Source organism: Janibacter sp. Y6 (assembly GCF_040900765.1).
In the GTDB taxonomy this organism is placed as follows: domain Bacteria; phylum Actinomycetota; class Actinomycetes; order Actinomycetales; family Dermatophilaceae; genus Marihabitans; species Marihabitans melonis.
This window is the reverse complement of record NZ_JAKLYZ010000003.1, coordinates 1-57,084: the sequence shown is the minus strand read 5'-3', so window position 1 is coordinate 57,084 and position 57,084 is coordinate 1. Positions and strand designations below refer to the sequence as shown.

Here is a 57,084-nt window from a genome sequence, read left to right as displayed (position 1 = left end):
TCGCCCGCGCGCTGCGCCAGCACGGCGTCTCCGTCGGGCCGTCCGAGAGCGTCGACGCGGCCGCCGCGTGCGCCGCCCTCGGCGTCACCGACCGCGAGCGTCTGCGCGCCGGGGTGGCCGCCGCGATGATGCGGCGCGAGGGTGACCGGGCGGTCTTCGACCAGCTCTTCGACATCTACTTCCCGGCGGCCGTCGGCGACCGGACCGAGGTCGGCGAGGTCGAGGCGGCCCGCGACCCCGCGAGCGCGCGCGAGGCGGCCGCCCGCCTGCGCGACGAGCTCGCCGACGCGCTGGCTGCCGACGACACGGCCGCTCTCGACCGGCTCGCCGCCCGCGCGGTCGCCGAGCTCGGCGCCCTCGCCAACGAGGCGACGACCGGCAGCTACTCCGCGGCCCAGGCGCTCGAGCGGCTCGCCCCCCAGACCGCGATCGCGGCCGCCCTCCAGCGTGCCCGCGACGCCGGCCGGGTCGTCTCGGGCTCGGGCGAAGGGGGCGGTGGCGGCGGCTCCGGCAGCGGCGGCACGCAGGGCGGCGGGTCAGGTGGCGGGTCTGGCGCGGGCGAGCAGGTGGAGTCGCTGACCGACCGCTTCGACCGCGACGAGATCCGCGGGCGGGTCGCGGGCTTCCGCCGACGGGTGGAGCGCGAGGCGACCCGGCGCAACGCCGAGGTCCGCGGGGCGGAGCGGATCAGCCGCTACGGCGTGCGAGACCCCCTGGCGCGCAAGGACTTCCTGCTCACCGGGACGACCGAGGCGGGCGAGCTGCAGGCGGCGATCCGACCGCTCGCCCGCAAGATCGCGGCGCGGCTCGCGGCCCGGCAGCGCCGCGCGTCGCGGGGGTCGGTCGACATCCGGCGCACCCTGCGGCGGGCGATGTCGACCGGAGGGGTGCCGGTGCGCCCGGCCTACAAGCACCGCCACCGTTCGCGCGCGGACGTCGTGCTCGTGTGCGACATGTCCGGCTCGGTGTCGGGCTTCTCGCGCTTCACGATGCTGCTGCTGCAGGCGCTGTCGACGCAGTTCCGGCGCGTGCGCTTCTTCGGCTTCGTCAACATCTGCGACGACATCACCGAGATCGTCACGAGCGCGCGGGTCGGCGAGGACATCCGCACCGAGGTCGCGCAGCGCGCGAGCATGTCGCGCTGGCACGGCAGCAGCGACTACGGCAGCGCGCTCACGGACTTCGTCGACCGCTGGCTCGACGCCGTCGGCCCCCGCAGCACGGTGCTCGTCCTCGGCGACGCCCGGACCAACGGCACCGAGCCGCACGTCGAGGCGCTGCGCACCATCGCCGCGCAGGCCCGCCACGTCGTGTGGCTCAACCCCGAGCCGCGGGCCCAGTGGGACAGCGGGGACTCCGTCGCCGGCCGCTACGGGCAGGTCGTCGACATGCACGAGGTCCGCAACCTCGACCAGCTGCGCCAGTTCGTCGCCCGCGCCCTCCCGGTCTGACCCACCCCTCCCCCGTCGCCGACCCCCTTCGCCCGGCCTCCCCCGTCGCCCGCCTCCTCGCCCGGCCTCCGACAAAACCCTGCCAGCAGCCTTTCGACGTGGCGGGACCCCGTCGAAGGGGTCCTGGCACGTCAAGACCCAGCCAGCAGGGTCTTGTCGGAGGGGGGACAGGATCTCCACGAGATCTCCAGATCGACCTCCGAAGGCCTGCAGGTGGGGCTCCCTAGCCTGGGCTCATGCCGCTCGATCCCGTCCCCGCGCCGCGTCGCGTCCTCGTCGTCGAGGACGACCCGACGATCAACCAGGCCCTGTGCGACCGCTTCGCCGCGGAGGGCTTCGCCGTCGAGCGGGCGGTCGACGGACCGGGCGCGGTCGACACCTTCGAGCGCACCGCGCCCGACGTCGTCGTCCTCGACCTCATGCTCCCCGGCTTCGACGGCCTCGAGGTGATGCGCCGGATCCAGCCGCTGCGCCCCGTGCCGGTGCTCGTGCTCACCGCCCGCGACGAGGAGGCCGACGTCGTCCTCGGTCTCGGGCTCGGTGCGGACGACTACCTCACCAAGCCCTTCCGGATGCGCGAGGTGCTCGCCCGCGTGCACGCCCTGCTGCGCCGGGTCGACCGCGCCCGCGAGCTCGCCGACCCGGGTACGCCGGTGCTGCGGCACGACGGCCTCGAGCTCGACCCGCGGACCCGGCGCTGCACCGTCGAGGGCACGGAGGTGCACCTCACGCCCACGGAGTTCGACCTGCTCGCGCTGCTCTGCGCCGACCCCGGCACCGTCGTGCGGCGCGAGCGCATCGTCGCCGAGCTGTGGGGCTGGGACGAGAGCCTGGCCAGTCGCACCCTCGACAGCCACGTCAAGGCGGTCCGGGCGAAGGTGGGCGCTCACCGTCTGCGCACCGTCCACGGCGTCGGGTACGCCCTGGCCGACGAGGCGCCGTGATGGACCGTCGCGAGCCCCTCGCCGGCGTCACCTCGATCCGCACCCGGCTCGCCGTGCTCGTCGGCGCGAGCGTCGTCGTCGCCGCGCTCGTCGGTGCGCTGGGCACCGACGTCGGTGTGCCGCTGTGGATCTCGCTCCCGGTCACGATCGCCCTCGCGCTCGTCGTGACGCGCTGGCTCGCCACGGGGATGACGACGCCGCTGCGCGAGATGACGGCGGCGGCGAGCCGTGTCGCGGCCGGTGACTACGACGTGCGGGTCACCGACTCGGGGACCGCCGAGATCGGTGCCCTGTCGCGCGCGCTGTCGTCGATGGCCCACGACCTCGGCGCCGCGGACGAGCACCGGCGTCGTCTCGTCGCGACCGTCGCCCACGAGCTGCGGACCCCCCTCGCGGCGCAGCAGGCCCTCCTGGAGAACCTCGTCGACGGCGTCACGGCACCCGACGACGCCGCGCTGCAGCAGGCGCTGCACCAGTCCGAGCGGCTCGGGGCGCTCGTCGCCGACCTGCTCGACCTCTCCCGCGACGACGGGCGCGGCGCGCCGATGACCCCGCAGCGCCTCCCCGTGCGCGAGCTCCTCGACCGCGCCGTCGGCGAGGCCGCGCTCCAGAGCCGCTCGGTCGAGCTCGTCGCGCGCGTCGACCCCGAGGACCTCGTCGTCACCGCCGACCGCGGTCGCCTGCAGCAGGTGCTCGCCAACCTCGTCGACAACGCCCTGCGCCACTCCCCCGAGGCGGGCACGGTCACCCTTCGTGCGGCGCTGGCCGGACCCGACCACTGGTCGCTCGTCGTGGAGGACGAGGGGCCCGGCCTCGCGCCCGACCGCGCGGAGCGGCTCTTCGACCGCTTCGGCAGCGGCGGCGACGCGGCCGGCGGCACCGGGCTCGGCCTGGCCATCGTCGGCTGGGTCGCGGCGATGCACGGCGGCCGGGTCGAGGCCCTCCCGCCGCGAGAGGGCTCCTCCCCTGGCGCCCGGTTGCGCATGACCCTGCCCCTCGACCCCTCCGCCCGACTCCAGGAGCCCGTGATGAGCACACCCGACCCCGCCCTGCCCGCACCGACGGTGCCGGCCGTCGCACCGCTGCCCGATGTGCTCGACCAGCCCCGCGGCTGGGTCCGCCGGTGGTGGCCGGAGCGCGACGAGCGCCCGCAGACGCGGGCCGTCGGGGTGGCGCTGGCCGTCGGCGCGCTCGCCGCCGTCGTGCTCCCCGGGCACGACCCCGGCCTCGGGCTGCTCCTCGTCCTCGTGGCGGGCGGGGTGAGCCTGTGGGTCGCCTCGCCGCGCCGGTCGCGCCCGCTCTCCTTCGTCGTCGCCGCGCTCGCGGTGCCGCTCGCCCTGACGACGGTGCTGCGGGCCGACTTCGGGCTCGTGGTGCTCGCCCTGCTCACCGGCGCGGTGCTCGCGATGCTCGCGTGCACCGGTGCCCGCTCCCTGCCGGGTGTCGCCGCGGGTGTCCTCGCCTGGCCGGCCGCCGCGATGCGCGGCCTGCCCCTGCTCGACCGGACCCTGCGGGCGAGCGCACGCCGAGGACAGGTGTGGTCGACGGTGCGGGTGGCCGCGATCTCGCTCGTGCTGCTCCTCGTCTTCGGCGGGCTGCTCGCCAGCTCCGACGCCGTGCTCGGCTCCTGGGTCGACGCCGCGCTGCCGGAGATCGGGGACGACGCCGTCTTCCGGGTCTTCACCTTCGTCTTCTTCGCCGGCGTCACGCTGTGCGGTCTCTACGTCGCGATCAACCCGCCGGCCGTCGACGAAGTCGAGCCCAGCGCGGCCGTCGGCTACCGGGTGCCACCGCGGGAGTGGCAGGTGCCGCTCGTCGTCGTCATCGCCGTCTTCGTCGCCTGGCTCGCGGCCCAGGCCGCCTCGCTCGTCGGCGGCCACGAGTACGTGCTGCGCACGACCGGAGTCACCTACGCCGAGTCCGCCCGCGAGGGGTTCGCCCAGCTCGCCCTCGTCACCGCGCTGACGATCGGGCTCGTCAGCCTCGTGCGCACGTGGGGTCGCGCGGAGCGCGCGGCCGACCGGCGCCTGCGCACCGGGCTCTGCACCGCCCTGTGCGTGCTCGCCCTGCTCGTCGTCGGCTCGGCCCTGCGCCGCATGGTGCTCTACCAGGAGGCCTACGGGTGGACCGTCACGCGGGTGGCCGCGGACCTGCTCGAGATCTGGTTCGGCGTCGTGCTCCTCGGCGTCCTCGTCTCGCTCTACGTGCCCTGGCGGCGGTGGTCGGGCCGCTTCGTCGTCCTCACCGGTGCGGCGACGATGCTCGTCCTCACGGTCGGCGACGTCTCCGCCTTCGTCGCCGGGCGCAACATCGCGCGCTACGAGGCGACGGGGCGGATCGACACCGAGTACCTCACGTCGATGAGCGCGGACGCCGCGCCGACGATCCACGCGAGCTCGCTGCCCCGAGACGTCAAGGCCTGCGCGCTGGCCCGGTGGTCCGACCCGGACGAGGGGGTGCCGGCGTGGAACCTCTCGCGGCACCGCGCCCAGGAGATCGCCCGCGTCTACGTCGACGACCCGGCCGCCGCGACCTGCCCGTCCGGACCCCGCTGGTCCTAGTCCCCCACGGCCGTCGCACGTCGGGCGTAGCCTGACGGCGATGCGTCCAGCGACCTCGTCACTGGCGACCCTGAGCCGCCTCGTGCGCCCCACGCACGCCTCAGCGTGCGTGGGGTGGTCCGCGCACGCGGAGGGGGTCGACCGTCTCCTCGCCTCCTTCGCAGCAGTCCCCTCCGAGCAGCAGGTCCGGCTGGCCAAGCGCACCTCGAACCTCTTCCGCGAGCGCTCGCGCGCACGCGGGCCCGGCCTGGACACGAGCGGTCTCACCGGGGTCGTCGAGATCGACCCGGCGACCCGCACCGCCGAGGTCCAGGGGATGTGCACCTACGAGACGCTCGTCGACGCGACCTTCGCGCACGGGCTCCTCCCGCTCGTCGTCCCGCAGCTGAAGACCATCACCCTCGGTGGTGCCGTCACCGGGCTCGGCATCGAGTCGACCTCCTTCCGCCACGGCCTGCCGCACGAGTCGGTGCGCTCGATGGACGTGCTCACCGGGACCGGCGAGGTCGTCACCGCCTCCCCCGACGGGACCGCCGACGAGCAGGCCCTGTGGCGCGGCTTCCCCAACTCCTACGGCAGCCTCGGCTACGCGGTGCGGCTGCGCATCGAGCTCGAGGAGGTGCCCCCCTTCGTCGTCCTGCGCTCGGTGCGCCTGGACGACCTCGACGCCGTGCAGGACACCCTCGCCCGGGTGGCCGAGACCGGCGCGCACGACGGCGAGCGGGTGGACGCGGTCGACGCCGTCGTCTTCGCCGCGGACGAGTGCTACGTCGTCCTCGCCCGGTGGAGCGACGAGCCCGGGCCGACGAGCGACTACACGGGCCAGCAGGTCTACTACCGTTCGCTCCAGCACCCGAGCGGCACGGCCCACGACCGCCTCACCATCCGCGACTACGTGTGGCGCTGGGACACCGACTGGTTCTGGTGCTCGCGCGCCTTCGGCGCCCAGGACCCGCGGGTGCGGCGGCTGTGGCCGAGGCGATGGCTGCGCAGCAGCGTCTACTGGCGTCTCGTGGCCCTCGACCGCCGGTTCGCGGTCGCCGACCGGCTCGAGCGCCGCGCCGGCCGCCCGCCCCGTGAGCGCGTGGTCCAGGACGTCGAGGTCGAGGTCGGGCGCACCGCCGACTTCCTGCGGTGGTTCCTCGCCGAGGTGCCGGTCGAGCCGGTGTGGCTGTGCCCGCTGCGGATGCGCGAGAGCTCCGAGGCCCCCGGTGCCGACCGCCCGTGGCCGCTCTACCCCCTTCGTCCCGGGCGCACCTACGTCAACATCGGCTTCTGGTCGACGGTGCCCGCCACCCCCGGCGACCCGAGCGCCTGCAACCGCGCCGTCGAGCAGGCCGTGGGGCGCATGGGCGGGCACAAGTCCCTCTACTCCGAGGCCTTCTACGACGAGGCGACCTTCGCCGCCCTCTACGGCGGTGATCACGCGCTCCGCCTCAAGACCCGCTTCGACCCCGGGTCCCGCTTCCCGACCCTCTACGACAAGGCGGTCCGACGACGATGACGACGACCCGCGACCGGATGAGCGTCGCCGAGATCCTCCAGGCCTTCCTGCCCGCCGACGCACCGCTGCGGGTGTGCGCCTACGACGGGTCGGTCTTCGGCTCCCCGGACGCCCGCCTCGAGATCGAGGTCCTCTCCCCGCGCGCGGTGCAGCACGTCGTCACCGCGCCGGGCGACCTCGGGCTGGCCCGGGCCTACCTCTCCGGCGAGCTGCGGCTCGGGGGCGTGCACCCCGGAGCCCCGCACGACCTCTTCGCCGTCCTCGAGCACCTGCGCGAGGAGGTCGCCCGCCGCCCCGACGCCCGCACCCTGGCCCGGGTGGCACGCTCGCTCGGGCCGTCGGCCGTGCGACGCCCACCGGTCCCGGACCTCGAGGCACCGCCCGGCTGGCAGCGGGCCCTGCACGGGCTGCGCCGGCACACCCGGGCCCGCGACCTCGAGGTCGTCTCCTCCCACTACGACGTGTCGAACCGCTTCTACGAGCTCGTCCTCGGGCCGTCGATGACGTACACGTGCGCCGTCTACCCCGACGAGGGGACCACCCTCGAGCAGGCGCAGGAGCACAAGTACCGCCTCGTGCACGACAAGCTCTCGCTCGCCCCGGGTGACCGGCTCCTCGACCTCGGCTGCGGGTGGGGCGGCATGGTGCGCCATGCCGCCCGTCGTGGGGTGCGCGCGCTCGGTGTCACCCTCAGCGCCGAGCAGGCCGCGTGGGCGCAGCGCGAGATCGAGCGCGAGGGTCTGGGCGATCTCGCCGAGGTGCGCCTGCAGGACTACCGCGACGTGCCCGAGCGGGACTTCGACGCCGTGAGCTCGATCGGGATGACCGAGCACATCGGGCGCGACCACTACGGCGAGTACTTCGGCGAGGTCCGCGAGCTGCTGCGCCCCGGCGGGCTCTTCCTCAACCACTGCATTACCCGGCCGGTCACCTCCGGGCCGGCCCGCGCCGGCCGCTTCATCGACCGCTACGTCTTCCCCGACGGCGAGCTGAGCGCCGGCGGCACGGTGCTCGCGGCGATCCAGGACGCCGGGCTCGAGGTGCACCACGCCGAGAACCTGCGCCAGCACTACGCACGCACCCTCGCGGGCTGGTGCGCGAACCTCGTCGAGCACTGGGACGAGTGCGTCGCCGAGGTCGGCGAGCCGAAGGCCCGGCTGTGGGGCCTGTACATGGGCGCCTGCCAGTACGGCTTCGAGACCGATGTCACCGAGCTCTTCCACGTCCTCGCCCAGCGGCCGCTGGCACCCCGCCGGCCGGCGCCGGTCCCCCTTCGCCCGTGGTGGGGCGGGTAGCCCGGCCTCGACGCGACGAAGGACCCGACCAGCCGGCCGGGTCCTTCGTCGTCGAGCCGTCGCTCAGGCGTCCTTGCCGAAGGTGGTGGGGTCCGGGCCAATCCGCCCGTCCGAGCGGTCGAGGCCCTCGATGGCCTTGAGGTCGTCGTCGTCGAGCGTCACCTCGGTCGCCGCGAAGTTCTCCGCGATGCGCGACGGGGTGACCGACTTGGGGATGACGACGTGGTCGAGGGCGAGGTGCCAGGCGATGACGACCTGCGCCGGGGTCGCGTCGTGCTTGCGGGCGAGGTCGAGGATCACCTCGTCCTGGAGCAGCTCGCCGCCCTGGCCCAGCGGGCTCCACGCCTGGGTGACGACGGCGTGCGAGCGGTGGAAGTCGCGCAGCTCGCGCTGCTGGAAGTACGGGTGCAGCTCGACCTGGTTGATCGCCGGCATGATGCCGGTGAGGTCGCTGACGCGCTGGAGGTGCTCGGGCTTGAAGTTGCACACGCCGACGGCCCGGGTGAGCCCCTCCTCGCGGACCGCGAGCAGCGAGCGCCACGCCTGCGCGTAGCGGTCGGCCGCCGGGACCGGCCAGTGCATGAGGTAGAGGTCGACCTGCGCGAGGCCGAGGCGCTCGAGCGAGCCGCGCAGCGCGGTCCGCACCGTGTCGACGTCGCCCTGGTCGTCGTTCCACAGCTTCGTCGTGACGAAGATGTCCTCGCGCGGGTACGGCGCGTGCTCGAGCGCGCGGCCCACGCCGGCCTCGTTGCCGTAGATCCGCGCTGTGTCGATGTGCCGGTAGCCGGCACCGAGCGCAGCCGCGACCGGCGCCTCGACCTGGTCGTCGTCGACCTGGAAGACGCCGAAGCCGAGCTGGGGGATGTCGACGCCGCCGGAGGAGGGGTCGAGGTGCACGTTCTTCACATCAGCCATGTCCTCGACCCTAGGCGCTGCAGCCCCGGCCCGGCCCCCTCGCGCGGGCCGTTGTCCAGGTCATAGTCACCTCACGACCGGCGCCCGCACGACCCCGCTACAGTCCCCCTCATGGCCATCAGCAAAGTCCTCATCGCCAACCGTGGCGAGATCGCAGTCCGTATCGCCCGCGCGTGCAAGGACCACGGCATCGGCTCGGTCGCCGTCTACGCAGACCCCGACCGCGAGTCGCTGCACGTCACGGTGGCCGACGAGGCCTACGCCCTCGGCGGCACGACGCCCGGCGACTCCTACCTGCTGCAGGACAAGCTCATCGAGGTCGCCCGGCAGGCCGGCGCGGACGCGGTCCACCCCGGCTACGGCTTCCTCGCCGAGAACGCCGAGTTCGCCCAGGCCGTCATCGACGCCGGGCTGACCTGGATCGGCCCCTCCCCCGAGGCCATCGACGCGCTCGGCGACAAGGCCAAGGCCAAGCACATCGCCGTCAGGGCGCAGGCCCCCCTCGCGCCCGGCACGAAGGACCCGGTCAAGGACGCCGACGAGGTCGTCGCCCTCGCCCAGGAGTTCGGGCTGCCGGTCGCCATCAAGGCGGTCTACGGCGGTGGCGGGCGCGGTCTCAAGGTCGCCCGCACCCTCGAGGAGATCCCCGAGCTCTACGAGTCGGCGGTGCGCGAGGCGGTCACCGCCTTCGGCCGCGGCGAGTGCCTCGTCGAGAAGTTCCTCGACCGCCCGCGCCACGTCGAGACCCAGTGCCTGGCCGATCAGCACGGCAACGTCGTCGTCGTCTCGACCCGCGACTGCTCGCTGCAGCGCCGCAACCAGAAGCTCGTCGAGGAGGCGCCCGCGCCCTTCCTCACCGACGAGCAGAACGCCGAGCTCGTCCGCGCCTCGAAGGCCATCCTGCGCGAGGCCGGCTACGTCGGCGCCGGGACCTGCGAGTACCTCGTCGCCCAGGACGGCACGATCAGCTTCCTCGAGGTCAACACCCGCCTGCAGGTCGAGCACCCGGTGACCGAGGAGGTCACCGGCATCGACCTCGTGCGCGAGCAGTTCCGCATCGCCGACGGCGAGGAGCTCGGCTTCGACGACCCCGCGCCGCGCGCCCACTCCTTCGAGTTCCGGATCAACGGCGAGGACGCCGGCCGCGGCTTCATCCCCGCCCCGGGCACCGTCTCGGCGATGACGATCCCGCAGGGCCCGGGCGTGCGCTGGGACGCCGGCATCGTCGCCGGCGACACCGTCGCCGGCGCCTTCGACTCGATGATCGCCAAGCTCGTCGTCACCGGCAGCACCCGTGAGCAGGCCCTGGCGCGCTCCCGCCGTGCGCTCGACGAGCTGCAGGTCGAGGGCATGCCGACCGTCCTGCCCTTCCACCGCAAGGTCGTCTCCGACCCCGCCTTCGCCCCCGCGGACCCGCAGGAGGCCTTCTCCGTGCACACGCGCTGGATCGAGGAGGAGATGGTCAACGACATCGCCCCCTACGGCGGAGAGGTCGCCGAGGGCGAGGAGACCGGTGAGCGCCAGCGCGTCACCGTCGAGGTCGGCGGCAAGCGCCTCGAGGTCGTCCTGCCCGCCGGGCTCGCGCTCGGTGGCGGTGGCGGTGCCACCGCCAAGAAGAAGGCCCCCCGCCGCAGCGGCGGCAAGAGCGGCGGCGCCGCCGCCTCCGGCGACTCCCTCACCGCGCCGATGCAGGGCACGATCGTCAAGGTCGCCGTCGAGGAGGGGCAGAGCGTCGCCGAGGGCGAGCTCGTCCTCGTGCTCGAGGCGATGAAGATGGAGCAGCCGATCACCGCGCACAAGGCCGGCACCATCACCGGCCTCGCCGCCGAGGTCGGGGCCACCGTGAGCAACGGCGCCGTCCTCGCCGAGATCACGGATGCCGACGGCGCCTGACCCTCCGCGCGGACGACGAAGGGGGGCGGTCACCGGATTGGTGACCGCCCCCCTTCGTCGTGCGGTGGTGCGACGGGCGCTCGCGCGCCGCCCGCTCAGCCGCGCAGCTCCTCGCCACCGGGCGGGGTGCCGTCGGTCTGCGTCTGGGGGTCGAACTCAGGCTGGGTGCCCGGCAGCGGGTCGGGGTCGCTCTGCGGCGGCGGCCCTGGGGTCGGCGTGCCGCCCGGCTGGGGCTCGGGGGTGACGCCCGGCTGCGGGCTCGGCTCGCCGCCCGGGGTCTCGCCGGGCACCGCGGGGGCGTTCGGGTCGCCGGGCTGGGCATCGCCCTGCGCGGGCGGGACGGGGTTGGGTGCGGGGATCTGCTGGTCGCTCATCCGGGCCTCCTCATCGGTCCCGGCGGACGCTCCGCCGGGCCGCTCCCGACGCTACGCCGCGATCAGGCCTCGGTGGGGTGCAGGCGCCGGGCCGCCTCGGCGAGCGTGCCGCTCAGCGAGGGGTAGACGGTGAAGGTGGCGGCGACCTGGTCGACGCTCAGCCTGTTCTGGACCGCGAGGGAGAGCGGGAAGATCAGCTCCGAGGCGCGCGGGGCGACGACGACGCCCCCGAGCACGGTGCCCGCGCCGCGCATCGAGAACATCTTGACGAAGCCCTCCGAGATGCCGAGCATCTTCGCCCGCGGGTTGCGCGCGAGCGGCATCGTCACGGCCTCGACCTCCTCGCTGGCCTCGGCCTGCGCCGCGGTCATGCCGACCGTGGCGATCTCGGGGTCGGTGAAGACGTTGGCGCTCACGGCGCCGAGACGAAGGGGGGCCACCGCGTCGCCGAGCGCGTGGGACATGGCGATCCGGCCCTGCATGGCCGCGACGGAGGCGAGTGCGAAGACGCCGGTGCAGTCGCCGGCGGCGTAGACGCCGCGCACCGACGTGCGCGAGACGCGGTCGACGGCGACGTGCCCGGACTCGCTGAGCTCGACCCCGGCCTCCTCGAGCCCGAGGCCCGAGGTCTGCGGCACGGCACCGACGGCGATGAGCACGTGGCTGCCCTCGACCTCGCGGCCGTCGGTGAGGGTGACGACGACGCCGTCCCCGCGGCGCTCGGCGGAGGCCATCCGCGACCGGTTGAGCACGGTCATCCCGCGCCGGCGGAAGACGTCCTCGATGACGGCCGCGGCGTCCTGGTCCTCCCCGGGCAGGACGAGGTCGCGCGAGGAGACGAGGGTGACGCGGGCGCCCAGGCCGAGGAAGCCCTGCGCGAGCTCGGCACCGGTGACGCCCGAGCCGACGACGACGAGGTGCTCGGGCAGCTCGGTGAGCCCGTAGATCTGCTGCCACGTGAGGATGCGCTCGCCGTCGGGCTGCGCCGTGGGCAGCACGCGCGGGGTGGCACCGGTCGAGACGAGCACGACGTCGGCCTCGAGCCGCTCGTCCCCCTCGTCGGTCGTCGCGACGACGACACCGGGCGACTCGAGACGGCCCGTGCCGGAGACGCCCCGCACGCCGACCTCGTCGAGACGGGCGGAGATGTCGCTGGACTGGTGGGCGGCGAGGTCGAGCACGCGGCGGTTGACCTCGCCCAGGGCGGCGACCGTGTCGGTGACGGCGTCGCCCTCGCCGTCCTCGAGGTGGACGCCGAGGTCAGCAGCTGTCTCGAAGGCCGACATGTAGTCGGCGGTGGCGATGAGGGTCTTGCTCGGCACGCAGTCGGTGAGCACCGCCGCGCCGCCGATGCCGTCGCGGTCGACGATGGTCACCCGCGCACCGAGGTGCGCGGCGACGAGGGCCGCCTCGTACCCGCCGGGGCCGCCGCCGATGATCACCACAGAGCTGTCGCGCGTCGTCACGGCCCCCATCCAACCACCCCGGCCGGGGCGCGGCGGTGGCCGCTCAGCCCGCGATAGCCTGCCCCCCGTGCATGACGACCCCGCCGCCCTCGACCTCGACGACCCCGCGACCGACCCGATGGACGTGGCCCGTGCCGCAGCAGCGGTGATCGCGGAGCGCACCGGGGCGCCGCGTCACGACGTCGCCCTCGTCCTCGGCTCGGGGTGGGGCCAGGCCGGCGACCTCGTCGGCGAGACCCTCGCGAGCATCGAGCAGGACGAGGTGCCGGGCTTCGCCCGGGCCAGCGTCGCGGGGCACTCGGGCGTCATGCGCTCGGTCGCCATCGGCGAGACGGGGCGTCGCGCCCTCGTCTACGGCACCCGCACGCACTACTACGAGGGTCGCGGCGTCCGGGCCGTCGTGCACGCGATCCGCACCGCGGCCGCCGCCGGGTGCTCGACCGTCGTGCTCACCAACGGCTGCGGCGGGCTGCGCCCCCAGTGGGGCCCGGGCACCCCGGTCCTCATCAGCGACCACATCAACCTCACGGCGACCTCGCCGATCGAGGGCGCGACCTTCGTCGACCTCACCGACCTGTACTCGAGCCGGCTGCGCGCCGTGGCCCGCGAGGTCGACCCGGGCCTGGACGAAGGGGTCTACGTCCAGTTCCGCGGTCCGCACTACGAGACCCCGGCCGAGGTGCGCATGGCCGGCACCCTGGGCGGCGACCTCGTCGGCATGTCGACCTCGCTCGAGGCGATCGCCGCCCGCCAGGCCGGTCTCGAGGTCCTCGGCATCTCACTCGTCACCAACCACGCCGCCGGCGTGAGCGACCAGCCGCTCTCGCACGACGAGGTCGTCGCCGCCGGGCAGGCCGCCGCGCAGCGCTGCGGCCGGCTGCTCGCCGACATCGTCGGCCGGATCTGACCGGGCCCGCCATGAGCTACACCGGGCGACACTCCGACGCCGCGTCCGCGGACTCCGACCTGCTCGACGCGGCCCGCGACTGGGCCGCCGACGACCCCGACCCCCAGACCCGCGCCGAGCTGCTCGACGTCGTCGACGTCGCCGCGGCCGGCGGCCCCGGCGCGGAGGCGGCCCTGGCCGACCTCGCCGACCGCTTCAGCGGGATGCTCGAGTTCGGCACCGCCGGGCTGCGCGGCGCCATCGGCGCAGGGCCCAGCCGGATGAACCGCTCGGTCGTCATCCGTGCGGCCGCCGGCCTCACCGCGACGATCGCCGCCGACCAGGCGGCCCGCGCGGGCGCCGAGGAGGGGGGCTCCCCCTTCGCCCCGGCGGACGTGCCCGTCGTCGTCATCGGCTACGACGCCCGCCACGGCTCCGACGTCTTCGCGCGCGACACGGCCGCCGTCGTCACCGCCGCCGGCGGGCGCGCGATGGTGCTGCCGCGCACCCTGCCCACGCCCGTGCTCGCCTTCGCGACGCCGTGGACCGGGGCCGACGCCGGCGTCATGGTCACCGCGAGCCACAACCCGCCGCAGGACAACGGCTACAAGGTCTACCTCCACGACGGCAGCCAGATCGTGCCTCCCGTCGACGCCGAGATCGCCGGGCACATCGCCGCGATCCGCCGCACCGCCGACGTGCCGCTCGCGGAGGACGGGTGGGTGACCCTCGACGAGGGGGTCGTCGACGCCTACCTCGACGCGATCACCTCGCTCGTGCCCGCCGGCTCGCCGCGCGACGTGCGCATCGTCCACACCGCGCTGCACGGCGTGGGCACGGAGACGGTCACCGCGGCGCTCGACCGGGCCGGCTTCCCCGAGCCGGTCCTCGTCGCCGAGCAGGCCGAGCCCGACCCCGACTTCCCCACCGTCGCCTTCCCCAACCCCGAGGAGGACGGCGCGCTCGACCTCGCGCTCGCCGCTGCCCGGGGTGCCGACGCCGACGTGCTCATCGCCAACGACCCCGACGCCGACCGGTGCGCGGTGGCCGTGCCGAGCCCCGACGTCGAGGGCGGCTGGCGGCTGCTGCGCGGCGACGAGCTCGGCGCGCTGCTCGGCAGCCACCTCATCATGCGCGGGGTGCCGCAGGGGCACGCCTTCGCGTGCTCGATCGTCAGCTCCCGCCTGCTCGCCGCGATGTGCGCAGGGGTGGGCGTGCGCCACGAGGAGACGCTCACCGGCTTCAAGTGGATCAGCAAGGTCGACCGGCTCGCCTACGGATACGAGGAGGCCCTCGGCTACTGCGTCGCACCGCAGTGGGTCAAGGACAAGGACGGCGTGAGCGCCGCGCTGCTCGTCGCCGAGCACGTCGCGATCCTCAAGTCGCACGGGCGCACCCTGCTCGACGTCCTCGACGACCTGCACCGGGAGTACGGCGTGCACGCGACCGACAGCTTCTCCGTGCGGGTCGAGCGGGTCGAGCAGGTCGCCCCGATCATGCAGCGGCTGCGCACCGCTCCCCCGGCCGCCGTCGCCGGTGTCGAGGTGACGCGGTGCGACGACCTCGCCGAGGGCGTCGACGGGCTGCCCCCGACCGACGCGCTGCGCTGGTACCTCGCCGACGGGTCGCGCGTCATCGTGCGTCCGTCGGGCACCGAGCCCAAGCTCAAGGTCTACCTCGAGGCGGTCGAGCAGGTGCGGGGCGACGACCTCGTCGGTGCGCGGTCGGTCGCGGACGAGCGGCTCGCCGCCCTGCGCGCGGACCTCACCGCCCTCACGGCGCTGTGACCGGCCGGGCCCACCACCCACCGCGCCGCCACGACGAGCCCGTGCGACGCGGCCGCGTCGTCGTGCTCGCCGGCCCCTCAGGCAGCGGCAAGTCGCGCCTGGCCGACCGGCTCGCCGAGCGCTTCGGCTGGCCCGTCGTCCGGCTCGACGACTTCTACCTGCCCGAGGACCACCCGGACCTGCCCCGCAGCGCCGAGCTCGGCATCGCCGACTGGGACGACCCGCGGTCGTGGGACGGCGAGGCCGCGGCGGAGTGCATCGACCGGCTGCTGCGCGAGGGCTACGCCGAGGCGCCGGTCTACGACATCTCGACCTCGTCGGTCGTCGGGCGGCACGAGCTGCGCAGCCGCCCGGGCGACCTCGTGGTCACCGAGGGGATCTTCGCCGCCGAGATCATCCCCGAGCTGCGCGCCCGCGGCCTGCTCCACTCGGCGTGGTGCGTGCGGCACCGACGACTCGTGACCTTCGCGCTGCGGCTCGTGCGCGATCTCGCCGAGCGGCGCAAGCCGCCGCTCACGCTCGTGCGTCGCGGGCTCGTGCTGCTGCGCGAGGAGCCGGCGGTCGTCGCCGGGCACGTCGCCGCCGGCGCCCGGGCGGCCAGCCCCCGCACCGTCGAGCGGCTCCTCGTGTCGACCGCGCAGCGGTCGCGCTGAGCCCGCCCGCATGCGCCGTACCCTGGTGCGCATGAAGGCCTACTCCCCCGGCGACACCCTCACCGTCCAGGACGTCGCCGATCTCGTCGACCACGCCCTGCTCAAGCCCGAGCTGACGCCGCAGGAGGTCTCCGCGGCCGTCTCCGAGCTCGCCGCCCAGCGCATCTGGAGCGTCTGCGTGCGCCCGAGCGACGTCGCCCTCGCCGCGCAGACGATCGCCGCCGTCGAGGGCTCCCCCACGCGCGTGTGCACGGTCATCGGCTTCCCCCACGGCACGACGACGACGGCGACGAAGGTCGCCGAGTCGCAGCAGGCCCTCGCCGACGGTGCCACCGAGCTCGACATGGTCCTCAACATCGGCCGCCTGCGCGGCGGGGACGTCCAGGCCGTGCGCGACGACATCGCCGCGGTCGTCGAGGTGGGCCACGCCGCCGGCGTGCTCGTCAAGGTGATCTTCGAGACCGCGCTGCTCGACGAGCGGGCGAAGATCGACGCCTGCCGGGCGAGCGCCGACGCCGGCGCGGACTTCACGAAGACCTCGACCGGCTTCGCCGGCGGAGGGGCGACCCTCGCCGACGTGCGCCTCATGCGCGAGCACACCCCCGAGGGCATGGAGGTCAAGGCGTCCGGGGGTGTCCGCGACATCCCGACCCTGCTCGCGATGCTCGCCGAGGGCGTCACCCGGATCGGCACGTCGAGCACGCAGACCTTGCTCGCCGAGGCCGAGCGCTACGCCGCCTCGGGCGACCTCGTCGTGCCCCACCCGGGCCAGGACTGCGCCGTCCCCGCCGTCACCGGGTACTGACCGTCGCTGGTCGAGGTGCGAGCGCCCGCCAGGGCGTGAGCCTCGAGACCGTCGACCGAGCGACCACGGTCACCGCGCTCCCCTCGAGGCGCGGTGACCGTGCCCGCGCTCAGCGACGGGCGGCGCGGATGGCGTCGCGGGCGCGGTCCACGAGCGCGACGGCGGGACCGAGCGCGAGGTTGGCCGTCGCCGACTCCACCCCGGCGTGCGGGTGGGTGGGCGCGGCCAGCTCGGCCGCCTGCACGAGCGTGAGCATGCCCCGGCGCTCGCTCTCGGAGCAGTACTGGCGCACCCGGTTGAACTCGTAGCGCTGCTCGGCGAGCGCGTGGGTGATCACCGCGGTGCGCAGCAGCGCGAAGAGCGGGTCGAAGCGCGGGTCGTCGACATCCATCCCGTCGAGCTCCCCGAGCACCTGCTTCGCGGCGTTCTCCTCGTCGAGGCGGTCCTCGACGACCCCGTGCTCACCGGCGATCCGGCGAGCGACCGGGTGGAGCACCTCTTCCTCGACGGTCTCGTGCACCGAGAGCATCCGCACCACGGTCTCGAAGGCGTCGCGCTTGGCCTCGCCGGTGCTCGTCATCACCTCGTGCATGAGGTCGCGGACCTGCATGTGCTGCGCGACGAGCCGGTCGACGACGTCGGGCGCCGGCATGACGCCGAAGGGCATCGCGACGTGCCCGTCGGCGTGCTCCTGGGGCGCCATCACAGACCGCCCAGGCGCTCGGCGCGCTGCGCGGCGTCCTGCGGGTACGGACCCGCCTGCGTCGAGCGGTAGTCCTCGCCGCCGAACATCTCGCGGTGCCGCTCGACGACAAGGTCCGAGGCCGGGGTCGTGCCGCTGTGCAGCGTCTCCTGCATCCGCACGAAGCGCTCGTGCTGGTCGCCGACGTACCCGGTGCCGAGCGTCGTGAGGTCCATCTGCGTGCCGAGCAGGTGGCGCAGGTACTCCTTGTTCGGCTCGAAGGTCAGCACGTCCGGCAGCTCGCCCGGCAGCAGCTCCTCGGGGTCGCGGTCCTCGTGGGTGCGCACGAGGTCGCACGCGGCGTGCAGCTGGCCGATCTCCATCTGCAGGTGCAGCTCCCAGATCGCCTTGATCTTCGGGTCGACCTCCTGCTCGAAGAACGAGTGGTAGAGGTAGCACTCGTTGTACTCGTGCAGGAGCAGCTGCTCGAACCAGCTGAGGCTGCCGTCCCCGAGCGACTCGTAGTGCGTGACGTGCTCCTCCTCGACCATCCCGATCTCCTGGTAGAGCTGGCGGGCGATCGGCTCCATGTACTGCGGGCCGACGTTGGCGTAGAAGTTCAACGTCTGCTGCTCGGCCGAGAGGATCGTCAGCTGGTGCAGCTTCGACAGAGCGGCGGCGCTGCGCCCGTCCATGTTCTCGCGGACGTTGTCGAAGGGGTGGCGGTGGTGCGCCCGCGTCGGCCGTCCCGGCATGACCTCGGTGAGCTCGTCGACGAGCTTCTCGGCCTTGCGGTGCTCGATCATCTCGTAGAGGTTCGCGTACCGGTAGAGGTGGTCGAAGTCCTCGAGGACGCCGAACTCGTAGGCCTGGCGCAGGTACGCGTCGGGCTCGTTGCGCGCGACCCACGACGTGAGGTCGGTCGCGACCTGCTCGTAGGCGATCGTCGTCTCGAGCACCGAGGACCACCCCGGCAGCAGCCAGTTGACGACCTTCTGCTGCTGGTGGTCGACGTAGCGCGACAGGGCGAGCTGGCGCTGCAGCTCCTTGTCGTTCGTGTGCCGCGTCATCTGGTGGCTGAAGCTCAGCGCCTCGACCTCGATGCCGTTCATGACGATGACGCGGCAGCGCGTGTACGGGTGGACGGTGTCGGGGTCGAAGGGCTCGACGTTGAGCTCTTGCCAGCTGCGGATCGAGTCCTCGGGCGCGATGCCCTTCTCGGCCAACGGGTTGAACGCCATGGGTCTCTCCAGTGACTTCGGGGGGCCCCGACCGTGCGATCGGGTTCCTTCGTCACCGAAGGAGCGGGCAACCGGGCCGGGCCGCCCCGAGCTGGGCGCCCTTAGGGGTGGAATCCCTCGGCGGCGTGGGCGTAGGCCGGCTTGATGGTGCCCTCGATGAGCTCGAGACGCTCGTCGAAGGGGAGGAAGGCGGACTTCATCGCGTTGGTCGTCACCCAGCGCAGGTCGTCCAGGCCCCAGCCGGCCTGCTCGACGAGCGCGGTCATCTCCTTGGTCATCGACGTGTCGGACATGAGCCGGTTGTCGGTGTTGAGGGTGACGCGGTAGCGCAGGCGGGCGAGCGCGGTGATCGGGTGGGCGGCGATGCTCGGCGCGGCCCCCGTCTGCACGTTGCTGTGGGGGCACATCTCGAGCGGCACCCGGGTGTCGCGCACGTACGCGGCGAGCCGGCCGAGACGCAACGAGGAGGGGTCCTCGACGGCAGCGCGGTTGGCCGCCTCCGGGTCGTCGGTGACCGTCCCGTCGCCGAGCGCGATGTCGTCGACGACGCGCACGCCGTGACCCAGACGGTCCGCGCCGCAGACCTGCAGCGCCTCCCAGATGGAGGGCAGCCCGAAGGCCTCGCCCGCGTGGATCGTGAAGTGGGCGTTGTGGGCCCTGAGGTGCTCGAAGGCGGCGAGGTGGCGGCTCGGCGGGAAGCCGGCCTCCGCTCCGGCGATGTCGAAGCCGGCGACGCCCTCGTCGCGGTAGCGCACGGCGAGCTCGGCGATCTCCAGCGAGCGCGCCGCGTGCCGCATCGCCGTGAGCAGCGAGCGTACGACGACCGGACGACCGGCGGCGGCGGCCTCGGCCTCACCGGCGCGCAGCCCGGCGTTGACGGCCTCGACGACCTCCTCGAGGGTCAGCCCGCGCTCGAGGTGCTGCTCGGGGGCGTAACGGGACTCGGCGTAGACGACGCCGTCGGCGGCCAGGTCGAGCACGCACTCCTTGGCGACCCGGAAGAGGTGCTCTCGGGTCTGCATGACGGCGACGGTGTGCTCGAAGGTCTCGAGGTAGCGGACGAGCGAGCCGGAGTCGGCGCTCGCGCGGAACCACTCGGCCAGACCCTCGACGGTGCCGTCGGTGACCGGCAGCTCGTGGCCGATCTCCGCGGCCAGCTCGAGGACGGTGGCGGGGCGCACGCCCCCGTCGAGGTGGTCGTGCAGGAGCACCTTGGGCAGCCCGTGGATGACCTCACGGGTCAGCGACGCGCTCATGCCTCGTCCTCGCGGTGCACCGAGCCGGGCCCGAAGGCCGGGGTGCAGATGGCGACGTACTCGGCGCCCTCGGGGCCCACGGAGTAGCGCACGCGGCGTCCGGCCGGCGTGCGGACCGACTGCCCGGCGTGCACCTCCACCCGGCCGCCGTCGTGCTCGACGACGACGGTCCCGGCGACGACGAGGGTGACCTCGTCGAAGTCCGGCGTCTGGGCGGGCTCCTCCCAGCCCGCCGGTGCCCTCATGTGGGCGACGGACATGCCCTCGTCCCCGGTGGCGACCCGGCCGACGTGCTCGGCGATGACCTTGCCGCCGGGCACGTCGATGACGGCCGGCTGCGTCGTGACGACGACCTCGCTCATCGGGTCACCCCGTCGGCGTCGACGCGGTCGAGGACGACGGACCCGCTCGCTGCGGCTGTGTCGCCGACTCGCCAGGCACCCGCGAGGGCCTCCTGGGCACGCGCGAAGCGCTCGGGGGTGTCGGTGTGCAAGGTGAGCAGGGGCTGCCCCGCGCGCACCTGGTCACCGGGCCGGGCGTGCAGCTCGACGCCGGCGCCGGCCTGCACCGGGTCCTCCTTGCGCGCGCGACCGGCGCCGAGGCGCCAGGCGGCCACGCCGACGGCGAGCGCGTCGAGCGACTCAAGGACGCCGTCGCGGTCGGCGACGACCTGCTCGGTCTCGCGGGCCCGCGGCAGCTCGGCCTGCGGGTCGCCGCCCTGGGCGGAGATCATCGCGCGCCACACGTCCATGGCGCGTCCGTCGGAGAGCGCGGCGCGGACCTCCGCCTCGTCCTGCGGGCGCCCCGCCCCGGCGAGCATCTCGACGGCGAGGGCGACGGTGAGGTCGACGACGTCGGCGGGACCGCCGCCGGCGAACACCTCGACGGACTCGCGCACCTCGAGCGCGTTGCCGGCCGTGAGGCCGAGCGGGGTCGACATGTCGGTGAGCAGCGCGACGGTGCGCACCCCGGCGTCGGTGCCGAGCGCGACCATCGTCTCGGCGAGCTCGCGGGCGTCCCCTTCGGTCTTCATGAAGGCGCCGCTGCCGACCTTGACGTCGAGGACGAGCGCCCCGGTGCCCTCGGCGATCTTCTTGCTCATGATCGAGCTGGCGATGAGCGGGATCGCCTCGACGGTGCCGGTGACGTCGCGCAGCGCGTAGAGCTCCTTGTCCGCAGGGGCCAGCCCGGACCCGGCCGCGCAGATCACCGCGCCGACCTCCTCGAGCTGACGCATCATCGCCTCGTTGGTGAGGTCGGCGCGCCAGCCGGGGATCGACTCGAGCTTGTCGAGCGTGCCCCCGGTGTGGCCCAGGCCGCGCCCGGAGAGCTGGGGCACGGCGACGCCGAAGACGGCGACGAGGGGGGCGAGCGGGAGGGTGATCTTGTCGCCGACTCCCCCGGTCGAGTGCTTGTCGGCCGTCGGGCGGGAGAGCCCGGCGAAGTCCATCCGCTCGCCCGAGGCGATCATCGCGCCGGTCCAGCGGCTGATCTCGCGGCGGCCCATGCCGTTGAGCAGGATCGCCATCGCGAGGGCGCTCATCTGCTCGTCGGCGACGACCCCGCGCGTGTAGGCGTCGACGACCCAGTCGATCTGCGCGTCGCTGAGCTCGGCGCGGTCCCGCTTGGCCCGGATGACGTCGACGACGTCGTGCTGCTCGGTCATGGCTCTCCCTTCGCGTCCCGACCCGTGCGGGCGGTGCGCTGGTCCTCGGCGCCCCGGGGCGCCCTGTCGTGCGGTGCAGGTGTGGTCAGGTCGCGCGCTGCGCGGCGGCCTCGAGGTCGGCGACGCCGAAGGCCTGCGGCAGCACCTGCACCATCGTCAGGTCGCCCTCGGGCGTGCGCAGGACGCACTGCTCGCCGCCGTGCTCCCACAGCAGCTGCCGGCAGCGGCCGCAGGGCATGAGGGTGGCCTCGTCGCCGCCGACGCACCACACGGCGAGCAGCCGGCCGCCGCCGCCGCGCACGAGGTCGCCGACCATGCCGCACTCGGCGCACAGGCCGACGCCGTAGGACGCGTTCTCGACGTTGCACCCGGAGACGACCCGCCCGTCGTCGACGAGCCCGGCGACGCCGACGGCGAAGCCGCTGTACGGCGCGTAGGCGCGACGCATCGCGGCGACGGCCTCCTCGTGCAGGCGCCCCCAGTCGACCTCGAGGGCCACTAGTGCCCCTCGCCGCGGCGGTAGATCATGCCGTCCGCCTTGGGCATCCGCAGCCGTTGGCTGGCGAAGGCGAGGACGAGCAGCGTCGTGAGGTGCGGGGCGAAGGGGGTGATGTCGGACGGCACCGAGTCGGTGACGAACCACAGCACGAAGACGACGGCGGCGACGACGACCGCGATGCCGCCCTGGACCATCCGGCCGTTGCGCAGGACCTGCCACAGGCCGACGGCGAGCAGCAGCATCGTGATGAGGAGCAGCAGCCCGTGCAGGGCGGTGCCGCCGCCGCGCAGCTGCAGCGCGTCCATGAAGCCGAAGAGACCGGAGCCGGAGAGCAGCCCGCCGGGCCGCCAGTTGCCGAAGATCATCGCCGCGAGACCGATATAGCCACGTCCGTCGACCTGCGACTCGCGGTAGATGTTCGTCGCGACCATCGACAGGAAGCCACCGCCGAGACCGGCGAGGGCGCCGGAGATGACGACGGCGACGTACTTGTGGAGGTAGACGTTGACACCGAGCGTCTCGGCGGCCACCGGCGACTCGCCGCAGCTGCGCACGCGCAGGCCGAAGGGGGTGCGCCACAGCACGTAGAAGGTGATGACGAAGAGGGCCAGGCCGATGACGGTGAGGACCGACAGACCGGTCGTCAGCGCCTTGAGGATCGCCGCGACCTCGGAGACGAAGAACCACCCCTTCGTCTCGACCGCCGACAAGGCGTCGCCGGCGCCCGGGATGCCGATCTTCGGCAGCTGTGGCAGGGGCGGCGACTGGACGTCGCTGCCGCCGTCGAGCTCGCCGAAGAAGCGGGCGGCCAGATAGCTGGCAGCCCCGACGGAGACGATGTTGAGGGCGACACCGGAGACGATGTGGTCGACGCCGAAGGTCACCGTCGCCAGGGCGTGGATGAGGCCCCCGACCGCGCCGCACAGGGCGGCGCCGACGATGCCCATCCACGGGCCGCCGTGGAGGGAGCCGAAGGCCCCGCCCCACGTGCCGAGGACCATCATCCCCTCGAGACCGATGTTGACGACGCCGGCCCGCTCGGACCACAGGCCGCCGAGACCGGCGAAGGCGATGGGCATGGCGAGCGCCAGCGCGGCGCTCAGGGTGCCCGAGGAGGCGATGTCGTTGCGGCCGGTGACGACGCGCACGACGGACAGGGCGAGGACGAGGGCGAGGGCCATCGCGCCCCAGGCCCACAGGGGCAGACGGCGCTTCCGGGTCGCCTCCGGGACGACCTCGGTGCCGACGCTGAGGTCGCTGCTCACGCTGCGGCTCCTTCGGGGACGGAGGATGCGTCGAGGTCGCGCGCCACCTGGCGCTGCTCCATCCGCCGCTCGACGCGGTGGACGACCTCGTAGGCGATGACGACGGCCAGGAGGATCGAGCCCTGGATGATGTAGACGAGGGCCGGCGAGACCTGAGCCTCGAGCTGCAGGCCGTCGGAGGCCTTCTCGAGCCAGGACCACAGCAGCGCGGCGAAGGCGATGCCGACCGGGTGGTTGCGCCCGAGGAGCGCGACGCCGATGCCGACGAAGCCGACGCCGTCCTGGAAGCTGCTGCCGTAGGCGTGGTCGGCGCCGAAGAAGGCCGGCATCCCGACGAGACCGGCGACGGCACCGGACAGGACGATGGAGATGAGCACCATCCGCTTGACCTTGACGCCCGAGGCGACAGCCGCCGACTCGGACTGCCCCGTCGCCCGCAGGTCGAAGCCGAAGCGGGTCTTGTTGATGACGAACCAGTACAGGAGGCCGACGACCAGGGCGAGGGCGACGAGGGTGTAGACCGTGTTCGCCGCGCCGGGCACGAGGGCGAAGCCGTCGAGCTGGTTGGACTCGGGGATCGGCGTCGTCGACCGGGCGTTGCTGCCCTCAGCGCGCTGGCCCCAGCTGCGCAGCCCCCAGCCGACGAGACCGGCCGAGATCGTGTTGAGCATGATCGTCGAGATGACCTCGGACACCCCACGGGTGACCTTGAGCCAGCCGGCGATGCCCGCCCAGATGCCGCCGGTCACCATCGCGACGAGCATCGCCACGACGATGTTGAGCCAGCTCGGGAGCCAGCCGTAGCCAGCGAAGATCGCGGCGGCGAAGGAGGCGATCCGGTACTGCCCGTCGACGCCGATGTTGAAGAGGTTCATCTTGAAGCCGATGGCGACGGCGACCGCGGCGATGTAGTACGTCGTCGCGCTGTTGATGATGTTGACCGTCGTGCGCGGTCGCGGCTCCTTGAGCAGCGTCGACCACACCTGGCCGACGGGGTCGCCCACGGCGAGCAGCACGAGGCTGGTGATGACGAAGGCGACGACGACGGCGAGCGCCGGTGCGGCCAGGGTGAGCGCCAGACGGCGCGGGTTGAGACTCATCGGGGCTCCTCGCCGGCTCCGGTCATGGCGCTGCCGAGCTCCTGGCTGGTGACGGTGTCGGGGTCGAAGGTGCCGGTCATGCGGCCGCGCAGGATGACCTGGATCGTGTCGGAGAGCCCGATGAGCTCCTCGAGGTCGGCGCTGATGAGGAGCACGGCGAGCCCCTCGCGACGGGCGGCGCGGATCTGGTCCCAGATCGCGGCCTGCGCGCCGACGTCGACGCCGCGGGTCGGGTGCGAGGCGACGAGCACCCGCGGGCTGTGGCTCATCTCGCGGCCGATGATGAGCTTCTGCTGGTTGCCGCCGGACAGCGAGCCGGAGGTGACGGTGATGCTCGGGGTGCGCACGTCGTACTCGCGCACGATCCGCTCGGTGTCCTTCTTCGCCGCGCGGGCGTCGACGAGACCGCGGCGAACGTTCGGTCGCTCGGTCTGGTGGCCGAGGACGCGGTTCTCCCACAGCGGCGAGTCCAGGAGCAGGCCATGGCGGTGGCGGTCCTCGGGGACGTAGCCGACGCCGGCCTCGCGGATCCGGCGCACGTCCCAGTCCGAGATGTCCTCGCCGCCGAGGTGCACCTGGCCGGAGGTGGGCTCGCGCATCCCCATGATGACCTCGACGAGCTCGGCCTGGCCGTTGCCCTCGACGCCGGCGATGCCGAGGACCTCGCCGGCGTGGATCTCGAGGTCGACGTCGTCGAGCAGCGCCCGGCCGGTGCCCGGGGCCCCGGCGAGGCTGACGCCGCGGCAGGACAGGACGACCTCGTCGGTGACCGTGGACTCCTCGGTCGCGGGGGTCGGCAGCTCGGACCCGACCATCATCTCGGCGAGCTCGCGCGAGGTGATCGAGCGCGGGTCGTCGACGGAGCCGACGGTGGTGCCGCGACGGATGACGGTGATCGCGTCGGCGACGGAGAGCACCTCGTCGAGCTTGTGGGAGATGAAGATGACGGCCAGGCCCTCGTTCTTCAGCTCGCGCAGGTTGTCGAAGAGCTCGTCGACCTCCTGGGGCACGAGGACGGCGGTCGGCTCGTCGAGGATGATCGTGCGCGCCCCGCGGTAGAGGACCTTGAGGATCTCGACGCGCTGGCGCGAGCCGACGCCGAGGTCCTCGACGAGGGCGTCGGGGTCGACGCCGAGGCCGTACTCGTCGCTGATCCGTCGGATCTCCGCCCGCGCCCGGCCGCCGATGCCGTGGAGCTTCTCCGCCCCGAGCACGACGTTCTCGAGCACGGTGAGGTTGTCGGCGAGCATGAAGTGCTGGAAGACCATGCCGATGCCGTGCTTGATGGCGTCGCTCGGCGAGCGCAGGTCGACCACCTGGCCGTCGACCTCGATGGTCCCCTCGTCGGGACGCTGCACGCCGTAGAGGATCTTCATGAGCGTGGACTTGCCCGCGCCGTTCTCGCCGACGACGGCGTGGACGGTGCCCCGGCGCACCGAGAAGGCGATGTCCTTGTTGGCCACCACGCCCGGGAAGCGCTTGGTGATGCCCTCGAGCCGGACCGCGACGTCGCCCGCTGCGGGCGCCGAGGGGGTCGGGCTGGTCGTCGTGGTGCTGATCGGGTGCCTCCTGATGACGAAGGGCCGCACGTGGGGTGGTCGTGGGCGGAGCAAGAGTAGCCGCTGCGTGGTGAGCGGACGGCCCGCCCCTCGCTGGTGCGCGAGGGGCGGGCCGGGTGCGTCAGGCGGGTCGCCCGACGGTGATCACTTGGTCGGGACCGTGACCTTGCCGTCGACGATCTCCTGCTTGTAGCCGTCGAGCTTGTCCTTGATGTCGTCGACCTTGCCACCGGTGGTCGAGTAGTCGACACCGCCGGCCTTGAGGTCGAAGACGATGTTGCCGGACTGCATGTCGCCCTCGGTCACGGCCTTGATGTGGTCGAAGACCGCGACGTCGACGTTCTTGACCATCGAGGTGAGGATGACGTCGCGGACGTCCTCCTCGGCGGTGAGCGCCTGGTCGGAGTCGACGCCGATCGCCATCTTCTTGGCGGCCTTGGCCGCCTTGAAGACGCCGGAGCCCGACCCGCCGGCGGCGTGGTAGACCACGTCGGCGCCGTTGTCGTACATGCCCTCGGCAGCGGTCTGGCCCTTGGCCGGGTCGGCGAAGCCGGAGCCGTCCTCGGCGAGGTACTTCGTGCTCACCTCGATGTCGGGGTTGACGGCCTTGGCGCCGGCCTCGAAGCCCGCCTGGAACTTGTTGATGAGCGGCACGTCGACACCGCCGATGAAGCCGACCTTGTTGCTCTTGGACTTCAGCGCCGCGGCGGCACCGACGAGGTAGGAGCCCTGCTCCTCCGCGAAGGTCAGCTGCGCGACGTTCTCGCCCGCGGAGTCCTCCGACGCGTCGTCGATGATCGCGAACTGGATGTCGGAGTTCTCCTTGGCGGCGCCGCCGACGGCCTTCGCGTAGATGTAGCCGACCGCGATGATGTCGGTGCAGCCGCTCTCGATGAGCTGGTTGAGGCGGTCCTCGCGGGCGGCGTCGTTCTCGCCCTGGGAGGCCTCGACCTCGGCGGTCTGGACCTTCAGCTCGTCCTTGGCCTTGTCCAGGCCCTTGGCGGCCGAGTCGTTGAAGGACTGGTCGCCGCGGCCGCCCACGTCGTAGGCCAGGCAGGCCTTGACGTCGGAACCGCTGCCGCCCTCGGCCGAGGTCGAGTCCCCGGTGGAGTCGGAGCCGCCGCAGGCGGCGAGGGACAGGGCGGCGACCGACGAGACCGCGGCAGCCTTGATCAGGGAGTGGCGCACAGTTGCTCTCCTTCGTCGAAACTCGTGCACTGACCGACAGGGGGCGGTCATCGGCGCCATGCTAGGTGCGGAACCTCACGAGCCCGACCGATCCGTCGAAACCGGCGGAGGTTGTTACCGAGTCGCGACGCAGGCGTGACCCGCGGGTGTCCTCAGTCCGGGTCCTCGACCCGGGTCCACTCCCCCGCCGCGGAGAGCGCGAGCAGCGCCGTCCCGGCGCGCACCGCGGCCTCGTCGACGACGAGGTCGCCCTGGTGCAGGTCGTACGTCGTGCCGCCCGGGGTGCGGGTGCCCAGGCGCGCCATCGCGCCGCTGCTCGCATGGATGAGCCAGCCGAAGTCCTCGCCGCCGAGCGACTGGGGGGTCGGCACCGGGCGCAGCCCCGCGGTCATCGCCGCCCGTCCGAGCGAGGCGACGGCGCGGGGGTCGTTGACGACCGGGGGCACACCGCGGACGTAGTCGACACGGGCGCGCACGCCGTACGGGTCGACGACCTCGTGGACGACCTGCGTGAGCAGCTCTTCCATGTCGTCCCACACCGCGACGTCGAGCATCCGCAGGGTGCCCTCCGCGTGACCGGTCGAGGGGATGACGTTGGCGGCGCCGCCTGCGTGGAGCTGGCCCCACACGAGCGCGACGCCCGAGCGCGGGTCCATCCGGCGCGAGAGGATCGCCGGCACCTCGGTGACGACCTTGGCCAGGGCGAAGGTGAGGTCCTCGGTGAGGTGGGGGCGCGAGGTGTGCCCGCCGCGTCCGCCGAGCGTGATCCGCACCTTGTCGGCGGCCGCCGTGAGCGGCCCCTCCTTGAGCCCGACCTCGCCGACGTCGATCGAGGGGTCGCAGTGCACCGCGTAGGCGATGTCGACACCCTCCATGACGCCGAGCTCGACGAAGCGCTCGGCACCGCCGGGCATCGCCTCCTCCGCGGGCTGGAAGACGAGCCGGACCCCGACGCGGCGCTCGGCCAGCTCGTCGGCGACGCTCGCCAGGGCCAGGCCGGCGCCGAGCAGGACCGTCGTGTGGACGTCGTGGCCGCAGGCGTGGCACACCCCGTCGACGGTCGAGGCCCAGTCCAGACCGGTCCGCTCGCGGATCGGCAGGGCGTCGATGTCACCGCGCAGGGCGACCCGTCGGGCCGGGTCCGGGTCCCCGAGGTCGACGACGACACCGGTCGGGCCGACGTCCTGGGGCACGAGCCCGCTCGCGGCCAGCCGCTCGCACAGACGCTGCGTCGTGCGGTGCTCGGCGAAGCCCAGCTCGGGGTGGGCGTGGAGGTCTCGCCGGAAGGTGAGGAGCTCGGGGACGAGGTCGTCGACGACACGCAGCAGCGTCGGGGCGAGAGGTGCGGTCATGTCGGCTCACCACCCTACTCGGGGTGTGCGCGACGCCTCGGCGACCCCGCCCGCCGTGGACACCCCTGTCACACGAGCTCGTCGCGGCCGGCGGCCTTGAGCGACTCGACGACGCGCTTGACGTCCTGCGCGCGGGCCCGGGTCGTCACGAGGAGGGCGTCGTCGGTCTCGACGACGACGATGTCGTGCACCCCGACGAGCGCGACCATCCGCCCCGACTCGCTGACGACGATGCCGCTGGAGTCGACGGACTGCACCTGCCCCGGGTCGCCGACGACCGTCGTCCCGTCGTGCGCGCCGGGCAGGATCCCCGACAACGACCCGAAGTCACCGATGTCGTCCCACCCGAAGGTGCCGGGCACGACGGCGACGAGGCCCTCGTCGGCGGCCGGCTCGGCCACGGCGTGGTCGATGGCGATCTTCTCCAGGTCCGGCCAGAGCTCGTCGAGCCGCGCCGGGTCGGCGGCGAGCGCACGGGCGCCCGTGGCGAGCTCGGGGTGCCAGCGGCCGAGCAGGTCGAGCAGGGTGCCCGCCCGCACGACGAACATGCCGGCGTTCCACCGGAACTCACCGGTGGCGAGGTAGCGGGCCGCACGCTCGGCGTCGGGCTTCTCGACGAACTGGCGCACCCGGCAGGCGGTGCTGAAGCCGCGCAGCGGGCGTCCGGTCTGGATGTACCCGAAGCCCGTCGCCGGGTAGGTGGGGTTGATGCCGATCGTCACGACGTAGCCCTCGCGCGCGACGTCGACCGCCTCGGCGACGGCACCGGCGAAGGCGCCCTCCCCGGTGATGACGTGGTCGGCGGCGAAGGACCCGAGCACGGCCTCGGGGTCGCGCGCCTCGAGGACCGCGGCCGCCCAGGCGATGGCCGCCATGGAGTCGCGCGGGCTGGGCTCGGCGAGGAGCTGGTCCGGCGCGAGGTCGGGCAGCTGCGCCGACACCGCCGCGGTGTGGGCGGCGCCGGTGACGACGACGACCCGCTGGCCGGCGAGGGGACGCAGCCGGTCGATCGTGGCCTGGAGGAGGGTGCGCCCGCTGCCGGTGAGGTCGTGGAGGAACTTCGGCGAGCCGGCCCTCGAGACCGGCCACAGCCGGGTGCCGGCACCGCCCGCGGGGACGACGGCCCAGAAGCCCGGGATCGGTCCGGTGGCGGTCTGCGGCTGCGCGTCCGGCATGGCGCCGGTCTCCTCGGTCATGGCCGCGACGGTACCGGCTCCCCCTTCGCCCCCCGGCGGCGCCGACACGTCACCCGCCCGTCACCCGACACCTCCCCCGACGTCACCCCCTGGGCGCGCACGCCGAGGACCGTGGTCGGCGTGAGAGTGGCGATCGCGACCGAGTCCTTCCTGCCGAGCCTCAACGGCGTGACGACGAGCGTGTGCCGGGTGAGCGAGGAGCTCGCCGCCCAGGGCCACGAGACCCTCGTCATCGCGCCGGGCCCGGGTCCGGCGACCTACGCGGGGCGGCCCGTGCACCGGCTGCCCGGTGTCACCGTCCGGGGCTTCCGGGCCGGGGTGCCGACGACGGCGGTACGACGAGCCCTCGACGACTTCGAGCCGGACGTGCTCCACCTCGCCTCGCCCTTCCTCGTCGGTGCCCGCGGCGTGCGCGACGCCGCGCTGACGCAGGTGCCGACCGTCGCGATCTACCAGACCGACATGCCCTCGTACGTCGAGCAGCACGGCCCGGGCGCGATCGGCCGCGGGGCCGGCTCCCTCGTCTGGCGGTGGCTGCGGCGCCTCCACGACCAGGTCGACCTCACCCTCGCCCCCTCCCGCCCCACCCTCGAGGAGCTGCGCGCGCACGGGATCCCGCGCACCGACCTGTGGGGTCGCGGCGTCGACACCCGGCTCTTCGCCCCGAGGTGGCGCGAGGAGGAGGGCACGCTCGCGCTGCGCCAGGCGCTGGCCCCCGGCGGCGAGGTGCTCCTCGGCTACGTCGGTCGGCTCGCCCCGGAGAAGGAGCTGCACCGGCTCGTCGAGCTGGCGCACCTGCCCGGCACCCGTCTCGTCCTCGTCGGCGAGGGGCCGAGCCGTAACGAGCTCGGGGCGCGGCTCAGCGAGGCGGTCGCGAGCAGCGGGCGTCGCCCCAACCTGCCGCCCGCCTTCCTCGGACCGCGCACCGGCGACGCCCTCGCCCGGGCCTACGCGGCGCTCGACGTCTTCGTGCACACGGGGACGAAGGAGACCTTCGGCCAGACCCTGCAGGAGGCGGCGGCGACCGGTCTGCCGGTCGTCGCCCCGGCCGCAGGCGGCCCGCTGGACCTCGTCGCCGACGGGGTGAGCGGTGCCCTGTACGACCCGGCGGTTCCGGGCGCCCTCCGGGCGGCCGCCGCGCCGCTCGTCGGCGACGCCTCGCTGCGCTCCCGGATGGGACGGGCCGGCGCCGAGCGCGTCGCGGACCGGTCGTGGTCGGCCCTCACCGGCCAGCTCGTCGGTCACTACGAGCGCGTGCTCGCCGGCTGACAGGAGAGGGTCAGGCCCCGGTGAGCGCGAAGTCGGCGACCGGGCGCCACACCGAGTCCTCGCCGTGCCGGTAGAGGTGGAAGTCGGCGACCTCGAAGCGGGCCTCGAAGTGCGCGAGCCCGTCGAAGGCCTCGTCGAGGTGGTGCTCGGCGACGGCGTGGGCGACGGTGACGTGCGGGTGGTAGGGGAAGTCGAGCTCGCGCTCGACGGGCCCTGAGCGCACGGCCTGCTCGAGCATCTCGCACCACGGGATGCCCGAGGCGACCTGGACGAAGACGACGGGGCTGATCGGGCGGAAGGTCCCTGTGCCGCGCAGCAGCATCTCGAAGGGGGCGAAGCGCTCGCCGACGAGCCGGAGGTGCTCCTCGAAGGCCGGCAGGGCCTCGTCCTCGACCTGCGTCGGGGGCAGCAGGGTCACGTGCGGCGGGATCGCGTAGGCGAGCGGGTCGCCGTAGTCCTCACGACGTGACTGCAGCTCGTCTCCCCAGGGCGGGGGGATGGAGATCGAGACGCCGTAGGTCGCCACCGCCCGGCCTCAGCGCTGCGCCGGGAGGACGCCGACCGCGTCGTACACGGCGTCACGGGTCGGACGGGCGATCTCGGTGGCCCGCGCGGCCCCCTTCGCGAGGATCCGGTCGAGCTCGGCCGGGTCGTCCATGAGCTCGGCCATCCGGGCCTGGAAGGGCTCGACCGCGGCGACGACCGCCTCGGCGACGGCCTTCTTGAGGTCGCCGTAGCCGCGCCCGGCGTACTCCGCGACGAGCTCGGCGACCGGCCGGCGCGACATCGCCGAGTGGATCGTCAGCAGGTTCGACACCCCGGCCTTGGTCTCGGGGTCGAAGCGGATCTCGCCGTCGGTGTCGGTGACGGCCGAGCGCACCTTCTTGGCCAGCCGGGCCGGCTCGTCGCTGAGCAGGAGCAGGCCCTTGTCCGGCGAGGTCGAGCCCGACATCTTGTTCTGCGGCTCCTGGAGGTCCATGATCCGCGCCGACTCCTTGAGGATGTACGGCTCGGGCACGGTGAAGGTCTGACCGAAGCGGGAGTTGAAGCGGGTCGCGAGATCGCGGGTGATCTCGAGGTGCTGGCGCTGGTCGTCGCCCACCGGCACGAAGTCGGGCCGGTAGAGCAGGATGTCGCTCGCCATGAGGACCGGGTAGGTGAAGAGCCCGACGTTGGCGTTCTGCCCCTTCGTCGTCTTGTCCTTGAACTGCGTCATCCGGCTCATCTCGCCGAAGCCGGTCTGGCAGGCGAGGATCCAGGCGACCTCGGTGTGCTCGCGCACGTGGCTCTGGCAGAAGATCGCCGAGCGCTCGGGGTCGACCCCGCCGGCGATGAACTGGGCGGCCGTCACCCGCGTGCGACGACGGATGACCTCGGGGTCGGTCGGCACGGTCTGCGCGTGGAGGTCCGCGACGAAGTAGAAGGCGTCGGTGCGCTCCTGCAGCTCGACCCAATTGACGAGCGCCCCGAGGTAGTTGCCGAGGTGGAGCGAGTCGCTCGTCGGCTGCATCCCTGACAGGGAGCGCGGCGGGGTGGCGGGAGTGGCGTCCGGCATGCGCTCATCATGTCAGGCCGCCCCCCGCGCACCGCCGCGGCTCCCGCCGGGTGGGTAGCGTCAGCGCGTGGACGTCGCCCAGAGCCTGCAGCAGCGCACCGGATCTCCCGCCGAGGGGGTGTGGTCGGCCCCCGGCCGGGTCAACCTCATCGGCGAGCACACCGACTACAACGACGGCCTGTGCCTGCCGATGGCGCTGCCGCTGCGCACGCGTGTCGCGGCCTCGCGTCGCGACGACGACCTCGTCGTCGCCTCGTCGGAGGGGTTCGGGCGGGTCGTCAGCACCTCGATCGGCGACGTCGGGCCGGGCCGGCCGAAGGGGTGGGCCGCCTACGTCCTCGGTGTCCTGTGGGCGCTGCGCGAGGCCGGTCACGACGTGCGTGGCCTCGAGCTGAGCATCGACTCCGACGTGCCCTCCGGCGCCGGGCTGTCGAGCTCGGCCGCCCTCGAGTGCGCGGTCGGCGCCGCCGCGAGCGACCTCTTCGACCTCGGGCTCCTCGGCTCCGACGAGCGCCGGGTCGAGCTCGCAGCGGCCTGCGTCCGCGCCGAGAACGACGTCGCGATGGCCGCCACCGGCGGCATGGACCAGGCGGTCGCGCTCCGCTCGCGCGAGGGCGCCCTGCTGCTCCTGGACTGCCAGGACGGCTCCGTCGAGCACGTGCGGGCCGAGCTCGACGGCCACGTCGTCCTCGTCACCGACACCCGCAGCCCGCACCAGCTCGTCGACGGGCAGTACGAGGCGCGGAGACGCGACTGCGAGGCCGCCGCCGCGGCGGCGGGCGTCGCGAGCCTGCGCGAGGTCGAGCCCGAGGACCTGCCCGCGCTGCTGGGTCGGGTCGACGAGGTCGTCGGCCGCCGAGCCCGGCACGTCGTCACGGAGAACGCCCGCGTGCGTCTCGTCGTCGACGCGCTGCGCTCCGGTGACCTCGACGCCGTCGGCGCCGCGCTGAGCGCCGGTCACGCCTCGCTGCGCGACGACTTCGAGGTGACCGTGCCCCATCTCGACGTGGCCGTCGAGGCGGCGGTCGCCGCCGGCGCGCTCGGCGCCCGGATGACGGGGGGCGGCTTCGGCGGCTCGACCGTCGCGCTCGTGCCCTCCGAGCTCGTCGAGCCGGTCCAGGCCCGCATCCGCGAGGACTACGTCTCCCGCGGGTGGGAGGAGCCGGCCTTCCACGTCGCCACCCCGTCCGGGCCGGCGACGCGGGAGGCCTGACTCCCCCCGGTCCCCCTGCTCTCCCCTTCCCCCGGGGTCCTAGTACGCCCCTCGGCCGCCGACGACGGCCTTGACGGTGCGCAGCAAGATCATCGCGTCCTGGGTGATCGACCAGTTGTCGGCGTAGTACAGGTCGAGCCGCACGGTGTCCTCCCACGACAGGTCGGAGCGGCCGGAGACCTGCCACAGGCCCGTCATCCCCGGGCGCACGCGCAGCCGCTGGACGATGTCTCCCTCGTAGGCGTCGACCTCCCGCGGCAGCGGGGGCCGGGGGCCGACGAGGCTCATGTGCCCGGCGAAGACGTTGAGCAGCTGGGGCAGCTCGTCGAGCGAGTAGCGACGCAGCACCCGACCGACGCGGGTGATCCGCGGGTCGGCCTTCATCTTGAAGAGGACCCCGCTGCCCTCGTTGCTCTCGGTGAGCCGCTGGAGCACGGCGTCCGCGTCCTGGCACATCGAGCGGAACTTGAAGCAGTCGAAGTGCTGCCCGGCGATGCCCACCCGGCGCTGCCGGAAGAGCACCGGGCCGCGGTCGTCGAGGACGATCGCGAGGGCGACGAGCAGCGTCACCGGCGACAGGAGCAGGAGCAGCAGGCCCGAGCCGACGACGTCGAAGATGCGCTTGCACACCCGCATCGGCAGGTCGCGCTGCGGCCGCTCGACGTGGACGAAGGGCAGACCGGCGACCGGTCGCACGTCGAGCCGCTGACGCGAGATGTCCGACAGCGAGGGCACGACGATCATCTGCACGTTGCGGGACTCGAGGTCCCACGCGGTGCGCCGGAAGTCGTCGGCGCACGGCAGGGCGCCGTCGGCGAAGACGATGGCGTCGACGTCGGTGCGCTCGAGGACCGCCGAGACCGCGGACGGGTCGCCGACGACCTCGACGCCGCCGAGGGTCTCCCCGCTCGGCGGGGGCGTCGGCGACAGGCCGCCGACGACCTCGTAGCCGAGCCACGACTCGCGGCGCAGGACCCGGGCGACGTCGTCGATGTGCCGGTCGGTGCCGGCGACGAGGACCCGGCTGCGGAAGTGACCGCGGACGTGCGCCCGCTGGATCGCCCGGCGCAGCGCGAGCCGGCCGACGAGCAGCAGCGTCGTGCCGATGCCGAAGAAGATGACGAAGAAGCCGCGCGAGAGCTCGGTCTGCACCATGTAGGCACCGATGCCGACGAAGGCCGCGGTCCCCAGCGACGCGGTGAGCACCCGCTGGTACTCCCACGAGCCGACCCCGGTGCGTCGTGGCGACTGCGCACCGAAGGCCCACAGGGCGAGCAGCCACAGCAGGCTGAGCTGGGGCGCCACCTCTCGGGGGAAGTCACCGAGCTGCTCGGTGACGCCGATCGACGCCAGCCACTGCGTCTGCGAGCGCAGCGCGAGAGCGGCCAGGGCGGCGATGCTGATCATCATGGTGTCGGCGGCGATCATCGCCGCGCGCGTCTTGACGAAGGCGTTGGTGCCCGCCCGAGGGACGGTCGTGCTCGCTGTGCCGGCCGGGGCGCTCGTGCGCCCCAGGACACCCAGGACGTCTGATCCGCCCTGGTCCAAGGTATGGCTCATCCAGGTCTCCCCACCCCACGTCGCCTGGTCAGACCCCCCTGACCATGAATGACGACCTCTGTGCTGGCGCGATCAGCGCCGTGCTCGCCACACTAGGGCGGGCGAGCAGACCCGCGCCGGTCTTTGCAATAATTTGGTCTACGTCATCCCCCGTAGCGGTCAAGGATCTGTTACCGCAAGCCCCCCCTCGGGGTGCAGCCGGGCGATCAGACCGCCCGCAGCCGCCGCTGCAGCGGGGCGGGGAGGGCGAAGAGCCAGCCCATCCGGGCCCGGCCCGCCAGCCACCAGATCCCCAGCGGCGCGAGGAGCCCGACGGCCGTGCCGACGACGAGGTGTGCGCCGTCGGTCTGCACGCCCTCGTCGACGAGGACGGCCCGCACGAGCACCCCGACGAGGATGTGCGCGAGGTAGATCTCCATGCTGCGCTGACCGACGAAGGCCAGCCAGCCCAGACCGGGCAGGCGGGCGAGCAGCGCGCTCGCCGCGAGCACGAGCACGAGGCCGCTCGTCGAGCCCAGGACGCCCCAGGCGAGCGGGATCGCCGAGCGGTCCGGGCTCGCCGCGGTCGGCATCGCGAAGTGGCCGACGGCGACGACGCCGAGGTACACCACGCCGGCCGCCAGCGCCACGAGGCCCAGCCGCAGGACCGTCGACCCGCTGACGAGGTCGACGACGCGGTCACCCCGGACGAGCACCCCCGCGACGAAGAAGGGCGTGAGCGCGAGCCCCTGGACGACCACGGCGTCGGGCTCCCAGCCCCACACGACGAGCGCGAGGGCTGCGGTGGCACCGAGCAGGGCGAGCCCGCGTCGCCGCGAGCGCCAGGGGTGGACGAGTGCGACGAGCATCGTGGCCGCGAGCAGCCACGGGAGGAACCACAGCTGCCCCTCGGGCCGCCACAGGCGCAGCAGCTCGACCGGCGAGGCGGCCGTGCTCGCGAAGGGGCCGCCGAGCACCCTCGACCCGCGCTGCAGCAGGGTCCACAGCAAGTAGAGCCAGACGAAGAGCGCGCCCCGCTCGGCGAGGTAGCGCGCCGCGCCCCGACGGCTCACCCCCCGCTCGACGAAGAGCCCGGCGAGGACGGCGAAGACGACGATGTGCACGAGGTAGAGCGCCGGCATGAGCGGCCCCTTCGCCCCCGTCTCGATGGCGTCGGACTGCCACACGCCGACGATGACGTGCGAGAGGACGATGAGGACGATGGAGATGCCGCGCGCGATGTCGACGGTGCGGTCGCGTCGCAGGCCGGCCGGGGGTCCCGTGGGGTAGGTGCTCGACATCGCCCGTCAGTATGGGGCACCCTGCGCGGCTCCTCCCACGGCCTGTCCAGGCCCGGGCGGACGGGTCGGCCCAGGCCGCCGCCGCGACAGGGCCGAACGCCCCGGCGGCCCGCGAGGGGTCCGTGGGAAGATCGGGACGAGCCACCCATCACGACCCCGACGGAGGAGTCACATGAGCACGTCCAAGATCGTCTGGACGCAGATCGACGAGGCGCCGGCGCTCGCCAGCTACTCGTTGCTGCCGATCGTCCAGGCCTTCACCAGGGGCACCGGAGTCGAGGTCGAGACGAGCGACATCTCCCTCTCCGGTCGCATCCTCGCGCAGTTCCCGGAGCGCCTGCAGGAGGACCAGCGGGTCGAGGACAACCTCGCGCGCCTCGGCGAGCTGACGCAGGACCCGTCCGCCAACATCATCAAGCTGCCGAACATCTCGGCGTCGGTCCCCCAGCTCAAGGCCGCGATCCGCGAGCTGCAGGGCCAGGGCTACGACATCCCCGACTACCCCTCCGACCCGAGCACCGACGAGGAGCGCGAGACCCAGTCCCGCTACGCGACCGTCCTGGGCTCTGCGGTCAACCCCGTGCTCCGCGAGGGCAACTCCGACCGCCGGGCGCCCCAGTCGGTGAAGAACTTCGCCAAGAAGCACCCGCACCGCCTCGGCCCGTGGACCGCCGAGAACAGGGCGCGCGTCGTCTCGATGAGCGAGGGCGACTTCTACGGCCACGAGCAGTCGGTCGTCATGACCGCCGACGACACGCTGACGATCACCCTCATGACCCCGCAGGGCGACACCGTGCTCAAGGACGGCGTCTCGGTGCTCGAGGGCGAGATCGTCGACGGCACCTTCATGTCCGTCTCCGCGCTGCGCGCCTTCTACGCCGAGCAGATCGAGGCCGCGAAGAGCGAGGACCTCCTGCTCTCGCTGCACCTCAAGGCGACGATGATGAAGGTCTCCGACCCGGTGCTCTTCGGGCACGCCGTCTCGGTGTGGCTCGGCGAGGTCATGGACACCCACGCCGACGCCTTCCGTGAGGCCGGCGTCAACCCCAACCTCGGCCTCGGCGCGCTGCACTCCTCCATCGAGTCGCTCCCGCAGGAGACGCAGGAGGCGATCCGCGCCGACATCGACGCCGTCTTCGCGCAGCGCCCCGCGCTCGCCATGGTCGACTCCGACAAGGGCATCACGAACCTCCACGTGCCGAGCGACGTCATCATCGACGCCTCGATGCCGGTCGTCATCCGCGACAGCGGTCAGATGTGGGACGCGAAGGGGGGTCAGCGCGAGACCCTCGCGATGGTCCCGGACCGCAGCTACGGCCCGATGTACCAGGCCGTCGTCGAGGAGCACAAGAAGAACGGCGCGCTCGACCCGGCGACGATCGGCTCGGTGCCCAACGTCGGTCTCATGGCCCAGAAGGCCGAGGAGTACGGCTCGCACCCGACGACCTTCGTCGTCCCCGCCGCCGGCACCGTGCGCGTCGCGACGGCCGACGGCACCGTGCTCATGGAGCACGAGGTCGAGACCGGTGACATCTGGCGGATGGCGCGCGTGCGCGACATCCCCGTCCAGGACTGGGTCAAGCTCGCCGTCACCCGTGCCCGCGCGAGCGGCGCCCCCGCGGTCTTCTACCTCGACGACGCGCGCGCGCACGACCGCAACGTCATCGCCAAGGTCGAGCGCTACCTGCTCGACCACGACACCGAGGGCCTCGAGATCGTCGTGCTCCCCCCGGTGGAGGCCATCACGTACTGCCTCGAGCAGATCCGGGCCGGCAAGGACGCGATCTCGGTCACCGGCAACGTCCTGCGCGACTACCTCACCGACCTCTTCCCGATCCTCGAGCTCGGCACGAGCGCGAAGATGCTCTCGGTCGTGCCGCTGCTCAACGGCGGCGGGCTCTTCGAGACCGGTGCGGGCGGCTCGGCCCCGAAGCACGTCCAGCAGTTCGTCAAGGAGAACTACCTGCGCTGGGACAGCCTCGGCGAGTTCTCCGCGCTCGGCGCCTCGCTCGAGCACCTCGCGACGACGCAGGACAACGCCAAGGCGCAGGTCCTCGCCGACACGCTCGACCAGGCCATCGCGACCTTCCTCGACGAGAACAAGTCGCCGGCGCGCAAGCTCGGCAGCATCGACAACCGCGGCAGCCACTACTACCTCGCCCTGTACTGGGCGCGGGCCCTGGCCGCCCAGGACGCCGACGCCGAGCTGCGCGAGCGCTTCGCCCCGGTCGCGCAGGCGTTGGGCGACGGTGAGGAGCAGATCACCTCCGAGCTCATCGGCGCGCAGGGCGAGCCGGTCGACCTCGGCGGGTACTACCGCCCCGACCCGCAGCGCGCGAGCGCCGCGATGCGTCCGAGCCCGACGCTCAACGCGGTCGTCGACGGGATGTGACCCGCACGCCCATCCGGACGGCGGGTCTGCGACGAACCTCCACCATGGAGAGATCTCAGACCCCCGTCCGGGTGGGCGCCCTGCACGGGCTGCTCGCAGCCGCCCTGGGCACCGGCGCGGCGCACCTCGTCGCCGCGCTCGTCGACCCCGCCGCCTCGCCGGTCCTCGCCGTCGGGTCCACGGTCATCGACGCCACCCCCACCCCCGTCAAGGAGTGGGCGGTCTCGACCTTCGGCACCGCCGACAAGCCGATCCTCGTCGGATCCGTCGCCGTCGTCACCCTGCTGCTGGCCGCCCTGGCCGGCGTCCTGCACCGCACCCGGCCGGTGCTGGGCCTCGGGCTGCTCGCCGCGCTCACCGCGCTCGCGGGTGCTGCTGCGCTCAGCCGGCCCGCTGCCGGCCCCGCCGCCGTGCTCCCGTCGGTCGTCGCCGGCGTCCTCGGCTGCGCCACCCTCGCCTGGCTCGCCGCCCGTCGCGAGGCCGACACCTGGGCCGCCCCCGGCCAGCCCGCCCGGCGCGGTGTCCTCGCCGCGGGTGGCGCGGGCGTCGCCGCCGCGGCGCTCGGCGGCGGCGGTCAGGTCATCACCGCTCGCCGCCGCGTCCCCGAGATCGCGCTGCCGGAGCCCACGACCTCTCCCCGGCCCCTCCCCGCCGGCATCGAGGGCACGCACGAGGGGGTCTCCCCCTTCGTCACCCCGCGGGACGCCTTCTACCGGGTCGACACCGCCCTCACCGTGCCGCGGGTGGACCCGAAGGACTGGCAGCTCGTCATCGACGGCGACGTCGAGCGGCCCCTCACCCTCTCCTTCGACGAGCTGCTCGAGCTGCCGATGATCGAGAAGGACATCACGATGACCTGCGTGAGCAACGAGGTCGGCGGCGGCTACGTCGGCTCCGCCCGCTGGCTCGGCGTGCCCACCCGCACCCTGCTCGAGCGCGTCGGCGTGCGCCCCGGGGCCGACCAGGTGCTCAGCACGAGCGTCGAGGGGATGACGATCTCGACCCCCGTGCAGGCGCTCATGGACGACCGGGACGCGCTCGTCGTCGTCGGCATGGACGGGGCACCGCTCCCCCGCGAGCACGGCTTCCCCGTGCGCCTCGTCACGCCCGGGCTCTACGGCTTCGTCGGCGCGACGAAGTGGCTGACGAAGATGACCCTGACGACCTACGCCGCCCAGAGTGCCTACTGGACCGACCGTGACTGGGCGACCGACGCCCCGGTGCTCACGCAGTCGCGCATCGACACCCCCAAGCCGCTCGACCCCATCCCGGCCGGGAGCACCGTCATCGGCGGTGTCGCCTGGGCCCAGCAGCGCGGCATCGAGCGCGTCGAGGTGAGGATCGACGACGGCGAGTGGCAGCGCGCCACCCTGGGTCCCGATGCAGGCATCGACTACTGGCGTCAGTGGTACATGCCGTGGAAGGCCACGTCCGGCCGTCACGACATCTCGGTCCGCGCGACCGACGAGACCGGCTACACCCAGACCACCGAGCGGGCCACGCCCTTCCCGAAGGGGGCCACCGGCCTGCACACGATCGCCGTCGTCGTCACCTGAGGACTCGTCCGAAAAAGGTTGCGCCGCAGACCCATCCGATCTGCGAGCAGCGACGAAGACCAGGTGTCAGCTTGATCCCCTCAGAGAGGACCGCTCCCATGCGACGCATCACCCGCACCACCGCCCTGGCCACCCTCGCCGCCCTCCCCCTCGCGCTCACCGCGTGCGGTGGCGGCGACACCGACACCGCCAGCGGCTCGAGCACGAGCTCCGGCATGAGCTCCTCGTCCTCCTCCCCCATGGAGTCCAGCTCCAGCTCCAGCTCGAGCGACGACATGGCCATGGGCGACGAGCCCTTCGGCCCCGGCTGCGAGTCGGTCCCGGCCGACGGCGCGGGCTCCTTCGCCGACATGGCCAAGGACCCGGTCGCGACCGCCGCGAGCAACAACCCCGACCTCAAGACGCTCGTCGGCGCGGTCAAGGAGGCCGGCCTGGTCGACACGCTCAACAGCTCCGAGGACATCACCGTCTTCGCCCCGACGAACGACGCCTTCGACGCGGTCGACAAGAAGACTCTCGACTCGGCGATGGCCGACCCGAAGGGTCTGCTCACCACCGTCCTCACGCACCACGTCGTCAAGGGCAAGCTCACGCCCGAGGACGTCGCGGGCACGCACAAGACGCTCGCCGGTGACGAGATCACCGTCGAGGGCTCCGGCGAGGACTTCACCGTCGGCGACGCGAAGGTCGTCTGCGGCAACGTCCAGACCTCCAACGCCACCGTCTACATCATCGACGGCGTCCTCATGCCCGAGATGAAGAAGTAAGAAAGCACGACCACGGCGGGGGATGAGTGATCATGGGTGCATGCGGGCGTTGTCGAGCGATGATGAGTCACCGGTCGACGACGCCCGCGCACCTGTGGTCCCCGACCTCGCCGCCCTCCTGCGTCGCTCTGCGACCGGGGACGAGTCAGCCTTCGCCGCGCTCTACGACGCGACGGCCTCACGGGTCTACGGTCTCGTCGTGCGCGTCCTGCGCAACCCGGCGCAGTCCGAGGAGGTCGCCCAGGAGGTCTTCCTCGACATCTGGCGCACCGCGAGCCGCTTCGACCCCGCCCGGGGCAGCGCGCTCGGGTGGATGCTCACCATCGCCCACCGCCGCGCCGTCGACCGGGTCCGGGCCAGCGAGGCGGCCGACCACCGCGACCACCGCTACGAGGTCGAGACGCACAGCCCGGCCTACGACTCGACCGCCGAGGTCGCCGCGGCCCGCCTCGAAGCGGCCCGGGTGCACCGCGCGCTGGGGGACCTCACCGAGGTCCAGCGCGAGGCCGTCACACTGGCCTACCTCGGGGGGTACACGCACACCGAGGTGGCCGCGCTGCTGGACCTGCCGCTCGGCACCGCGAAGACACGCATCCGAGACGGCCTGATACGACTACGAGACTCGCTGGGGGTGACCGCATGAACGCCGAGCTGCACACGCTGACCGGGGCCTACGCCCTGGACGCACTCGACGACGCCGAGCGGTCCGCCTTCGAGGAGCACATGCGCGAGTGCGCCGCCTGCCGCGAAGAGGTCGCCTCCTTCGCCGAGCTCGGCCCGCTGCTCGCCTCCGACGAGGCCGTCTCCCCGCCGCCGAGCATGCGCGCCTCGGTCCTCGCCGGCATCACCCAGACCCGTCAGCTGCCGCCGCTCGTCGGAGACCAGGACGGTCACGCCGGCGCCGAGAGCACCTCCGAGGGCGTCGACCCGCAGCAGGGCCGGCACGCCGACGTCGTGCCGATCACCACGACGCGTCGGTGGGGCCGCCGCGTGAGCGTCCTGGCCGCCGCGGCCGCGCTCGCCGTCGGGGGCACCGTCGCCTGGCAGGTCACCCAGACCGAGCAGAGCAGCCAGACCGACATGGCCCAGCTCGTCATGGACGCGCCCGACGCGCGGACCGCACGGGCGCAGGTCACGGGCGGGGGCACCGTCGAGGTCGTGCGCAGCGCGTCGATGGACGCCGCAGTCCTCGTGCCCACGGACCTGCCCGAGACGGACGCCGACAAGCGCTACCAGGCCTGGCTCGCAGACGACTCCGGCACGATGCACGCCTCGACGGTCTTCGCGTCGGGCTCTGCCCCGGTCCTGCTCACCGGCGACGCGTCCGGCGCCACCGGCGTCGGTCTGACGATCGAGCCGAGCAGCGGCTCGAAGCAGCCGACGAGCGACCCGATCGCCGTCGTCGCGCTCTAGGCGACCGGCTCCCACGAGGAGAGGTCGGCGCTGCTCCACGAGCTCGTGCCGACGAGCCACCCACCCTGCTCGCCCAGGACGACGGCGGCGGTGCGGGCGCCCGAGACGCACGTCGCGTCCTCGAGGTCGGCCTGCGAGGTGGTGCCGGACGCCACGGAGAGCCCGTCGCACCCGGTGACGACCGAGCCCACGAGGAGCCGCTCGCCGCTCACGGCGAGCGAGGTCACCCCCTTCGCCCGGCCGACGCCCTCCCAGCTGGCCCCGGTGTCGGTGGTGCGCCGCAGGGTGCCGTCCGAGCAGGCCGCCCACGCGCTCGTCTCGTCGACGGGCGCGAGGCCGACGGCCCGGGCCGACCCGCACGCGTCGACCTCCTCGCCACCGGGGACGAGGAGATTCCCGTCACGCAGAGGGGCCCAGGTCTGGCCCGCCGACGTCTCCTGCCAGGTCTGACCGCCGTCGCCGGTGCTCTTGACGACCGTCTCGGGGCACCCGCGGTCGGCACCGACGGCGAAGCCCACCGAGGGCTCGGTGAGGCGCAGGCGGTAGACGACCTGCCCGTCGTAGCGGGTGCGCTCCCAGCTCGCGCCGCCGTCCTGCGAGCGCTCGACGACCGCCGCGTCACCGGTGCACCGGGCGACCGAGGCCCGCCACAGGGTGTCGCCGACGGAGGTCGCGACGTACCGCGCCGCCGGGGCCGCGGGCTTCGAGGTCGTGCTCGGCGAGGCAGAGGGCGAGGCCGACGTCGCGGTCGGCGCAGCCGCGGGCTCGGGCACCGCCGCGTCCGCCCCGCTGCCGGGCAGCAGCCCGAAGACCCAGGCGAGGAGCACGGCGTCGGCGAGGAGCATGACGACGAGGGCGAGCACCCCGAGCCGGCGCTGGGTCATGACCGGCCTCCGGCCACCGCTGGAGCCACGGCGCTCCCCCTTCGAGTCGGGCGCGGCGGGTCGCCGCGCAGGTGCCTGACGGCACCACCAGATCTCACCACATCCGGGCTCCCCCGGTCCTCGCAGCGTGACCCGGCTGCCCGTCCGGCCGCGCGAGCGGGCTAGAGTCGAGGGACATCCGACACCCACGACGAAGGGGTAGAAGTCCCAGTGAGCACCACGCCCGTCAAGGTCGCCGTCACCGGCGCCGCCGGTCAGATCGGCTACAGCCTCCTCTTCCGCATCGCGAGCGGCTCCCTCTTCGGCCCGGACACCCCGGTCGAGCTGCGCCTGCTCGAGATCACCCCCGCCCTCAAGGCCCTCGAGGGCGTCGTCATGGAGCTCGACGACTGCGCCTTCCCGACCCTGGCCGGCGTCGAGATCGGCGACGACCCCGAGGTCGTCTTCGACGGCGTCAACCACGCCCTGCTCGTCGGTGCGCGTCCCCGCGGCCCGGGCATGGAGCGCGGCGACCTCCTCGAGGCCAACGGCGGCATCTTCGCCCCGCAGGGCCAGGCGCTCAACAAGGTCGCGGCCGACGACGTGCGCGTCACGGTCACCGGCAACCCGGCGAACACCAACGCGCTCATCGCGATGAGCAACGCCCCCGACATCCCGCGCGAGCGCTTCGCGGCGCTGACCCGTCTCGACCACAACCGCGCGATCAGCCAGCTCGCGGCGAAGCTGTCGGTCCCCGTCACCGAGATCCGCAAGATGACGATCTGGGGCAACCACTCGGCGACCCAGTACCCCGACCTCTTCCACGCCGAGGTGGGCGGCCGCAACGCCGCCGAGGCCGTCGGCGACCAGGAGTGGCTGGAGTCGACCTTCATCCCCACCGTCGCCAAGCGCGGCGCGGCGATCATCGAGGCGCGCGGCGCGTCCTCCGCGGCCTCCGCGGCGAGCGCCACCGTCGACCACGCCCGCGACTGGGCGCTCGGCACCCCCGAGGGCGACTGGGTCTCGATGTCGGTCGCGTCCGACGGCTCGTACGGCGTGCCGGAGGGCCTCATCTCCTCCTTCCCCGTCACCGTCTCCGGCGGCGACTGGAGCATCGTCCAGGCTCTGGAGATCGACGACTTCTCGCGCGGCCGGATCGACGCGTCCGTCGCCGAGCTCGAGGAGGAGCGCGAGGCGGTCAAGGGCCTGGGTCTCATCCAGGGCTGACCGCCCCTCCCCATGACGAAGGGGGGTCCCCACCGGTGGTGGGGACCCCCCTTCGTCGTGCCTGCGGGTCAGGTGCGGCGCAGCGCCAGGCCGACGACGAGGACGGCAGCGCCGAGCGCGACGAGCACGAGGACGTCGAAGCCGCGGGAGCGCACGACGAGCCCGCCGGCGACCGTCTCGGGCACGACGGCGCGGATCGCCGCGCCGAGCCACAGCCCGGAGGCGACGAGGACGACCGCCCAGCGCAGCTGACCGAGGGCGAGGACGACGAGCGCGACCGCCCCGACGGCCACGACGAGCCACCACGCGGACAGGCGCGGGGTCGCCGGGGGCCGCTGCTCGGGGGCGACGACGCGAGGCTGGGTCTCGACCTCGATCTCGCGGGGCTCCTCGCTCACGACGGGCCGGTCAGAGCTGGCGCTCGGCGGCGGCGACGACGTTCGACAGCAGCATCGCGCGGGTCATCGGTCCGACTCCCCCGGGGTTGGGGCTGACCCACCCGGCCACCTCGGCGACGTCGTCCGCGACGTCTCCGGCGACCTTCGAGCGGCCGTCCTCGGCGACGACGCGGCTCACGCCGACGTCGAGCACCGCGGCACCCGGCTTGACCATGTCGGCGGTGATGATGCCCGGCACGCCGGCGGCGGCGACGACGACGTCGGCCTGGCGGACCTCTGCGGCGAGGTCACGGGTGCCGGTGTGGCACAGCGTCACCGTCGCGTTCTCGGAGCGCCGGGTGAGGATGAGGCCGAGGGGGCGGCCGACGGTGATGCCGCGGCCGACGACGACGACCTTCGCGCCGGCGATCGGCACGTCGTGACGACGCAGCAGCTCGACGCAGCCGACGGGGGTGCACGGCAGCGGGGCCTCGTGACCGAGGACCAGCCAGCCGAGGTTCGTCGGGTGCAGCCCGTCGACGTCCTTCGTCGGGTCGACGGCGGAGAGGATGGCGTTCTCGTCGAGCCCGGTGGGCTGCTGGACGATGAAGCCGGTGCACGCGGGGTCCTCGTTGAGCTCGTGGACGACGGCGAGGACCTCCTCGAGGGTCGAGCTCGCCGGCAGGTCGCGCCGGATGCTCGTCACGCCGATCTCGGCGCAGTCCTTGTGCTTGGCGCCGACGTACCACTGGCTGCCGGGGTCGTCGCCGACGAGCACGGTGCCCAGGCCGGGGACGACGCCGCGCTCGCGCAGGGCGGCGACCCGTCCGGTGAGCTCGCGCTTGATGTCGCCGAGCACGGCCTTGCCGTCGAGGAGAGTGGCGGTCACGGGGAGCATCCTTCCATCGCAGGGGTGTGGTCGGGGCGGGGCGTCATCGAGCGGCCACCACCCGGGTGCGGCGGCGCGGACGGGCCGCCCAGCCGGCGAGCGCCGCGGCGCCGAAGGTGATGAGCACGCCGAGGATCATCACGGCGCTCACCTCGTGGCCGGCGCTGGGCCACACGACGTCGATGAGCACGGCGGACCCGAGCTGGCCGGTGAGCAGGGCGAGCCCGAAGAGCAGGACGCCGACGTGGGCGACCGCCCACGCGGCGATGGCGATGAAGGCGATGCCGGCCAGACCGCCGAACCACGCCCACCACGGCACGCCCTCGAAGCTCGTGGGCCGGTAGCTGCCCCGCGAGTACTGGACGAGGGCGAGGAGCACGAGCAGGGTCGTGCCGGCGACGAAGTTCTGACCGGTCGTCGCGAGCACATGACGGCTCTCGAGGTTGACCCGGGCGTTGACGCCCTGCTGGAAGGCAACTCCCCCGCCGGCGAGAAGCGCGAGCACCACGGCGAGCACCGAGATGCCGCCGTCGCCGAAGGACCCGCTCACCGTCACGGCCACGCCGACGACGGCGAGGAGGGCTGCGAGCACCCGGACCGGCTGGACCGGACGACGGCCGCCGGGACCGACACCGAGCCGGTCGACGGCCAGGGCGTTGCTCGTCTGCCCGGCGACGGTCGCGACCGTGAAGATCGCGACGCCGACGAGCGGCACTGCGTACGTCTGCACGGCGACGAAGACCGCGCCGAGGGTCCCGCCGATGCACTGCCACCAGCGCAGCCGGCCGGCGCGCAGGGCCGCGGCGATCCGGCCGATGCCCGCGCGGACGGCGGGCAGGAGGGCGAGGAGGAGCAGGAGCGCCAGCCCGGAGCCGAAGCTCCACAGCGCCGCCTGCACCGGCGCCCCGATCGTCGCGGAGATCTCGCCGTTCATCCGGGCCTGCAGGGTCGTCAGCAGGCCGCCGAGGCACGCGAGGACGAGGGCGAGCGCGTGCTGGCGCCCGCCCTCCTCAGTGGGCAAAGTGCCGGGTCCCGGTGAAGTACATCGTCACGCCGGCGGCCTGGGCGGCCTCGACGACCTCGGGGTCGCGCATCGACCCGCCGGGGGCGACGACCGCCCGCACGCCGGCGTCGAGGAGGACCTGCAGCCCGTCGGCGAAGGGGAAGAAGGCGTCGGAGGCGGCGACGGCGCCGGAGGCGCGCTGCTCGCCCGCGCGGTCCACGGCGAGGTGGCAGGAGTCGACACGGTTGACCTGGCCCATCCCGATGCCGACGGACGCGCCGCCGCGGGCGAGGAGGATCGCGTTGGACTTCACCGCGCGCACGGAGCGCCACGCGAAATGCAGGTCGGCCAGGGTGGCGTCGTCGGCGGGCTCGCCGGACACGAGGGTCCACCGCGAGGGGTCGTCGCCGTGGCCCTGGGTCGGGCGGTCGCCCTCGGCCGGCTCGAGCACCGCGTCGATCGCGTCGCGCTGCTGCACGAGCAGGCCGCCGCCGATCGGGCGCACCTCGACGCCGCCGGTGCGCGGCGGCGGGCAGGTGAGCAGGCGGATGTTCTTCTTCGCCGTGAGGATCTCGAGCGCCTCGTCCTCGAAGGCCGGGGCGAGGACGACCTCGGTGAAGATGTCGGCGACGGTGCGGGCCATCTCGGCGCTCACCGGACGGTTCGTCGCGATGATGCCGCCGAAGGCGCTCACGGGGTCGCACTCGTGGGCCTTGCGGTGGGCGTCGGCGATGTCGTCGCCGACGGCGATGCCGCAGGGGTTCGCGTGCTTGATGACGGCGACCGTCGGCTGGTCGCCGTGGTCGTAGGCGGCGCGCACGGCCGCGTCGGCGTCGACGAAGTTGTTGTACGACATCGCCTTGCCGTGGAGCTGCTCGGCCTGGGCGAGCGCCGGCGCCGCTCCCCCTTCGATGCGGTAGATCGCGGCGGCCTGGTGGGGGTTCTCGCCGTAGCGCAGGACGTCGGAGCGGCGCCACGTCGCGCCGAGCCACGACGGGAAGCCGGTGCCCTCGCTGCTGTCGGTGACGACCGAGCCCATCCACGACGCGACGGCGACGTCGTAGGTCGCCGTGTGGACGAAGGCGTCAGCGGCCAGCCGCTGACGCTGCTCGAGGGTGAAGCCGCCCTCGGCGACCGTGCGCAGGACCTCGGCATAGCTCGTCGGGTCGGTGACGACGGCGACGCTCGCGTGGTTCTTCGCGGCGGCGCGCACCATCGTCGGCCCGCCGATGTCGATCTTCTCGATGCAGTCCTGGACGCCGGCCCCGGACGCGACGGTGTCGGCGAAGGGGTAGAGGTTGACGACGACGAGGTCGAAGGGGGCGATGTCCAGCTCCTCGAGCTGGGCCTGGTGCTCCGGCAGGCGGGTGTCGGCGAGGATGCCGGCGTGCACCCGCGGGTGCAGGGTCTTCACGCGGCCGTCGAGGCACTCCGGGAAGCCGGTGAGCGCCTCGACCTGCGTCACGGGCAGCCCGAGGCGCTCGATGGTCGCGGCGGAGCCGCCGGTGGAGACGAGCTCGACACCCGCGGCCACGAGACCGGCGACGAGCTCTTCGAGGCCGTCCTTGTCGTAGACGGAGACGAGGGCGCGGCGGACCGGGCGGCGGTCCTGCGCGGCCTGGTCGAAGGGGACCTCGGGCGTGGCGGTGGTGGACTCGGGCATGGCGTGCTCCTCGCGGTCGACGTCGGTGGTCCTGTCAGGTGTCCCTGTCAGCAGGAGGCGCACCCAGGCGGGCGATGCACCCCGACGTCACTCCCCGGTGGTGACCCACCTGCGCCAGTCGTGTCCGGCCAGGGTATCGCTCAGCGCGCGCCCCACCGAACCGAGCGGCCGTCGACGACGTAGCCCTCGGTGATGGCGCGGGCGAGCGTCGCGACGAGCATCTCGCGCTCGACGAGCTTGATCCGCTCGTGCAGCGAGGCCTCGTCGTCGCCCTCCTCGACCCGCACGGCGACCTGCTCGAGGATCGGACCGGTGTCCACGCCGCCGTCGACGAGGTGGCAGGTCGCGCCGGTGACGCGCGCACCGCCCGCCAGGGCGTCACGGACGCCGTGGGCACCCGGGTAGCTCGGCAGCAGCGCGGGGTGGGTGTTGACGACCCGGTCGGCGAAGTGCTCGACGAAGGTCGGGCCGAGGATCTTCATGAAGCCCGCGGTGACGACGAGGTCGGGGTCGTGCTCCTGCACGGCCTGGGTGAGGGCGCGGTCCCACTCCCCCCGGTCGGCGTGGTCACCGACCCTCAGCACGAAGGTGGGCACGCCCGCGCGCTCGGCGCGGCGCAGCCCCTCGACGTCGGGGCGGTCGGACCCGACGGCGACGACCTGCGCGCCGTAGGCGGGGTCGGCGCAGGCGTCGAGGAGGGCCTGCAGGGTGGTGCCGGAGCCGGAGACGAGGACGACGAGACGCACCTGCCCAACCTAGCGGGGCCGGCATGCGCGCCCGTCACGCCGTCTCAGCGGCAGCCGCCGTGCCGTCTCAGCGGCGCAGCCGCCGTGCCGTCTCAGCGGCGCAGCCGCCGGGCCGTCTCAGCGGCGCAGCCGCCGGGCCGTCTCAGCGGCGCAGCCGCCACCAGTCGTGGGCGAGGACGAGCGCCGCCCCGATGCCGAGGTCGACGACGAGCGCGAGAGCCAGGCGCGGCGCCGGCACCCCGATGCGGGCGAGCCGCTCGGAGCCGAGCGAGCCACCGGCGACGGCGTCGAGCAGCGCGACCGCGAGCGCGGCGACGACGACGGCGCAGCCGACGACGGCGGCCTTGTCGACGGTCCGCGACAGCCGAGAGATCCGGGCGAGCGACTGACGGGCGAGCCAGGCGCCGAGGAGGACGGGGACGAGCACCGAGAGGCGCGCGACCCACGGCAGGGCACCGGGCTCGGGGTGGGCCGCGAGGACCGGCACCATCGGCAGCAGCGCGGTCTGGGACTCGGCCCAGGTCGTCTCAGCGCCGAGCGAGACGGAGAAGCCGGGTCCGGCGAGCCAGCCGAGCCCCCACAGACCGAGGTTCGGCAGCGCGAGGACCTGGAGGGCGGCGAGGAGCGCTCCCCCGGCCACCCCGGCGTCGAGCTCGGAGTGCACGTGGAGCACCCGGCTGAGGTGCACGACGACCATGACGACGACGAGGAGAGAACCGGCGAGCACGAGCGCGCCGGCCGTGCGCAGACCAGGCACGACGGCGCGGCGCAGCGCGACCGGGAGCACCCCGAGCAGCCCCGCGCCGACCTCGTCGTCGCCGAGGACGAGACCGAGGAGCGGCACGAGCAGGACGGGCAGGAGCAGCGAGAGCGGTCGCACGTCGAAGGGGCCGGTCAGGCTCGCGCCCCACGCCGCGAGCGCGGCGAGGGCGTAGCCGGCCATCCAGGCACCCGCCACGCGCGTCCGGGGCTGCACGACCCGCTCGCGCCAGGTGAGCTCGACGGCGAAGGGGGACCCCTCCACCTCCCGCAGCGCCCGGCGTGCTCCGGCGCGGGCGGCCCAGACGAGCAGGGCGAGCGCGAGGAGGGGCACGAGGGCGATCGTCGCGGTGCCCAGGCCGAGGCGGGCGCCGCCGAGGGCGAGCCACACGGCGGAGCCGGCACCGATGGTGCTGCCGACGGGAGCGCCGCCGCCCGAGAGCAGCACCGCCGTGAGGACGAGAGAGGTGACGAAGACCCAGGTCGCGGCGGCCGTCAGGGCACCACGACCGAGCGCGGCGAGCTCGGGGCGCTGGTCGCCCGTCTCGTCGGCGGTGGCCGAGCGGATGCGGTCGATGACGGTCATCGCCCACATCGTCGGTCACGGTGCGCGTCGCACCGTGGAGGCAACGCCGGGCGCGGCGAAACACGGCGAAGGTTTCTCGTCGGGCGGCACGAGACCCGGCCCCGAACATGAGGCAGCGCCGACCCGGGAGCAGGGGGGTGTCGACCGGGTCGGCGCTGGTGAGAGCAACACTAGGGCCTCTCGCCCGTTCGCGCCACGCAGACGCGAAATCTGCCGTTGAAAGATGGATCACCCTCGCTGGTCGAGGTGCGACGAAGGAGCCTCGAGACCACCCGTCGCCGGTCGAGGCGTCACGCCCGGGCATGCCGAAGGGGGACCACCCTCGCGGTGGTCCCCCTTCGGCAGAGGTGGTGCGGGAGGTCAGGCGCTGATCTGGGCCATGATCTCGCGCATGAGGGCCGCGGTCTCGGACGGCGTCTTGCCGACCTTGACCCCGGCGGCCTCGAGGGCCTCCTTCTTCGCGGCCGCCGTGCCCGAGGAGCCCGAGACGATGGCGCCGGCGTGGCCCATCGTCTTGCCCTCGGGAGCGGTGAAGCCCGCGACGTAGCCGACGACCGGCTTGGTGACGTGCTCGGCGATGTAGGCCGCGGCCCGCTCCTCGGCGTCGCCGCCGATCTCGCCGATCATGACGATCGCGTCGGTGTCGGGGTCGGCCTCGAAGGCCTCGAGGCAGTCGATGTGCGTCGTCCCGATGACCGGGTCGCCGCCGATGCCGACCGCCGAGGAGAAGCCGAACTCCTTGAGCTCGTACATCATCTGGTAGGTCAGCGTGCCCGACTTCGAGACCAGGCCGATGCGGCCCGGGCCGGCGATGTCGGCCGGGATGATGCCGGCGTTGGACTGACCGGGGCTGATCAGGCCCGGGCAGTTCGGGCCGATGATCCGGGTGCTCTTGCCGAGGCTGTAGTTGTAGAACTCCGCGGAGTCCTTGACCGCGATGCCCTCGGTGATGACGACGGCCAGGCCGATGCCGGCGTCGATCGCCTCGACGACGGCGGACTTGGCGAAGGCCGGGGGCACGAAGACGACGGTGACGTCGGCGCCGGTGGCCTCCATCGCCTCGGCGACGGAGCCGAAGACGGGGACCTGCTTGCCCTCGGGGAAGTCGACGGTCTGGCCGGCCTTGCGCGGGTTGACGCCGCCGACGACGTTCGTGCCCGAGGCGAGCATGCGCGTCGTGTGCTTCATGCCCTCCGAGCCGGTCATGCCCTGGACGACGACCTTGGAGTCAGCGGTGAGGAAGATTGCCATTTGAGTCTCTTCGTCCTTACTTGGCGGCCAGCTCGGCGGCCTTGCGGGCCGCGCCGTCCATGGTCTCTTCGATGGTCACGAGGGGGTGGTCGAAGTCGGCGAGGATCTGCCGACCCTCGACGACGTTGTTGCCGTCCAGACGCACGACGAGCGGCTTGGTCGCCGAGTCGCCGAGGGTCTTCAGGGCGCCGACGATGCCGTTGGCGACCGCGTCGCACGCGGTGATGCCGCCGAAGACGTTGACGAAGACGGACTTGACCTGCTCGTCGCCGAGGATGACGTCGAGGCCGTTGGCCATGACCTCCGCGGAGGCACCTCCGCCGATGTCGAGGAAGTTCGCCGGCTTGCTCGCGCCGCCGGTGTAGTCCTCGCCGGCGTACGCGACGACGTCGAGGGTCGACATGACCAGGCCCGCGCCGTTGCCGATGATGCCGACGTTGCCGTCGAGCTTGACGTAGTTGAGGCCCATCGCCGCGGCCTTGGCCTCGAGCGGGTCGGCGGCGTCCTTGTCCTCGAGCTCGGCGTGGCCGGGCTGGCGGAAGTCGGCGTTGCCGTCGAGGGTCACCTTGCCGTCGAGGGCGACGATGTTGCCGTCCTCGTCCTTGACGAGCGGGTTGACCTCGACGAGGGTCGCGTCCTCCTCGCGGTAGACGGTCCACAGCGACTTGAGGACCTCGGCGACCTTGGGGGCCGTCTCGGCGTCGAAGCCGGCGGCCTGCACGATCTCGGTGGCCTTCGCGTCGTCGATGCCGACGTTGGGGTCGACGGCGATCTTCGCCAGCGCCTCGGGGCGCTCCTCGGCGAGCTGCTCGATCTCCATGCCGCCCTCGACGGAGCACATGGCGAGGTAGCGGCGGTTCGCGCGGTCGAGCAGGATCGAGAAGTAGTACTCCTCGGCGATCTTCGCGCCCTGGGCGATCATCACCTTCTTCACGGTGTGGCCCTTGATGTCCATCCCGAGGATGGCCTGCGCGTGGACCTCGGCCTCCTGCGCGGTCTTGGCGACCTTGACGCCACCGGCCTTGCCCCGGCCACCGGTCTTGACCTGGGCCTTGACCACGGTGACGCCGCCGCTGCGGGCGCCGATCTGCTCGGCCGCGGCAAGGGCCTCCGCCGGGGTGGTGGCCACGGCGCCGGCCAGGACCGGGACACCGTGCTTCTCGAACACGTCACGTGCTTGGTACTCGAAGAGATCCACGAGCGTTATCCGTCCTCTTTCTCGGGCACAGGGGCATGGCTGTCGCGCACGCCCCACGGGTGTAGTCCCGGAGCCTAGACCTCCCGCCGTCACCCGGGCACGCCCGGTCCTGGGGGTGGGACGCGGGCCCGGGCGACGGGAGTGGCCTCCCCCGTCGTCGGCCCGGCCGCACGAGGACGCACGAAAACCCTCGACACACAAGGCCATCGGGGCAGGTCAGACGGTTACTGTCGATCTCGTCATGGAGCCGCAGCCACGCCTCGTCACGCACGAGCCGAGCACCCCGCCGACACCCGGGGTTCTCGGGTCGTACGTCGTCGAGCGTGCCCGCGCCCTGGCCAGCCCGCACGCCGTCCTGGGGTCGATGGTCGAGGCGATGTGGGGGCTGAGCCATCTCGCGGTCTACCCGCTCGGGGCGCTCGCGCCGCGGCGGGGCGGAGCCGGTCATCGCTACCGCATGGAGCACCTCACCCCGCTCCAGCGCGGCATGGTCGTCTCCGGTGTGGCCGAGAGCGGCACGCCGATCCTCCTCATCCACGGGATGGTCGACAACCACTCGATCTTCGCGCTGCTGCGACGGGGTCTGCAGCGGCGCGGCTTCAGCCGGGTCTACTCGATGAACTACTCGGTGCGCACGTCCGACGTACGCACCGCCGCGGCACAGCTGGCCGCGGAGATCGAGCAGATCTGCGAGGAGACCGGGTACGAGCGGATCCACGTCGTCGCGCACAGCCTCGGTGGGCTGATCGCGCGCTACTACGTGACCCGTCTCGGTGGTGACGACCGAGTGCACACGGTCGTCACCCTCGGCTCCCCCCACCAGGGCACGCACATGGCCCGCCTGCTCCCGCTGCGGATCGCCCGCCAGCTGCGGCCGGGCAGCCCCCTCTTCGAGGAGCTCGACCGACCGGCCCCAGGGTGCACGACGCGCTTCGTGTGCTTCTGGTCCGACACCGACGAGGCCGTGCTCCCGGCCCACCACGCCCAGCTGCGACACCCCGACCTCGCGGTGACCGACGTCCCCCTCACCGGCGTCGGCCACCTGTCCCTGCCGATCCTGCCCAGCGTGGCCCACCGGATCTCCACGACCCTGACCCAGCTCGACAACGACGGAGCGCCGACCGCGTCAGTGACCTCGATCACCCCTGCCTAGCGCGCCGACAACCGCATACCGCCACTCGCACGGGTCCTCGTGGACTCGGGCGAGCCGCTGTCCACAGGCCGCATTTTGTGTAACGAAGTGGTCACGCTAGGCTCGCCGAGATTCGTCCGCGACCCCCTGCGAGGACTTTCTCGATGTCAAGCTATTCCGGGCGCCACCGCACGCCCACTCGCGCCGAGCGACGCGCCGCCACCGGCCGTCGTCGGCTCCCCAAGGCCTTCGGCGCCGGGTACGCGCTGCCCACCGCCGCTGCCGCGACGCTCGTCGTGACCGCCGGCGGGGCGACCGCAGCCCAGAGCACCGCGCTCGCCTCGGGCACGGCCGTCAGCGCCTTCACGGCCCCGGCCGCCCAGCACAGCGAGGTGCTCGCCGACCCGGCGCTCGCCGAGCGCTCGAAGGGCGAGGTGGCCCAGACGGTCGCCGGCTACACCGACCTGGCGCAGCGACGCCAGGAGAGCAGCCAGTCCGTGGCCGAGGGCCAGGGCCGGGCGCAGGAGCGTCAGCGCGTCGCCCGCGACAAGAAGCGCAAGGAGCTGGCTGCGCAGAAGCGCGAGGCCGCCAAGCAGGCCGCCGCCGAGAAGAAGAAGGCCGCGGCCAAGGAGCTCGGCGTCTCCACCGAGGACGTCACGGTCGACGCCGAGGGCACCCCTGCGGTCGCCGACGGCGCCTGGGTCCTGCCGCTGACCAACCCCGTCTTCACCTCCGGCTTCGGTCCCCGCTGGGGCCGGATGCACGCCGGTGACGACTTCGGTGTGCCGATCGGCACCCCGCTGCGCGCGATGAGCAACGGCGAGGTCGTCTTCGCCGGGCAGCAGAGCGGCTACGGCACGATGATCGACATCCGCTACACCGACGGCACGATCTCGCGCTACGGCCACATGAGCAGCCTCCAGGTCACCGTGGGCCAGAAGGTCTCCGCGGGCGAGCAGGTCGGCCTGTCCGGTAACTCGGGCCGTTCGACCGGGCCTCACCTGCACCTCGAGATCCACCCGGGCGGTGGCGAGCCCGTCGCCCCGCGCCCGTGGCTGGCCGCCAAGGGTCTGACCTACTGATCCGACCCGTCCACGGGGTCGTGGGCATGACAGAGGGCCGCACCGATCGATGAACCGGTGCGGCCCTCTGTCGTGCTCGGGGCGTGAGGGCAGGGCCGCAGGTCTCAGCCGGCGGTCGACGCGATGACCGCGGCGAGCTCGGCCGGGCGGCTCCACATCGGCCAGTGACCGGTCGGCAGGTCGACGACGTCGACCGTCGTGAGCCGAGCGACGTCGGCGAACATCGGGTGCCCGCCATGTGCCAGCTCGAGCACCTGCGCGCTCGCGATGGAGCAGCACACGAGGGTGGTCGGCACGTCGTGCCGGTCGTCGTGCGTGAGCTCGACCGCCTGGCGGAGCACCGGGGCCGGCTCGGGCACCGCCCTGGCCCGGAAGGTGTCGAGCACCTCCGGGCTCAGGCCCTCGAGGCTCGCCTGCTCGGCGAGGACGGCGAAGGGGGGCAGCGCCAGCTCCTCGACCCCCGGCGAGAGGTCTGGGGCGGCAGCGCTCCCGGACGTCGCCGGGCCGGAGTCGACCCACACGACCCGGTGCACGAGCTGGGGGTGCCGGTCGAGCACGAGGCTGACCGGGGCGTTCGCCCCGCTGTGCGCGACGACCACGGCAGCGTCATGCGGCGAGCCGCGCAGCCGTCCCAGGGCCGTGCAGATCGCGTCGACCTGGTCTTCCAGTGTCCGGGTCCGGCGCAGCGGGTCGGCAGGGTCGAGGCCGGGCAGGGTCAGGGCTTCCGCACGGGCGGCGGGCCCCAGGTGCTCGAGCACGTCGTCCCAGGCCCACGCGCCCAGCCAGTGGCCGGCGAGGAGGAGGACGGGGCTGGGTGTCGTCGGTGTCATGCCCCCATCGTCTCGGGCACCCCGGACAGCGTCATGTCACCATCTGTGTCATGGATCCGCGACGGGTGACGCGATGAGGCGTGCCGAGCGGCTGCACGCCGTCTCGGAGATGCTGCGCCGGGCCGGGCCGTCGGGCACCTCCGCTGGACGACTGGCCGACGAGCTCGGGGTGTCGGTGCGCACCGTCAAGCGAGACGTGGCTGCGCTCGAGCGCAGCGGCGCGCCCGTCTGGTCACGTCCAGGCCCCGGCGGTGGGTTTGGGATGGCCGCCGGCGCCTCGCTCGCGCCCGTCAGCCTGTCGCCTGCGCAGGCGGTGGCGCTCATGGCCGCCGTGTCCGCGGCCCCGGACGCCCCGTACGCCGACCTCGCCGCGGCGGGGGTCCGCAAGATCGTCGACGTGCTCGACGCCCGGACCCGGGCGCGGTCCCTCGAGCTGGCCGGCCGCGTGTGGGTCGATGCTCCCCCCTCCCCCACCCGGCGGGTCAGATCGGCGCTGGAGGAGGCGATGGCAGAGCAGCGGGTGGTCCGGATCCGGTACACGTCGGCGCAGGGGGTCACGACGACGCGTGACGTCGAGCCCGTGCTCTTCGCATCCACCGGCGGCCGATGGCACCTCGTGGGCTGGTGCCGGACCCGCGACGCGATGCGATGGTTCACCGTGTCGCGGGTCGAGTCGGCCACCGTGACGCGGACCCCGTGCACCGGCCACGCCGTCGCCGAGGTCGGCGAGCCCCCGCCGCTCGCCCGTCCGGTCCACGGCGGCGGGTGAGAGCCGCCGGGACGACCCGTCGCCCGCGACACCCGGGTCTAGATGTACTCAGCCGGGAGGTTGGTGACACTCCGGGTTGGTGGTTGACGTCAGGGAGGACCCCCGGGTGCGGTGGGTGATGTCTAAGTCGCCTACCGACCGGAGGTCCTCATGTCCCACGGTAATG

The 57,084-nt window shown here is 73.4% G+C and carries 50 protein-coding genes (1 of these 50 only partly in view); 21 read left to right on the top strand and 29 right to left on the bottom strand.

The genetic code is table 11. From position 1 onward, the window contains the following. The 5 genes from L6241_RS07840 to L6241_RS07820 form a co-directional block, all read left to right on the top strand. Nucleotides 1–1,451, top strand: partial view of a VWA domain-containing protein gene (locus tag L6241_RS07840; protein WP_368245643.1) — the 3' portion only. The gene continues 61 nt to the left of window position 1, outside the view; the window shows 1,451 of its 1,512 coding nt (coding positions 62–1,512); its start codon lies off the left edge, out of view; its stop codon occupies nt 1,449–1,451. Between the two features lie 236 nt (nt 1,452–1,687). Then, nucleotides 1,688–2,395, top strand: a complete 708-nt coding sequence (locus L6241_RS07835) for a response regulator transcription factor (protein WP_368245642.1) — start codon at nt 1,688–1,690, stop codon at nt 2,393–2,395. Beyond that, a complete protein-coding gene (locus L6241_RS07830) occupies nt 2,395–4,956 on the top strand; it encodes a DUF4153 domain-containing protein (protein ID WP_368245641.1) in 2,562 nt (853 codons plus the stop codon). The genes L6241_RS07835 and L6241_RS07830 overlap by 1 nt, the downstream gene beginning before the upstream one ends. A 40-nt stretch (nt 4,957–4,996) precedes the next feature. After that, nucleotides 4,997–6,460 carry an FAD-binding oxidoreductase gene (locus L6241_RS07825; protein WP_368245640.1) on the top strand — a complete coding sequence of 488 codons (1,464 nt, stop codon included), beginning with the start codon at nt 4,997–4,999 and terminating at the stop codon, nt 6,458–6,460. Then, on the top strand, nt 6,457–7,755 hold the full coding sequence (locus L6241_RS07820) for a class I SAM-dependent methyltransferase (RefSeq protein WP_368245639.1): 1,299 nt from the start codon (nt 6,457–6,459) through the stop codon (nt 7,753–7,755). The genes L6241_RS07825 and L6241_RS07820 overlap by 4 nt, the downstream gene beginning before the upstream one ends. Nucleotides 7,756–7,818: 63 nt before the next feature. Here the strand turns inward: L6241_RS07820 and L6241_RS07815 are convergent, their stop codons facing one another. Beyond that, nucleotides 7,819–8,670, bottom strand: a complete 852-nt coding sequence (locus tag L6241_RS07815) for an aldo/keto reductase (RefSeq protein WP_368245638.1) — start codon at nt 8,668–8,670, stop codon at nt 7,819–7,821. Nucleotides 8,671–8,781: 111 nt separating this feature from the next. Here L6241_RS07815 and L6241_RS07810 point away from each other — a divergent pair, with 111 nt between their 5' ends. Next, on the top strand, nt 8,782–10,563 hold the full coding sequence (locus L6241_RS07810) for a biotin carboxylase N-terminal domain-containing protein (RefSeq protein ID WP_368245637.1): 1,782 nt from the start codon (nt 8,782–8,784) through the stop codon (nt 10,561–10,563). A 95-nt stretch (nt 10,564–10,658) separates the two neighbouring features. Here L6241_RS07810 and L6241_RS07805 read toward each other — a convergent pair whose 3' ends face one another. Together L6241_RS07805 and L6241_RS07800 are read right to left on the bottom strand one after the other, a co-directional pair. Continuing rightward, nucleotides 10,659–10,937, bottom strand: coding sequence for a hypothetical protein (locus tag L6241_RS07805; protein WP_068273406.1), 279 nt, complete (start codon nt 10,935–10,937; stop codon nt 10,659–10,661). Nucleotides 10,938–10,999: 62 nt separating this feature from the next. Next, complete coding sequence (locus L6241_RS07800) at nt 11,000–12,565, bottom strand: NAD(P)H-quinone dehydrogenase (RefSeq protein ID WP_368245636.1); 1,566 nt, start codon at nt 12,563–12,565, stop codon at nt 11,000–11,002. Here L6241_RS07800 and L6241_RS07795 point away from each other — a divergent pair. The 4 genes from L6241_RS07795 to deoC are packed head-to-tail and all read left to right on the top strand — an operon-like array spanning nt 12,522 to nt 16,534. After that, nucleotides 12,522–13,310, top strand: a complete 789-nt coding sequence (locus L6241_RS07795) for a purine-nucleoside phosphorylase (protein ID WP_368246065.1) — start codon at nt 12,522–12,524, stop codon at nt 13,308–13,310. The genes L6241_RS07800 and L6241_RS07795 overlap by 44 nt on opposite strands. A gap of 11 nt (nt 13,311–13,321) precedes the next feature. After that, nucleotides 13,322–15,076: a phospho-sugar mutase gene (locus L6241_RS07790; protein ID WP_123091157.1), complete on the top strand. Its 1,755-nt coding sequence runs from the start codon at nt 13,322–13,324 to the stop codon at nt 15,074–15,076. 41 nt (nt 15,077–15,117) lie between these two features. Further along, nucleotides 15,118–15,729, top strand: a complete 612-nt coding sequence (locus L6241_RS07785; RefSeq protein WP_224766920.1) for a uridine kinase — start codon at nt 15,118–15,120, stop codon at nt 15,727–15,729. 31 nt (nt 15,730–15,760) lie between these two features. Continuing rightward, entirely contained in the window at nt 15,761–16,534 is a 774-nt protein-coding gene (deoC, locus tag L6241_RS07780; protein ID WP_123091158.1) for a deoxyribose-phosphate aldolase, read from the top strand. A gap of 109 nt (nt 16,535–16,643) precedes the next feature. On the opposite strand, the gene L6241_RS07775 is transcribed toward deoC, so the two are convergent. The 12 genes from L6241_RS07775 to L6241_RS07720 all read right to left on the bottom strand — a co-directional run bounded on the left by L6241_RS07775 (nt 16,644) and on the right by L6241_RS07720 (nt 29,517). Further along, nucleotides 16,644–17,237 carry a hemerythrin domain-containing protein gene (locus L6241_RS07775; RefSeq protein ID WP_368245635.1) on the bottom strand — a complete coding sequence of 198 codons (594 nt, stop codon included), beginning with the start codon at nt 17,235–17,237 and terminating at the stop codon, nt 16,644–16,646. After that, nucleotides 17,237–18,457 carry a hypothetical protein gene (locus L6241_RS07770; RefSeq protein WP_368245634.1) on the bottom strand — a complete coding sequence of 407 codons (1,221 nt, stop codon included), beginning with the start codon at nt 18,455–18,457 and terminating at the stop codon, nt 17,237–17,239. The genes L6241_RS07775 and L6241_RS07770 overlap by 1 nt, the downstream gene beginning before the upstream one ends. A 101-nt stretch (nt 18,458–18,558) precedes the next feature. Beyond that, the gene (locus L6241_RS07765; protein ID WP_368245633.1) at nt 18,559–19,713 is read right to left on the bottom strand and encodes an adenosine deaminase; all 1,155 of its coding nucleotides are present in this window, start codon (nt 19,711–19,713) and stop codon (nt 18,559–18,561) included. Further along, entirely contained in the window at nt 19,710–20,075 is a 366-nt protein-coding gene (locus tag L6241_RS07760; protein ID WP_123091160.1) for a cupin domain-containing protein, read from the bottom strand. The genes L6241_RS07765 and L6241_RS07760 overlap by 4 nt, the downstream gene beginning before the upstream one ends. Further along, nucleotides 20,072–21,379 (bottom strand): thymidine phosphorylase, encoded by a 1,308-nt coding sequence (locus L6241_RS07755; protein ID WP_368245632.1) that lies wholly within the window; start codon nt 21,377–21,379, stop codon nt 20,072–20,074. Before L6241_RS07755 ends, L6241_RS07760 begins: the two co-directional genes overlap by 4 nt. A gap of 85 nt (nt 21,380–21,464) precedes the next feature. Continuing rightward, on the bottom strand, nt 21,465–21,878 hold the full coding sequence (locus L6241_RS07750; RefSeq protein ID WP_368245631.1) for a cytidine deaminase: 414 nt from the start codon (nt 21,876–21,878) through the stop codon (nt 21,465–21,467). Next, nucleotides 21,878–23,143 carry an ABC transporter permease gene (locus L6241_RS07745; protein WP_368245630.1) on the bottom strand — a complete coding sequence of 422 codons (1,266 nt, stop codon included), beginning with the start codon at nt 23,141–23,143 and terminating at the stop codon, nt 21,878–21,880. The genes L6241_RS07750 and L6241_RS07745 overlap by 1 nt, the downstream gene beginning before the upstream one ends. Then, entirely contained in the window at nt 23,140–24,243 is a 1,104-nt protein-coding gene (locus L6241_RS07740) for an ABC transporter permease (RefSeq protein WP_251718640.1), read from the bottom strand. The genes L6241_RS07745 and L6241_RS07740 overlap by 4 nt, the downstream gene beginning before the upstream one ends. Next, nucleotides 24,240–25,832, bottom strand: coding sequence for an ABC transporter ATP-binding protein (locus L6241_RS07735; protein ID WP_368245629.1), 1,593 nt, complete (start codon nt 25,830–25,832; stop codon nt 24,240–24,242). The genes L6241_RS07740 and L6241_RS07735 overlap by 4 nt, the downstream gene beginning before the upstream one ends. A gap of 114 nt (nt 25,833–25,946) precedes the next feature. After that, nucleotides 25,947–26,990 carry a BMP family protein gene (locus tag L6241_RS07730; RefSeq protein WP_368245628.1) on the bottom strand — a complete coding sequence of 348 codons (1,044 nt, stop codon included), beginning with the start codon at nt 26,988–26,990 and terminating at the stop codon, nt 25,947–25,949. A gap of 152 nt (nt 26,991–27,142) precedes the next feature. Beyond that, entirely contained in the window at nt 27,143–28,342 is a 1,200-nt protein-coding gene (locus L6241_RS07725) for an amidohydrolase (RefSeq protein ID WP_368245627.1), read from the bottom strand. A 68-nt stretch (nt 28,343–28,410) separates the two neighbouring features. Continuing rightward, nucleotides 28,411–29,517, bottom strand: a complete 1,107-nt coding sequence (locus L6241_RS07720; protein ID WP_368246063.1) for a mannose-1-phosphate guanylyltransferase — start codon at nt 29,515–29,517, stop codon at nt 28,411–28,413. 141 nt (nt 29,518–29,658) lie between these two features. On the opposite strand from L6241_RS07720, the gene L6241_RS07715 reads away from it, so the two are divergent. Beyond that, nucleotides 29,659–30,807, top strand: coding sequence for a glycosyltransferase family 4 protein (locus L6241_RS07715; protein WP_368245626.1), 1,149 nt, complete (start codon nt 29,659–29,661; stop codon nt 30,805–30,807). Between the two features lie 10 nt (nt 30,808–30,817). Here the strand turns inward: L6241_RS07715 and L6241_RS07710 are convergent, their stop codons facing one another. Together L6241_RS07710 and trpS are read right to left on the bottom strand one after the other, a co-directional pair. Further along, entirely contained in the window at nt 30,818–31,333 is a 516-nt protein-coding gene (locus tag L6241_RS07710; RefSeq protein WP_368245625.1) for a 2'-5' RNA ligase family protein, read from the bottom strand. A 9-nt stretch (nt 31,334–31,342) separates the two neighbouring features. After that, nucleotides 31,343–32,362 carry a tryptophan--tRNA ligase gene (gene trpS / locus L6241_RS07705; RefSeq protein ID WP_368245624.1) on the bottom strand — a complete coding sequence of 340 codons (1,020 nt, stop codon included), beginning with the start codon at nt 32,360–32,362 and terminating at the stop codon, nt 31,343–31,345. Nucleotides 32,363–32,429: 67 nt separating this feature from the next. Here trpS and galK point away from each other — a divergent pair, with 67 nt between their 5' ends. After that, complete coding sequence (gene galK, locus L6241_RS07700) at nt 32,430–33,575, top strand: galactokinase (RefSeq protein ID WP_368245623.1); 1,146 nt, start codon at nt 32,430–32,432, stop codon at nt 33,573–33,575. Between the two features lie 39 nt (nt 33,576–33,614). Here the strand turns inward: galK and L6241_RS07695 are convergent, their stop codons facing one another. Both L6241_RS07695 and L6241_RS07690 read right to left on the bottom strand, forming a co-directional pair. Further along, on the bottom strand, nt 33,615–35,135 hold the full coding sequence (locus L6241_RS07695) for a sugar transferase (RefSeq protein WP_368245622.1): 1,521 nt from the start codon (nt 35,133–35,135) through the stop codon (nt 33,615–33,617). A gap of 206 nt (nt 35,136–35,341) precedes the next feature. Continuing rightward, nucleotides 35,342–36,415, bottom strand: coding sequence for an acyltransferase family protein (locus L6241_RS07690; RefSeq protein ID WP_368245621.1), 1,074 nt, complete (start codon nt 36,413–36,415; stop codon nt 35,342–35,344). 172 nt (nt 36,416–36,587) lie between these two features. Here L6241_RS07690 and L6241_RS07685 point away from each other — a divergent pair, with 172 nt between their 5' ends. From L6241_RS07685 to L6241_RS07665, 5 genes are all read left to right on the top strand, one after another. Then, the gene (locus tag L6241_RS07685) at nt 36,588–38,807 is read left to right on the top strand and encodes an NADP-dependent isocitrate dehydrogenase (RefSeq protein ID WP_368245620.1); all 2,220 of its coding nucleotides are present in this window, start codon (nt 36,588–36,590) and stop codon (nt 38,805–38,807) included. A gap of 44 nt (nt 38,808–38,851) precedes the next feature. Next, nucleotides 38,852–40,363, top strand: a complete 1,512-nt coding sequence (locus L6241_RS07680) for a molybdopterin-dependent oxidoreductase (protein WP_251718649.1) — start codon at nt 38,852–38,854, stop codon at nt 40,361–40,363. 98 nt (nt 40,364–40,461) lie between these two features. Continuing rightward, nucleotides 40,462–41,130: a fasciclin domain-containing protein gene (locus tag L6241_RS07675; protein WP_368245619.1), complete on the top strand. Its 669-nt coding sequence runs from the start codon at nt 40,462–40,464 to the stop codon at nt 41,128–41,130. Nucleotides 41,131–41,170: 40 nt separating this feature from the next. After that, nucleotides 41,171–41,773 (top strand): ECF RNA polymerase sigma factor SigK, encoded by a 603-nt coding sequence (gene sigK, locus L6241_RS07670; RefSeq protein ID WP_123091174.1) that lies wholly within the window; start codon nt 41,171–41,173, stop codon nt 41,771–41,773. Further along, nucleotides 41,770–42,543, top strand: a complete 774-nt coding sequence (locus L6241_RS07665) for an anti-sigma factor (protein WP_123091175.1) — start codon at nt 41,770–41,772, stop codon at nt 42,541–42,543. Before sigK ends, L6241_RS07665 begins: the two co-directional genes overlap by 4 nt. On the opposite strand, the gene L6241_RS07660 is transcribed toward L6241_RS07665, so the two are convergent. Beyond that, nucleotides 42,540–43,427 carry a WD40/YVTN/BNR-like repeat-containing protein gene (locus L6241_RS07660; RefSeq protein ID WP_368245618.1) on the bottom strand — a complete coding sequence of 296 codons (888 nt, stop codon included), beginning with the start codon at nt 43,425–43,427 and terminating at the stop codon, nt 42,540–42,542. The two genes, L6241_RS07665 and L6241_RS07660, sit on opposite strands and share 4 nt — an antisense overlap. Before the next feature lie 210 nt (nt 43,428–43,637). On the opposite strand from L6241_RS07660, the gene L6241_RS07655 reads away from it, so the two are divergent. Further along, nucleotides 43,638–44,633, top strand: coding sequence for a malate dehydrogenase (locus L6241_RS07655; RefSeq protein WP_368245617.1), 996 nt, complete (start codon nt 43,638–43,640; stop codon nt 44,631–44,633). A gap of 68 nt (nt 44,634–44,701) precedes the next feature. On the opposite strand, the gene L6241_RS07650 is transcribed toward L6241_RS07655, so the two are convergent. The 8 genes from L6241_RS07650 to sucC form a co-directional block, all read right to left on the bottom strand. Then, entirely contained in the window at nt 44,702–45,031 is a 330-nt protein-coding gene (locus tag L6241_RS07650) for a DUF3017 domain-containing protein (RefSeq protein ID WP_252974431.1), read from the bottom strand. Nucleotides 45,032–45,041: 10 nt separating this feature from the next. Continuing rightward, entirely contained in the window at nt 45,042–45,899 is an 858-nt protein-coding gene (locus tag L6241_RS07645) for a bifunctional methylenetetrahydrofolate dehydrogenase/methenyltetrahydrofolate cyclohydrolase (protein WP_252974430.1), read from the bottom strand. Nucleotides 45,900–45,942: 43 nt separating this feature from the next. Beyond that, nucleotides 45,943–46,920 carry a DMT family transporter gene (locus tag L6241_RS07640; RefSeq protein WP_368245616.1) on the bottom strand — a complete coding sequence of 326 codons (978 nt, stop codon included), beginning with the start codon at nt 46,918–46,920 and terminating at the stop codon, nt 45,943–45,945. Next, nucleotides 46,910–48,565 carry a bifunctional phosphoribosylaminoimidazolecarboxamide formyltransferase/IMP cyclohydrolase gene (purH, locus tag L6241_RS07635; RefSeq protein ID WP_123091180.1) on the bottom strand — a complete coding sequence of 552 codons (1,656 nt, stop codon included), beginning with the start codon at nt 48,563–48,565 and terminating at the stop codon, nt 46,910–46,912. The genes L6241_RS07640 and purH overlap by 11 nt, the downstream gene beginning before the upstream one ends. A gap of 140 nt (nt 48,566–48,705) precedes the next feature. After that, on the bottom strand, nt 48,706–49,311 hold the full coding sequence (purN, locus tag L6241_RS07630) for a phosphoribosylglycinamide formyltransferase (RefSeq protein ID WP_123091181.1): 606 nt from the start codon (nt 49,309–49,311) through the stop codon (nt 48,706–48,708). Nucleotides 49,312–49,453: 142 nt separating this feature from the next. Beyond that, a complete protein-coding gene (locus L6241_RS07625) occupies nt 49,454–50,656 on the bottom strand; it encodes a DUF6350 family protein (RefSeq protein ID WP_368245615.1) in 1,203 nt (400 codons plus the stop codon). Between the two features lie 360 nt (nt 50,657–51,016). Further along, nucleotides 51,017–51,907 carry a succinate--CoA ligase subunit alpha gene (gene sucD, locus L6241_RS07620; RefSeq protein WP_252974427.1) on the bottom strand — a complete coding sequence of 297 codons (891 nt, stop codon included), beginning with the start codon at nt 51,905–51,907 and terminating at the stop codon, nt 51,017–51,019. A 16-nt stretch (nt 51,908–51,923) separates the two neighbouring features. Continuing rightward, complete coding sequence (gene sucC, locus L6241_RS07615) at nt 51,924–53,105, bottom strand: ADP-forming succinate--CoA ligase subunit beta (RefSeq protein WP_368245614.1); 1,182 nt, start codon at nt 53,103–53,105, stop codon at nt 51,924–51,926. A gap of 241 nt (nt 53,106–53,346) precedes the next feature. Between sucC and L6241_RS07610 the strand changes: the two genes are divergently transcribed. Both L6241_RS07610 and L6241_RS07605 read left to right on the top strand, forming a co-directional pair. Next, on the top strand, nt 53,347–54,258 hold the full coding sequence (locus L6241_RS07610; protein WP_368245613.1) for an esterase/lipase family protein: 912 nt from the start codon (nt 53,347–53,349) through the stop codon (nt 54,256–54,258). Nucleotides 54,259–54,401: 143 nt separating this feature from the next. Continuing rightward, the gene (locus tag L6241_RS07605) at nt 54,402–55,319 is read left to right on the top strand and encodes a M23 family metallopeptidase (protein ID WP_368245612.1); all 918 of its coding nucleotides are present in this window, start codon (nt 54,402–54,404) and stop codon (nt 55,317–55,319) included. A gap of 104 nt (nt 55,320–55,423) precedes the next feature. Here L6241_RS07605 and L6241_RS07600 read toward each other — a convergent pair whose 3' ends face one another. Continuing rightward, nucleotides 55,424–56,149 carry an alpha/beta fold hydrolase gene (locus L6241_RS07600; protein ID WP_368245611.1) on the bottom strand — a complete coding sequence of 242 codons (726 nt, stop codon included), beginning with the start codon at nt 56,147–56,149 and terminating at the stop codon, nt 55,424–55,426. 73 nt (nt 56,150–56,222) lie between these two features. Between L6241_RS07600 and L6241_RS07595 the strand changes: the two genes are divergently transcribed. Further along, nucleotides 56,223–56,918: a helix-turn-helix transcriptional regulator gene (locus L6241_RS07595; RefSeq protein ID WP_368245610.1), complete on the top strand. Its 696-nt coding sequence runs from the start codon at nt 56,223–56,225 to the stop codon at nt 56,916–56,918. Nucleotides 56,919–57,084 lie beyond the last annotated feature (166 nt).

Bases quoted from the DNA above. Each gene is read 5' to 3' on its own strand.
- L6241_RS07835 (WP_368245642.1), top strand. From the start codon at position 1,688: ATGCCGCTCGATCCCGTCCCCGCGCCGCGTCGCGTCCTCGTCGTCGAG.
- L6241_RS07830 (WP_368245641.1), top strand. From the start codon at position 2,395: ATGGACCGTCGCGAGCCCCTCGCCGGCGTCACCTCGATCCGCACCCGG.
- L6241_RS07825 (WP_368245640.1), top strand. From the start codon at position 4,997: ATGCGTCCAGCGACCTCGTCACTGGCGACCCTGAGCCGCCTCGTGCGC.
- L6241_RS07820 (WP_368245639.1), top strand. From the start codon at position 6,457: ATGACGACGACCCGCGACCGGATGAGCGTCGCCGAGATCCTCCAGGCC.
- L6241_RS07815 (WP_368245638.1), bottom strand. From the start codon at position 8,670: ATGGCTGATGTGAAGAACGTGCACCTCGACCCCTCCTCCGGCGGCGTC.
- L6241_RS07810 (WP_368245637.1), top strand. From the start codon at position 8,782: ATGGCCATCAGCAAAGTCCTCATCGCCAACCGTGGCGAGATCGCAGTC.
- L6241_RS07805 (WP_068273406.1), bottom strand. From the start codon at position 10,937: ATGAGCGACCAGCAGATCCCCGCACCCAACCCCGTCCCGCCCGCGCAG.
- L6241_RS07795 (WP_368246065.1), top strand. From the start codon at position 12,522: ATGGACGTGGCCCGTGCCGCAGCAGCGGTGATCGCGGAGCGCACCGGG.
- L6241_RS07790 (WP_123091157.1), top strand. From the start codon at position 13,322: ATGAGCTACACCGGGCGACACTCCGACGCCGCGTCCGCGGACTCCGAC.
- deoC (WP_123091158.1), top strand. From the start codon at position 15,761: ATGAAGGCCTACTCCCCCGGCGACACCCTCACCGTCCAGGACGTCGCC.
- L6241_RS07775 (WP_368245635.1), bottom strand. From the start codon at position 17,237: ATGGCGCCCCAGGAGCACGCCGACGGGCACGTCGCGATGCCCTTCGGC.
- L6241_RS07770 (WP_368245634.1), bottom strand. From the start codon at position 18,457: ATGGCGTTCAACCCGTTGGCCGAGAAGGGCATCGCGCCCGAGGACTCG.
- L6241_RS07765 (WP_368245633.1), bottom strand. From the start codon at position 19,713: ATGAGCGCGTCGCTGACCCGTGAGGTCATCCACGGGCTGCCCAAGGTG.
- L6241_RS07760 (WP_123091160.1), bottom strand. From the start codon at position 20,075: ATGAGCGAGGTCGTCGTCACGACGCAGCCGGCCGTCATCGACGTGCCC.
- L6241_RS07755 (WP_368245632.1), bottom strand. From the start codon at position 21,379: ATGACCGAGCAGCACGACGTCGTCGACGTCATCCGGGCCAAGCGGGAC.
- L6241_RS07740 (WP_251718640.1), bottom strand. From the start codon at position 24,243: ATGAGTCTCAACCCGCGCCGTCTGGCGCTCACCCTGGCCGCACCGGCG.
- L6241_RS07725 (WP_368245627.1), bottom strand. From the start codon at position 28,342: ATGACCGCACCTCTCGCCCCGACGCTGCTGCGTGTCGTCGACGACCTC.
- L6241_RS07720 (WP_368246063.1), bottom strand. From the start codon at position 29,517: ATGCCGGACGCGCAGCCGCAGACCGCCACCGGACCGATCCCGGGCTTC.
- trpS (WP_368245624.1), bottom strand. From the start codon at position 32,362: ATGCCGGACGCCACTCCCGCCACCCCGCCGCGCTCCCTGTCAGGGATG.
- L6241_RS07695 (WP_368245622.1), bottom strand. From the start codon at position 35,135: ATGAGCCATACCTTGGACCAGGGCGGATCAGACGTCCTGGGTGTCCTG.
- L6241_RS07690 (WP_368245621.1), bottom strand. From the start codon at position 36,415: ATGTCGAGCACCTACCCCACGGGACCCCCGGCCGGCCTGCGACGCGAC.
- L6241_RS07685 (WP_368245620.1), top strand. From the start codon at position 36,588: ATGAGCACGTCCAAGATCGTCTGGACGCAGATCGACGAGGCGCCGGCG.
- L6241_RS07680 (WP_251718649.1), top strand. From the start codon at position 38,852: ATGGAGAGATCTCAGACCCCCGTCCGGGTGGGCGCCCTGCACGGGCTG.
- L6241_RS07675 (WP_368245619.1), top strand. From the start codon at position 40,462: ATGCGACGCATCACCCGCACCACCGCCCTGGCCACCCTCGCCGCCCTC.
- sigK (WP_123091174.1), top strand. From the start codon at position 41,171: ATGCGGGCGTTGTCGAGCGATGATGAGTCACCGGTCGACGACGCCCGC.
- L6241_RS07665 (WP_123091175.1), top strand. From the start codon at position 41,770: ATGAACGCCGAGCTGCACACGCTGACCGGGGCCTACGCCCTGGACGCA.
- L6241_RS07660 (WP_368245618.1), bottom strand. From the start codon at position 43,427: ATGACCCAGCGCCGGCTCGGGGTGCTCGCCCTCGTCGTCATGCTCCTC.
- purH (WP_123091180.1), bottom strand. From the start codon at position 48,565: ATGCCCGAGTCCACCACCGCCACGCCCGAGGTCCCCTTCGACCAGGCC.
- L6241_RS07625 (WP_368245615.1), bottom strand. From the start codon at position 50,656: ATGACCGTCATCGACCGCATCCGCTCGGCCACCGCCGACGAGACGGGC.
- sucD (WP_252974427.1), bottom strand. From the start codon at position 51,907: ATGGCAATCTTCCTCACCGCTGACTCCAAGGTCGTCGTCCAGGGCATG.
- L6241_RS07610 (WP_368245613.1), top strand. From the start codon at position 53,347: ATGGAGCCGCAGCCACGCCTCGTCACGCACGAGCCGAGCACCCCGCCG.
- L6241_RS07605 (WP_368245612.1), top strand. From the start codon at position 54,402: ATGTCAAGCTATTCCGGGCGCCACCGCACGCCCACTCGCGCCGAGCGA.
- L6241_RS07600 (WP_368245611.1), bottom strand. From the start codon at position 56,149: ATGACACCGACGACACCCAGCCCCGTCCTCCTCCTCGCCGGCCACTGG.
- L6241_RS07595 (WP_368245610.1), top strand. From the start codon at position 56,223: ATGAGGCGTGCCGAGCGGCTGCACGCCGTCTCGGAGATGCTGCGCCGG.